Origin of the sequence: Streptomyces sp. P9-2B-2 (assembly GCF_030406865.1) — a bacterium.
GTDB lineage: Bacteria > Actinomycetota > Actinomycetes > Streptomycetales > Streptomycetaceae > Streptomyces > Streptomyces platensis.
In genome coordinates this window covers 4,825,290-4,880,570 of the sequence record NZ_CP129126.1, presented here as the reverse complement: position 1 = coordinate 4,880,570, position 55,281 = coordinate 4,825,290, and the positions used below count along the sequence as shown (strand labels likewise).

The 55,281-nt window shown below is 71.3% G+C and carries 59 protein-coding genes, 1 tRNA gene and 1 pseudogene (1 of these 61 cut by a window edge); 39 read left to right on the top strand and 22 right to left on the bottom strand.

Annotated features, from left to right (window positions below):
• Positions 1-25: 25 nt before the first annotated feature.
• The 4 genes from QT196_RS21395 to QT196_RS21380 all read right to left on the bottom strand — a co-directional run bounded on the left by QT196_RS21395 (position 26) and on the right by QT196_RS21380 (position 5,204).
• Positions 26-2,260 carry a family 2 encapsulin nanocompartment cargo protein terpene cyclase gene (locus QT196_RS21395; RefSeq protein ID WP_290355446.1) on the bottom strand — a complete coding sequence of 745 codons (2,235 nt, stop codon included), beginning with the start codon at positions 2,258-2,260 and terminating at the stop codon, positions 26-28.
• Positions 2,261-2,414: 154 nt separating this feature from the next.
• Positions 2,415-3,308 carry an alpha-L-glutamate ligase gene (locus QT196_RS21390; protein ID WP_290355445.1) on the bottom strand — a complete coding sequence of 298 codons (894 nt, stop codon included), beginning with the start codon at positions 3,306-3,308 and terminating at the stop codon, positions 2,415-2,417.
• Positions 3,305-4,252, bottom strand: a complete 948-nt coding sequence (locus QT196_RS21385) for a hypothetical protein (protein WP_290355444.1) — start codon at positions 4,250-4,252, stop codon at positions 3,305-3,307. The genes QT196_RS21390 and QT196_RS21385 overlap by 4 nt, the downstream gene beginning before the upstream one ends.
• A 121-nt stretch (positions 4,253-4,373) precedes the next feature.
• Positions 4,374-5,204 carry an alpha/beta hydrolase gene (locus QT196_RS21380; RefSeq protein WP_290355443.1) on the bottom strand — a complete coding sequence of 277 codons (831 nt, stop codon included), beginning with the start codon at positions 5,202-5,204 and terminating at the stop codon, positions 4,374-4,376.
• 57 nt (positions 5,205-5,261) lie between these two features.
• Here QT196_RS21380 and QT196_RS21375 point away from each other — a divergent pair, with 57 nt between their 5' ends.
• The 4 genes from QT196_RS21375 to rocD all read left to right on the top strand — a co-directional run bounded on the left by QT196_RS21375 (position 5,262) and on the right by rocD (position 8,606).
• A complete protein-coding gene (locus QT196_RS21375; RefSeq protein ID WP_290355442.1) occupies positions 5,262-5,735 on the top strand; it encodes a MarR family transcriptional regulator in 474 nt (157 codons plus the stop codon).
• A gap of 64 nt (positions 5,736-5,799) precedes the next feature.
• Positions 5,800-6,294 (top strand): Lrp/AsnC family transcriptional regulator, encoded by a 495-nt coding sequence (locus tag QT196_RS21370; RefSeq protein ID WP_168480591.1) that lies wholly within the window; start codon positions 5,800-5,802, stop codon positions 6,292-6,294.
• 255 nt (positions 6,295-6,549) lie between these two features.
• Positions 6,550-7,374 carry a dimethylargininase gene (gene ddaH / locus QT196_RS21365; protein ID WP_168480590.1) on the top strand — a complete coding sequence of 275 codons (825 nt, stop codon included), beginning with the start codon at positions 6,550-6,552 and terminating at the stop codon, positions 7,372-7,374.
• Positions 7,371-8,606: an ornithine--oxo-acid transaminase gene (gene rocD, locus QT196_RS21360; RefSeq protein WP_290355441.1), complete on the top strand. Its 1,236-nt coding sequence runs from the start codon at positions 7,371-7,373 to the stop codon at positions 8,604-8,606. The genes ddaH and rocD overlap by 4 nt, the downstream gene beginning before the upstream one ends.
• 71 nt (positions 8,607-8,677) lie before the next feature.
• Here the strand turns inward: rocD and QT196_RS21355 are convergent, their stop codons facing one another.
• Complete coding sequence (locus QT196_RS21355; protein ID WP_168480588.1) at positions 8,678-9,082, bottom strand: hypothetical protein; 405 nt, start codon at positions 9,080-9,082, stop codon at positions 8,678-8,680.
• Between the two features lie 124 nt (positions 9,083-9,206).
• Entirely contained in the window at positions 9,207-9,806 is a 600-nt protein-coding gene (locus QT196_RS21350) for a TetR/AcrR family transcriptional regulator (protein WP_290355440.1), read from the bottom strand.
• A 96-nt stretch (positions 9,807-9,902) separates the two neighbouring features.
• Here QT196_RS21350 and QT196_RS21345 point away from each other — a divergent pair, with 96 nt between their 5' ends.
• Entirely contained in the window at positions 9,903-10,361 is a 459-nt protein-coding gene (locus QT196_RS21345) for a nuclear transport factor 2 family protein (protein ID WP_168480586.1), read from the top strand.
• Between the two features lie 268 nt (positions 10,362-10,629).
• Positions 10,630-12,183, top strand: coding sequence for an IPT/TIG domain-containing protein (locus tag QT196_RS21340; RefSeq protein WP_290355439.1), 1,554 nt, complete (start codon positions 10,630-10,632; stop codon positions 12,181-12,183).
• Between the two features lie 184 nt (positions 12,184-12,367).
• On the opposite strand, the gene QT196_RS21335 is transcribed toward QT196_RS21340, so the two are convergent.
• Positions 12,368-13,798, bottom strand: coding sequence for a PLP-dependent aminotransferase family protein (locus tag QT196_RS21335; RefSeq protein WP_290356695.1), 1,431 nt, complete (start codon positions 13,796-13,798; stop codon positions 12,368-12,370).
• Positions 13,799-13,979: 181 nt separating this feature from the next.
• On the opposite strand from QT196_RS21335, the gene QT196_RS21330 reads away from it, so the two are divergent.
• The 5 genes from QT196_RS21330 to QT196_RS21310 all read left to right on the top strand — a co-directional run bounded on the left by QT196_RS21330 (position 13,980) and on the right by QT196_RS21310 (position 17,930).
• Positions 13,980-14,795, top strand: a complete 816-nt coding sequence (locus tag QT196_RS21330; protein ID WP_290355438.1) for a methyltransferase domain-containing protein — start codon at positions 13,980-13,982, stop codon at positions 14,793-14,795.
• Between the two features lie 261 nt (positions 14,796-15,056).
• Positions 15,057-15,674 (top strand): TetR/AcrR family transcriptional regulator, encoded by a 618-nt coding sequence (locus QT196_RS21325; protein ID WP_290355437.1) that lies wholly within the window; start codon positions 15,057-15,059, stop codon positions 15,672-15,674.
• Positions 15,671-16,333, top strand: a complete 663-nt coding sequence (locus QT196_RS21320) for a peroxiredoxin-like family protein (protein WP_266738062.1) — start codon at positions 15,671-15,673, stop codon at positions 16,331-16,333. The genes QT196_RS21325 and QT196_RS21320 overlap by 4 nt, the downstream gene beginning before the upstream one ends.
• Before the next feature lie 173 nt (positions 16,334-16,506).
• Positions 16,507-16,758, top strand: a complete 252-nt coding sequence (locus tag QT196_RS21315; RefSeq protein WP_042150670.1) for a hypothetical protein — start codon at positions 16,507-16,509, stop codon at positions 16,756-16,758.
• Between the two features lie 11 nt (positions 16,759-16,769).
• Positions 16,770-17,930, top strand: coding sequence for a flotillin family protein (locus QT196_RS21310; protein WP_168480581.1), 1,161 nt, complete (start codon positions 16,770-16,772; stop codon positions 17,928-17,930).
• Between the two features lie 118 nt (positions 17,931-18,048).
• Here QT196_RS21310 and QT196_RS21305 read toward each other — a convergent pair whose 3' ends face one another.
• Positions 18,049-18,546 carry a MarR family transcriptional regulator gene (locus QT196_RS21305; protein WP_168480580.1) on the bottom strand — a complete coding sequence of 166 codons (498 nt, stop codon included), beginning with the start codon at positions 18,544-18,546 and terminating at the stop codon, positions 18,049-18,051.
• Between the two features lie 323 nt (positions 18,547-18,869).
• Here QT196_RS21305 and QT196_RS21300 point away from each other — a divergent pair, with 323 nt between their 5' ends.
• A complete protein-coding gene (locus QT196_RS21300; RefSeq protein WP_211117393.1) occupies positions 18,870-20,108 on the top strand; it encodes a cytochrome P450 in 1,239 nt (412 codons plus the stop codon).
• A 102-nt stretch (positions 20,109-20,210) separates the two neighbouring features.
• Positions 20,211-20,417, top strand: coding sequence for a ferredoxin (locus QT196_RS21295; RefSeq protein ID WP_168480579.1), 207 nt, complete (start codon positions 20,211-20,213; stop codon positions 20,415-20,417).
• 99 nt (positions 20,418-20,516) lie between these two features.
• On the opposite strand, the gene QT196_RS21290 is transcribed toward QT196_RS21295, so the two are convergent.
• The gene (locus tag QT196_RS21290; RefSeq protein ID WP_290355436.1) at positions 20,517-20,948 is read right to left on the bottom strand and encodes a nuclear transport factor 2 family protein; all 432 of its coding nucleotides are present in this window, start codon (positions 20,946-20,948) and stop codon (positions 20,517-20,519) included.
• Positions 20,949-21,082: 134 nt separating this feature from the next.
• Between QT196_RS21290 and QT196_RS21285 the strand changes: the two genes are divergently transcribed.
• From QT196_RS21285 to rpmF, 4 genes are all read left to right on the top strand, one after another.
• Positions 21,083-21,652 carry a PadR family transcriptional regulator gene (locus tag QT196_RS21285; protein ID WP_168480577.1) on the top strand — a complete coding sequence of 190 codons (570 nt, stop codon included), beginning with the start codon at positions 21,083-21,085 and terminating at the stop codon, positions 21,650-21,652.
• Positions 21,653-21,823: 171 nt separating this feature from the next.
• A complete protein-coding gene (locus QT196_RS21280) occupies positions 21,824-22,171 on the top strand; it encodes a hypothetical protein (protein WP_168480576.1) in 348 nt (115 codons plus the stop codon).
• 142 nt (positions 22,172-22,313) lie between these two features.
• Positions 22,314-23,369, top strand: coding sequence for an NAD(P)-dependent alcohol dehydrogenase (locus tag QT196_RS21275; RefSeq protein WP_290355435.1), 1,056 nt, complete (start codon positions 22,314-22,316; stop codon positions 23,367-23,369).
• Between the two features lie 223 nt (positions 23,370-23,592).
• Positions 23,593-23,763: a 50S ribosomal protein L32 gene (gene rpmF / locus QT196_RS21270; protein ID WP_085928160.1), complete on the top strand. Its 171-nt coding sequence runs from the start codon at positions 23,593-23,595 to the stop codon at positions 23,761-23,763.
• 43 nt (positions 23,764-23,806) lie between these two features.
• Here rpmF and QT196_RS21265 read toward each other — a convergent pair whose 3' ends face one another.
• Positions 23,807-25,987 carry an MMPL family transporter gene (locus tag QT196_RS21265; protein WP_168480575.1) on the bottom strand — a complete coding sequence of 727 codons (2,181 nt, stop codon included), beginning with the start codon at positions 25,985-25,987 and terminating at the stop codon, positions 23,807-23,809.
• Between the two features lie 252 nt (positions 25,988-26,239).
• Between QT196_RS21265 and QT196_RS21260 the strand changes: the two genes are divergently transcribed.
• Positions 26,240-26,626 (top strand): winged helix-turn-helix domain-containing protein, encoded by a 387-nt coding sequence (locus QT196_RS21260; RefSeq protein ID WP_168480574.1) that lies wholly within the window; start codon positions 26,240-26,242, stop codon positions 26,624-26,626.
• Between the two features lie 65 nt (positions 26,627-26,691).
• Here the strand turns inward: QT196_RS21260 and QT196_RS21255 are convergent.
• A pseudogene (locus tag QT196_RS21255) lies at positions 26,692-27,921 on the bottom strand (transposase); the annotation flags it as partial.
• Positions 27,922-28,103: 182 nt separating this feature from the next.
• Here QT196_RS21255 and QT196_RS21250 point away from each other — a divergent pair.
• From QT196_RS21250 to QT196_RS21235, 4 genes are all read left to right on the top strand, one after another.
• Complete coding sequence (locus QT196_RS21250; protein WP_266738079.1) at positions 28,104-28,340, top strand: hypothetical protein; 237 nt, start codon at positions 28,104-28,106, stop codon at positions 28,338-28,340.
• A 179-nt stretch (positions 28,341-28,519) separates the two neighbouring features.
• Positions 28,520-29,038 carry an LPXTG cell wall anchor domain-containing protein gene (locus tag QT196_RS21245; protein WP_266738081.1) on the top strand — a complete coding sequence of 173 codons (519 nt, stop codon included), beginning with the start codon at positions 28,520-28,522 and terminating at the stop codon, positions 29,036-29,038.
• Between the two features lie 31 nt (positions 29,039-29,069).
• Positions 29,070-29,771, top strand: a complete 702-nt coding sequence (locus tag QT196_RS21240) for a SigE family RNA polymerase sigma factor (protein ID WP_266738083.1) — start codon at positions 29,070-29,072, stop codon at positions 29,769-29,771.
• On the top strand, positions 29,768-30,424 hold the full coding sequence (locus QT196_RS21235) for a hypothetical protein (protein ID WP_266738085.1): 657 nt from the start codon (positions 29,768-29,770) through the stop codon (positions 30,422-30,424). Before QT196_RS21240 ends, QT196_RS21235 begins: the two co-directional genes overlap by 4 nt.
• Positions 30,425-30,429: 5 nt before the next feature.
• Here QT196_RS21235 and QT196_RS21230 read toward each other — a convergent pair whose 3' ends face one another.
• Entirely contained in the window at positions 30,430-31,926 is a 1,497-nt protein-coding gene (locus QT196_RS21230; RefSeq protein WP_248001242.1) for a nitrilase-related carbon-nitrogen hydrolase, read from the bottom strand.
• A 347-nt stretch (positions 31,927-32,273) separates the two neighbouring features.
• On the opposite strand from QT196_RS21230, the gene QT196_RS21225 reads away from it, so the two are divergent.
• The 3 genes from QT196_RS21225 to QT196_RS21215 all read left to right on the top strand — a co-directional run bounded on the left by QT196_RS21225 (position 32,274) and on the right by QT196_RS21215 (position 34,173).
• The gene (locus tag QT196_RS21225) at positions 32,274-32,897 is read left to right on the top strand and encodes a DUF4232 domain-containing protein (RefSeq protein WP_266738089.1); all 624 of its coding nucleotides are present in this window, start codon (positions 32,274-32,276) and stop codon (positions 32,895-32,897) included.
• Positions 32,898-33,068: 171 nt separating this feature from the next.
• Entirely contained in the window at positions 33,069-33,365 is a 297-nt protein-coding gene (locus QT196_RS21220; RefSeq protein WP_030084955.1) for a type II toxin-antitoxin system VapB family antitoxin, read from the top strand.
• A 157-nt stretch (positions 33,366-33,522) separates the two neighbouring features.
• Positions 33,523-34,173 (top strand): LytR C-terminal domain-containing protein, encoded by a 651-nt coding sequence (locus QT196_RS21215; RefSeq protein WP_085928169.1) that lies wholly within the window; start codon positions 33,523-33,525, stop codon positions 34,171-34,173.
• A 73-nt stretch (positions 34,174-34,246) separates the two neighbouring features.
• Here the strand turns inward: QT196_RS21215 and upp are convergent, their stop codons facing one another.
• On the bottom strand, positions 34,247-34,882 hold the full coding sequence (upp, locus tag QT196_RS21210; protein ID WP_168480568.1) for a uracil phosphoribosyltransferase: 636 nt from the start codon (positions 34,880-34,882) through the stop codon (positions 34,247-34,249).
• Positions 34,883-35,057: 175 nt separating this feature from the next.
• Here upp and QT196_RS21205 point away from each other — a divergent pair, with 175 nt between their 5' ends.
• The 4 genes from QT196_RS21205 to QT196_RS21190 all read left to right on the top strand — a co-directional run bounded on the left by QT196_RS21205 (position 35,058) and on the right by QT196_RS21190 (position 36,766).
• The gene (locus tag QT196_RS21205) at positions 35,058-35,276 is read left to right on the top strand and encodes a hypothetical protein (protein WP_168480567.1); all 219 of its coding nucleotides are present in this window, start codon (positions 35,058-35,060) and stop codon (positions 35,274-35,276) included.
• Positions 35,277-35,487: 211 nt separating this feature from the next.
• A complete protein-coding gene (locus QT196_RS21200) occupies positions 35,488-36,030 on the top strand; it encodes a hypothetical protein (protein ID WP_168483877.1) in 543 nt (180 codons plus the stop codon).
• Between the two features lie 69 nt (positions 36,031-36,099).
• Positions 36,100-36,600: a tRNA adenosine(34) deaminase TadA gene (gene tadA / locus QT196_RS21195; RefSeq protein WP_290355434.1), complete on the top strand. Its 501-nt coding sequence runs from the start codon at positions 36,100-36,102 to the stop codon at positions 36,598-36,600.
• Positions 36,601-36,679: 79 nt separating this feature from the next.
• Positions 36,680-36,766: transfer RNA gene (locus tag QT196_RS21190), tRNA-Ser, on the top strand.
• Positions 36,767-36,972: 206 nt separating this feature from the next.
• On the opposite strand, the gene QT196_RS21185 is transcribed toward QT196_RS21190, so the two are convergent.
• Positions 36,973-37,455 carry a hypothetical protein gene (locus QT196_RS21185; RefSeq protein WP_290355433.1) on the bottom strand — a complete coding sequence of 161 codons (483 nt, stop codon included), beginning with the start codon at positions 37,453-37,455 and terminating at the stop codon, positions 36,973-36,975.
• 486 nt (positions 37,456-37,941) lie between these two features.
• Here QT196_RS21185 and QT196_RS21180 point away from each other — a divergent pair, with 486 nt between their 5' ends.
• From QT196_RS21180 to QT196_RS21155, 6 genes are all read left to right on the top strand, one after another.
• Positions 37,942-38,136 carry a hypothetical protein gene (locus tag QT196_RS21180; protein WP_290356818.1) on the top strand — a complete coding sequence of 65 codons (195 nt, stop codon included), beginning with the start codon at positions 37,942-37,944 and terminating at the stop codon, positions 38,134-38,136.
• Positions 38,137-38,273: 137 nt separating this feature from the next.
• A complete protein-coding gene (locus QT196_RS21175) occupies positions 38,274-38,567 on the top strand; it encodes a Dabb family protein (RefSeq protein WP_042150707.1) in 294 nt (97 codons plus the stop codon).
• A 223-nt stretch (positions 38,568-38,790) separates the two neighbouring features.
• Positions 38,791-39,600 carry an RNA polymerase sigma factor SigF gene (locus QT196_RS21170; RefSeq protein ID WP_168480565.1) on the top strand — a complete coding sequence of 270 codons (810 nt, stop codon included), beginning with the start codon at positions 38,791-38,793 and terminating at the stop codon, positions 39,598-39,600.
• A 190-nt stretch (positions 39,601-39,790) separates the two neighbouring features.
• Entirely contained in the window at positions 39,791-40,627 is an 837-nt protein-coding gene (locus QT196_RS21165) for an RNA polymerase sigma factor SigF (protein WP_085928175.1), read from the top strand.
• A 300-nt stretch (positions 40,628-40,927) separates the two neighbouring features.
• Positions 40,928-41,749, top strand: coding sequence for a hypothetical protein (locus QT196_RS21160; RefSeq protein ID WP_290355432.1), 822 nt, complete (start codon positions 40,928-40,930; stop codon positions 41,747-41,749).
• Positions 41,750-41,912: 163 nt separating this feature from the next.
• A complete protein-coding gene (locus tag QT196_RS21155; protein ID WP_235470981.1) occupies positions 41,913-42,386 on the top strand; it encodes a VOC family protein in 474 nt (157 codons plus the stop codon).
• Between the two features lie 105 nt (positions 42,387-42,491).
• On the opposite strand, the gene QT196_RS21150 is transcribed toward QT196_RS21155, so the two are convergent.
• Positions 42,492-43,043: a MarR family transcriptional regulator gene (locus tag QT196_RS21150; protein ID WP_290355431.1), complete on the bottom strand. Its 552-nt coding sequence runs from the start codon at positions 43,041-43,043 to the stop codon at positions 42,492-42,494.
• Positions 43,044-43,116: 73 nt separating this feature from the next.
• Between QT196_RS21150 and QT196_RS21145 the strand changes: the two genes are divergently transcribed.
• Positions 43,117-44,445: an amidohydrolase family protein gene (locus QT196_RS21145; protein WP_168480562.1), complete on the top strand. Its 1,329-nt coding sequence runs from the start codon at positions 43,117-43,119 to the stop codon at positions 44,443-44,445.
• 13 nt (positions 44,446-44,458) lie between these two features.
• On the opposite strand, the gene QT196_RS21140 is transcribed toward QT196_RS21145, so the two are convergent.
• The 3 genes from QT196_RS21140 to QT196_RS21125 form a co-directional block, all read right to left on the bottom strand.
• Positions 44,459-44,695 (bottom strand): GntR family transcriptional regulator, encoded by a 237-nt coding sequence (locus QT196_RS21140; RefSeq protein ID WP_168480561.1) that lies wholly within the window; start codon positions 44,693-44,695, stop codon positions 44,459-44,461.
• Positions 44,696-44,699: 4 nt separating this feature from the next.
• On the bottom strand, positions 44,700-44,975 hold the full coding sequence (locus tag QT196_RS21135) for a winged helix-turn-helix domain-containing protein (RefSeq protein ID WP_248001239.1): 276 nt from the start codon (positions 44,973-44,975) through the stop codon (positions 44,700-44,702).
• Between the two features lie 572 nt (positions 44,976-45,547).
• A complete protein-coding gene (locus QT196_RS21125) occupies positions 45,548-45,766 on the bottom strand; it encodes a hypothetical protein (protein WP_290355430.1) in 219 nt (72 codons plus the stop codon).
• Between the two features lie 356 nt (positions 45,767-46,122).
• Here QT196_RS21125 and QT196_RS21120 point away from each other — a divergent pair, with 356 nt between their 5' ends.
• From QT196_RS21120 to QT196_RS21110, 3 genes are all read left to right on the top strand, one after another.
• Entirely contained in the window at positions 46,123-46,596 is a 474-nt protein-coding gene (locus tag QT196_RS21120; protein ID WP_085928182.1) for a MarR family transcriptional regulator, read from the top strand.
• A gap of 11 nt (positions 46,597-46,607) precedes the next feature.
• A complete protein-coding gene (locus tag QT196_RS21115; RefSeq protein ID WP_168480558.1) occupies positions 46,608-49,208 on the top strand; it encodes an MFS transporter in 2,601 nt (866 codons plus the stop codon).
• Between the two features lie 228 nt (positions 49,209-49,436).
• A complete protein-coding gene (locus QT196_RS21110) occupies positions 49,437-50,279 on the top strand; it encodes a YceI family protein (protein ID WP_168480557.1) in 843 nt (280 codons plus the stop codon).
• Between the two features lie 34 nt (positions 50,280-50,313).
• Here the strand turns inward: QT196_RS21110 and QT196_RS21105 are convergent, their stop codons facing one another.
• The 4 genes from QT196_RS21105 to QT196_RS21090 form a co-directional block, all read right to left on the bottom strand.
• Positions 50,314-51,084, bottom strand: coding sequence for a TetR/AcrR family transcriptional regulator (locus QT196_RS21105; protein WP_168480556.1), 771 nt, complete (start codon positions 51,082-51,084; stop codon positions 50,314-50,316).
• A gap of 144 nt (positions 51,085-51,228) precedes the next feature.
• Positions 51,229-52,827, bottom strand: a complete 1,599-nt coding sequence (locus QT196_RS21100) for an MFS transporter (RefSeq protein WP_168480555.1) — start codon at positions 52,825-52,827, stop codon at positions 51,229-51,231.
• 100 nt (positions 52,828-52,927) lie between these two features.
• Complete coding sequence (locus tag QT196_RS21095; RefSeq protein ID WP_266738111.1) at positions 52,928-53,980, bottom strand: RICIN domain-containing protein; 1,053 nt, start codon at positions 53,978-53,980, stop codon at positions 52,928-52,930.
• Between the two features lie 431 nt (positions 53,981-54,411).
• On the bottom strand, positions 54,412-55,281 hold the 3' end of the coding sequence (locus tag QT196_RS21090; protein ID WP_290355429.1) for a LuxR C-terminal-related transcriptional regulator. The gene runs 1,518 nt beyond the window's last position; the window shows 870 of its 2,388 coding nt (coding positions 1,519-2,388); its start codon lies beyond the right edge, outside the window; it ends in the stop codon at positions 54,412-54,414.

The window sequence follows — 55,281 nt, the reverse complement described above, 5'->3', positions numbered from 1 at the left end:
CGGACCGGGCCGGGCCGCCGCCCGTCTACCCGACCCGCGCGACCGACCGGAAGAGACCGGCCGCGGAGGTGCCCAGGCCGGTCGGCGCGCCCAGCCGGCCCGGCGAACCCGCCGGGTGGCACAGCTCGGAGGCCCGGTAGCGCCGGCAGCCGCGGTGCCAGATGAGGATGCCGGCCATCCAGTGCTCCAGCTCGCGGACATAGCCGTCCAGCACCTCGCGCGCCTCCGGCGAGAGCTGGAAATCGTCGTAGACGACGGGGAGTTCATGGGCCGCGACATGCTGGAACTCCCGCATGCGCGAGGTCATGAGGTCGTCGACGATATGCAGCGCGGTCGGGTAGTCGCAGCCGAAGAAGGTCTGGACGACCAGGATGCCGTTGTGGACCTCGCCCTCGTACTCGATCTCCTTCTGGTAGGAGAAGACGTCGTTCATCAGGCCCGCGTAGTCGGCGGCGGCGTTCTCCAGTGAGCGCAGCGGGCCGGTGCGGTAGATCTCCGGCGGGACCCGCCGGCCGTGGGCGAGCCGGCTCAGGCTCATGGTGAGGTCGGCGCCGAAGGTCGCCCGGCGCATCTCGATGTAGTCGACCGGGTCGGGGATGCGGTTCTGGATCTGGTTGCCGATCTCCCAGAGCCAGCTGGCGGTCATGGTGTCGATGGTTTCGCGGAACGCGCGGCGCGCCTCGGGAGCCATACCGGCCGTCGTACGGGGCCACAGGTCCGCCAGCCCGCGTTCGAGGGCGTTGACCGGCTCCGGTACGGGCGTCGCGGAGTCGAGCGGCATGAAGGCCGACAGCCGCTCGGTGCACACCTTGGCCGCTGCGATGTCGCGGGTGCGGCCGAAGACCGCCGGGTAGTAGTCGTCGGCGTAGGTGCCCCAGGCCAGCCAGGCGGCGTCCAGGTCCAGTTGCTCCGGGGTGGCGTCCGGGTGGATGCCGGCCGCGCACAGCGCCAGGTCGTACCGGATCATCGCGGGCTCGTCCCAGACGTCGGAGAGCGGCACACCGGGCTGCGGCCGGAGGAGGCCCATCCGGTGCGCCCAGTCGATGACGCGGCCGCGGGCGCCCTCCAGGTGAGGGCTGAGCGTGGTGGTGAACGGCATGTAGAAGGCGGGTAGTTGGGACGGGCCGACCTTCTGGTGCGGCAGGTGGGTGCCGCTGCGGAGGCGGAGGGCACCGGCCGTGGCCAGGGCGGTCTTCAGGTCCGCCGCCGAGGTGCCGAGACCGCCGAAGGAGAAGGGCGACCAGGGCTGCGAGCTGCCGGCCGCCGCCCCGCCGCCGTTCATGTAGCGGCTGGAGCGCATATGCCATTCGTGACCGCCGGACTGCCAGTCCTGGAGCCCCTTGGCGTACGCCAGCACCTTCACGCAGGAGGCCGGATCGAGCCCCTTCTCCAGGAAGAGCGCGGGGAGTTCGGCGAGGACGGTGTCCTCGAACTGCTGGAGCCGGGAGGTGATCAGATCGTTGACGGCGTCCGCCGCCTCCTGGGTGGTGCAGTCCAGGAAATTCTCCAGCACCAGGACGCCATTGCTCAGCTCGCCCTCGTCCTCCGTCTCGCGCTGATAGGAGAAGAGGTCGTTGCGCAGATGGACGGCGTCGGAAAAGGTGTCCCGCAGTACCCGCAGCGGCCGGGACGCGGCGACGGACGCGGGCACCTCGGCGCCGGTCGCGTACTCCACCAGGCCCGCCGACCAGGGCGCGCCACCGACCTTGCGGCGCATCTCGATGTATTCAACGGGGTTGGGCACCCGGTGGATATTGATATTGGACAGTTCCCACAGCGACTCATTGAGCAGATGCTCGGTGCTTTCGGCGAACCTCCGCCGCCAGTCCATGGACATCTGCGGCACCGTGCGCAGCCACAGGTCGGCGAGCCCGGCCTCGACCGGGTTGGCCGGCTCCGGAAGGGGCGCGGTCAGGTCCATCGGCATAAACGCGGGCAGCCGGTCCAAATACTCCTTGCCGCCCTTCCGGTCCAGCGTCCGCTTGAATTTCTCCAGGAAGTGGTCGTCGAAGAAGAAGACCCAGACATACCAGTCGGTCACCAGCGACAGCGCGTCGGCGTCGCAGTCCGGGTGGGTATAGGAACACAGCAGGGCGTAATCGTGGGCGTCGAGATCCTGCTCCTCCCAGATGCCCGAGCCCTCCAGCATTCCCATCTCGCGGGCCCACTTCCTGGAATGCGTACGCGCCGTCTCCAGATGCGGGTTCAGGCGCGCCGGATGAGGCGTATAGAAGTGGGGCAATTCGAATGGCTGTGTCACCGTTACCGGCCTCTCCCCATACGTACGGAAGGAAGGCGCGGTGGATCACGCCCCCTGACGGGGCTGCGCTACCCCGGGGCCCGGCCCCTTAGGCCTTACGGAGGAGGCGCTTCCGCCTCCACTTCCCTTCGGTTCGGAGCGGCACCAACCGGGTTCATTTCTCGCTGACTTGTGGCACTTTTCTTTCGCCCGCGCTTCCTTCGTCCAGCCTTCTTTCGTCCGGCCTTCTTTCGTCCGTGCCGCCGGCCCGCCCGCGCTCCGCCGTCCGCAGGGCGAGCGCCGCCAGCGCCTCCGGGGCACCGGCCTGGCCACGGATCCCGGGAAAGGCGTTGATGTCCACGATGAGCGGCGCACCGCCCCCGGCGTCGAGCAGATCCACCCCGTAGACGTCCAGGCCGAAGACCTCGCCCACCCGGAGCGCGGCGGCGGTCCAGCTCGCGGGCAGTTCGCCGACCGGAAGCGGCAGGTTCGGACCGCGGCCGTCCGGGGCCAGCTCCGAGCGGCGCAGCGCGGCGAAGAGCTGCCCGTCGACCACCCACAGCTTGTGGTCCCAGCCGCTGTTGGGGGTGAAGTCCTGGACCACCACCAGCTCCTCGGCCCAGTCGGCGGCCAGTTCCCGCAGCCGTACGGCGCTGTCGGCGCGGGTCACCAGGTCCCGGCGGCGGCTGAACCGGCTCTTGATCACCAGCGGGCCGTCCGGGGCACCGGCCGCGGCCAGCTCCCCCAGGGTGGCCACGGAGCGGGTAGCGGCGAACGGCAGCCCCGCCGCGCGGGCCACCGCGGCCATCGCCACCCGGTCCTGGCACCGGGCGGTCGCCGCCGCCGAGTTGAGCACCGGGGCGCCGTGCTCCTCCAGGAGCGCGGCGAGCGCCAGCGCCCGGGGCGTCCGCGCCTTGAGGAGATAGACATCGGCGAGCGAAGAGAGGTCCGGCCCCGGCCCCCCGGCACCCGGGTCCAGGCATTCAACCCGGTGATCCGGCGCCAGCAGCCCGGTGACCGCGGCCAGCAGCGGATGCCCCGGATCCGCGGTGAGCAGACAAACCCTCACCGGCCGCCGCCGATCGACGCCGCGGGCCGGGTGGGACGGGGAACGGACGACGCGGTGAACGGGGACGGCGGGGCGGCCGCCGCGCCAGTCTGCCTGGTGGCGAACGCGTCCCGCCCCTGCGCCCCGTTCCGGGCCAGCTCCAGGACCGCGGCGGACACCCGGGCGACCGCGTCCGGCACCTGACGGAAGCTGGGGAAGTCATTGATGTCGACGACCACCGGGCCGTCCGGCCCGAGCAGGATGTCGACCCCGTAGAGGTCGAGGCCGAAGACGGCGCCTATCTCGGCGGTGATCCGGGCGACTTCGGGCGTCAGCGGCACCTGCCGTTCCCGTACGGCGTGTGCCGGGTGCAGCGGGGAGCACCGCTCGGTCGCGTAGAGCTCCCCGGCGACGCTGTAGACCTTCAGATCCGTACCGGAGTTGGGGACATAGGGCTGGGCGATCAGCAGCCCGCCGGCCGACCCATCAGGGCCCGCCGGGCCGCCCGGCTCCAGCAGCCGGTCCGGCGTCGCCACCAGCCGCACGGCGCGCCCGGAACTGCCGTCGGCGGGCTTCACCACGAGCGGGAACTCCGCCTCGGCTATCTCCGCGAACTCCTCGGGACGGGCCGCCGCATACGTCACCGGGACCGGCAGCCCCTTGCCGCGGGCGATCACCGCGGCCAGCGCCTTGTCCCGTACGCCACGGATGGCCCGGACGTCGTTCACCGTCATCAGCCCGACGGAAGCGGCCGCTTCCAGGAGCGTCAGGCCCGGACCGCCGGAGACGGTCTTGAGGACCCAGGCGTCGTGGCTGCCCGCCTGGATCGCCTCGGATATCCGGATCAGCGAGCGGCCGGGCCACAGCACGTCCACCCGGTGGCCCCAGGCGCGGAGTTGGTGGATCACCTCCAGCGGCATGCCGTCATGGCGGTACTGCTCCTCCACCAGGAAGCAGAGTCTCATCGGGCACCCTCGTCATCGCCGCACGTCCACCGACCGTCCGGCAGATCCTCGACACACCAGGATCCCATGCGGAGCCCGCCGGGGACGGTGCACCCACGCACCGGGCTCCGGCCCGGGTGCGTCAGTTCTGGTGCGCGAAGAGGGCGGGCAGCGCCAGCCCGACCGTCCGGTTGAAGAGGTCCGGCCGCTCCATGTTGGGGTAGTGCCCGGTGCCGTCGATGGTGGCGGCACGGCCGTGCGCGACGGACCGCACGAGGCGTTCGGCCATACCGATGCAGTCGTCCGAGTCGAGGCCGCCGTGGACGGCCAGCACCGGGACCGTGATCTTCGCGGCCCGCGCCCAGGTATCGGCCACCGGCACCCGCCAGTCCGGTTCGGCGCCGGTGTGCTTGGCCAACGTCCGCTCCGCCATGTCCCGTACGCGTCCTATGACCTGCGGATCGACCGCGTCGACCGTGCGGTGCGGGCCGGCCGCGAGCATCAGGAAGGCGTCGATCCAACCCTCGATGTCGCCGGCGGCCATCGCGCGGGCCTGGGCGGTCATCACGCCCCGGGCCCAGGGGTGGTGGTACTCCGGCTCACTGGTCCCGGCGCCGCTGACCACCAGCGCGCGCACCAGACCGGGATGTTCCAGCGCGGTGTCCACCGCCGTGGCCGCGCCCATCGACAGTCCCACCAGGACGGCGGGGCCGGTGTCGAGGTGGCGCAGCAGCGCGGCGACATCGTCGGCGGGGCGGAAGGCCCGGGTCGCGTTGGCGGACGCGCCGTGCCCCCGGGCGTCCGGCACGATCACCCGGTGGTCCCGTGCGAAGTACGGAAGTTGGTCGTCCCACATCCCGCCGTCCACGAACCCGCCGTGCAGCAGCACCACGGGCGGGCCGCTGCCGAGTTCGCGATAGGCGAGAAGTCCGTCCGGCGTCTCTAACGTGCGCACATCAAGAGCATCAGTCATGACAACCAAGGTGCCATTCTCCGAGAGACTTGGCAACCAAGGTGTCATGATGGTCCCGTGACCGACACCGACCCACCCCTGCCGCCCGATGACCTCGCCCACCGGCTCACGGAGGTGTTCGACCTCGTGGGCCCGCTGTACCGGCGGGTCCAGCGCAAGGTCGAACAGACCGCTCCGATCGAGGGCCTGTCCGTCGGCGTCCGCGCCGTCCTGGACCTGCTCCGCGAGAACGGCCCGATGACCGTCCCGCAGATGGGCCGCGCACAGGCGCTCAGCCGGCAGTTCGTGCAGCGCATGGTGCACGACGCCGCGGCCCGGCACCTGGTCGAGATCACCCCCAACCCCGTCCATCAGCGCTCCTCGCTGATCCGGCTGACCGACGACGGCAGGGCCGCCATCACCGCGGTGCTCCTGCGCGAGCATGCGCTGCTACGCCAGGTCGACGGCGATCTGACCGACGCCGAGGTCACGGCGTGCGTGCGGGTGCTCACCAGGATGCTGGCGCTCTTCGACCACGTCGACGTGGGCTGACCACTCTCCCGCTACCGTGAGGCACCCGCGACGACGCGGGACCGGGACGGGATCGGGAGGCCCAGTGACCCATAAGGCCGTGCCCTTCGACGACCTCGACCGCAAGATCGTGGCGGCGCTGATCGACAACGGCCGGGCGAGCTTCGCGGAGATCGGGGCGGCGATCGGGCTGTCGTCCACCGCGGTGAAGCGGCGGGTGGACCGGATGCGGGAGAACAACGTGATCACGGGGTTCACCGCCACCGTTCGCCCGGCCGCGCTGGGGTGGCTGACCGAGGCGTATGTCGAGGTGTACTGCGACAGCGCGGCGCCGCCCCGGCGGCTCGCGGAGGTGGTGCGCAACCACCCGGAGATCGCGGCGGCGATGACGGTCACCGGTGGCGCGGATGCGCTGCTGCACGTACGGGCGACCGATGTGGAGCACTTCGAGGAGGTGCTCGAACGCATCCGGGCCGAGCCGTTCATCCGCAAGACGATCAGTTACATGGTGCTGTCCCATCTGCTGCCGGACAGCCCGGAGGCGGGCGCCCGGCAGCCCTCCGGCGGGACCGTCGGCTGAGGCGCCGGATGCGCGTGGCCCGTCTTAGCCGCCGGAAGCTGCGCGCTCCCTCCGGGGAAGCGGAATCCGGGACGGAAGCGCGCAGCAAAGCTGCGTAAGAGGTCACAGACACGCAGCATTGCTGCGCCGATCAGCAGCATTTGTTGCTTGTGGCCCGAATCCCTCGCTCCTTACCTTGGAAGCCATCGGGGTGACGCTCTGTGACCCCCGGTCACCCCGCATTGCCCGAGGAAGCGAAGGGATCGTCCCGTGCCGATGAGTCGTGAATCCCGCCCCCGGCGCTATCTGGTCTGCGAGCCCAGACACTTCGCCGTGCATTACGCCATCAATCCCTGGATGCGGGCGGACGTGCCCGTGGACACCGCGCTCGCGGGGCGCCAGTGGGAGGCGCTGATGGGCACCTACCGCGCCCATGGGCACACCGTGGAGTCGGTGCCCCCGGTGCCCGGTCTGCCGGACATGGTGTTCGCGGCCAACTCCGCGCTGGTCGTGGGCGGCCGGGTCTTCGGCTCGCACTTCCACGCGCCGCAGCGGCGGCCGGAGTCCACGGAGTACGAGACCTGGTTCAAGGCGGCCGGCTACGACGTCTACCGGCCGGAGTCGGCGTGCGAGGGCGAGGGCGATCTCGTCCCGGCCGGCCGCTTCATCCTGGCGGGCACCGGCTTTCGCACCACCCCGGCGGCGCACCGCGAGGTGCAGGAGTTCTTCGGGGTGCCGACGATCGGCCTCCAGCTGGTGGACCCGTACTTCTACCACCTGGACACCGCGCTCTTCGTCCTCGGCGAATCGCCGGAGACGGGCGAGGCGCATATCGCCTATTACCCCGAGGCGTTCTCGTCCGGCAGCCGTGAGGTGCTGCGGCGGCTGTTCCCCGACGCGGTGCTCGCCACCCGGGAGGACGCGATGGCCTTCGGCCTCAACTCCGTCTCCGACGGCCGCCATGTCTTCGTCGCCCCGCAGGCATCCGGCCTGATCGCTCAGCTCCTCGCGCACGGCTATGTCCCCGTCCCCGTCGACCTGTCGGAGTTCCACAAGGCCGGCGGCGGCATCAAGTGCTGCACCCAGGAGATCCGCTCATGACCGCTCCCACCCGTACCGCCCAGGTTGGCGCTCCCCGTTCGTCCGCGGAGCTCATCCAGGCCGAGAGCCCGGTTCTGGCGCACAACTACCACCCGCTGCCCGTGGTGGTCGCGCGCGCCGAAGGGGTCTGGGTCGAGGACGTCGAGGGGCGCCGCTACCTCGACATGCTGGCCGGTTACTCGGCCCTCAACTTCGGCCATCGCCACCCGGCCCTGGCCGAGGCCGCGCACCGCCAGCTCGACCAGCTCACCCTCACTTCACGGGCGTTCCACAACGACCGGCTCGCCGGTTTCGCCGAGGGCCTCGCCGAGCTGACCGGCCTGGACATGGTGCTTCCGATGAACACCGGCGCCGAGGCGGTGGAGAGCGGCATCAAGGTCGCCCGCAAGTGGGCGTACGACGTCAAGGGCGTCCCGGCGGACCGTGCGACGATCGTGGTGGCGGGCGGCAACTTCCACGGCCGGACGACCACCATCGTCGGCTTCTCCGACGACGACACCGCCCGGGTCGGCTTCGGCCCCTTCGCCCCCGGCTTCCGCACCGTCCCGTACAACGACCTCGCCGCGCTGGAGGCGGCCCTGGACGAGACGACGGCCGCCGTGCTGATCGAGCCCATCCAGGGCGAGGCGGGCGTCCTGATCCCCGACGACGGCTACCTCACCGGCGTACGCGAACTGACCCGGCGCAACGGCTGTCTGTTCATCGCCGACGAGATCCAGTCCGGGCTGGGCCGCACCGGCACCACCCTCGCGGTCGAGCACGAGTCCGTGGTGCCGGACATGCTGCTGCTCGGCAAGGCGCTCGGCGGCGGCATCGTCCCGGTCTCCGCGGTCGTCGCCCGCCGCGACGTGCTCGGCGTGATCGGCCCCGGCCAGCACGGCTCGACCTTCGGCGGCAACCCGCTGGCGGCGGCGGTCGGTTCGGCCGTCATCGAGCTGCTCGCCACCGGGGAGTTCCAGCGCCGCGCCACCGAACTCGGCGCCGTACTGCGCGACGGCCTGGCCGCACTGACCGGGAAGGGTGTGACCGGTTTCCGCGCCCGCGGCCTGTGGGCCGGTGTCGACATCGACCCCGCCCTGGGCACCGGCCGGGAGATCAGCGAACGTCTGCTGAAGGAAGGCGTCCTGGTCAAGGACACCCATGGCTCGACGATCCGGCTGGCCCCGCCGCTGACCATCACCGCCGAGGAACTGACCTCGGCGCTCGGCAGCCTGGAGCGGGCGCTGGGCTGACCCGGCACCCCGCCGAACGGCCGACGCGGCCGCAGCTCGGGTGAGCTGCGGCCGCGTCGTGTCCGCGTGCGCTAGAACGAGCCGTTGCGGTTGATCATCTCCAGGCAGGCCTTGTGCGAGCTGCCCTTGAAACGGACACAGAGCGTGCTGCCGCTCGGCTGGATCCCCGGGGCGGTGTGGCCGACGATCTGGTCACCGGACCGCTTCGCCTTGAAGGAGTAGTTGCTCCCGCCGTCCGTAGTGGTGAGGTAGACGGTCGCGGACTGCCGACTCTTGGACGGGTTGGTCCAGGTCGCGGTGACGGTGCCGGGCTGGGGCGTGCCGTCCTGGCCATCGGTCTCGATGCAGATCTGCGGCCCCGACCAGTCGTGGGTGCAGGAGGAGGCGGCGGCGTGCGCGGCCGGGGTGGTGGCGACGGCGCTCAGCGCGATCGTTCCGGCGACGGTCAGCGCGCGGAGCAGCTTCGAACGGGTCATGTGTGGGGGGAGTCCTCTCCTCGAAATACCGGCGGAAGACGCGAAAAATCCCGCCACGAAATGGGGCGTGGCGGGCACCGCGTGCACGAAGTTGATCTTAGTTGGTTTTCGAACTCATGTGCCATCAGGTTCCGTTGCGCGCCGCCCCTGACCCCGCCACACTCCCCGCCGCCTCCAGGAGCGCGGCGGCGGCGGTACGGGCCTGCCGGGCGGCGGACGGCTCACCCAGGAGGGCGGCACCCGCGATCGCCCCGTCGATCAGCAGCGCCAACTGCCCGGCCAGCACCTCCGGTTCGGCCACCGGCAGCGCGCGCACCAGACCGGCCACATACCCCCGCAGCGCCTCCTTGTGCTCCCGCGCGACCCGGCCGACCCGGTCGGAGGTCGCCCCCAGCTCCCCGTACGCGTGGACGAAGGCGCAGCCGCGGAAGCCGTCCTCCGCGAACCACTCACCCAGCCAGTCGAAGACCGCGAGCGGCCGGTCCGCGGGGCCGTCGGCGTGCGCGTCGACGTACTCGGCGAGTGCGGTGCGCCAGCGGGTGTCACGGCGGCGCAGATACGCCTCGACGAGGTCGTGCTTGGCGGGGAAGCACTGATAGAGCCGCTTGAGCGACACCCCGGCGGCGGTGCGGAGTTCATCCATCCCGACGGCCTGGATGCCGCGGTCGTAGAACAGCTCCTCCGCGGCGTCGAGTATCCGCGTACGGGCTTCATCGAGGTCCATGGCACTTCCGGGGCTTTCCAGGAGAACGGTCGTTCTCTACACTAGCCGACCAAGCGAGAACGACCGTTCTCCGATCTTGGTGAAAGGGAGCACGCCATGGCGCCACGACCGCCCTTCCCGCCGTTCGACGAGCAGAGCGCACAACAGAAGGTGCAGGCGGCCGAGGACGCCTGGAACACCCGCGACCCGGAGCGGGTCGCCCTCGCCTACACCGAGGACTCGGTCTGGCGGAACCGCGACACCTTCGTCACCGGCCGCGCCGAGATCGTCGACTTCCTGCGCCGGAAGTGGACCCGCGAACTGGACTACGCGCTGCGCAAGGAGCTCTGGTCGTACAGCGGCAACCGCATCGCGGTGCGCTTCCAGTACGAGTCCCATGACGCGGCCGGCCAGTGGTGGCGCAGCTACGGCAACGAGCTCTGGGAGTTCGACGAGAACGGCCTGATGCGCCGCCGGGAGGCCGGCATCCACGATGTCGCGATCACCGGCGACGAACGCCGCATCTTCGGCCCCCGCCCGGAGGAGGAGCGGGGCCACCCGCTCCCGTTCCGCTGATCAGCCGGAGCCGGGGAACTCCCCCCTCCTTGCGGGCGGCTCGCCCGCACCGGACGACCTGGATGCCGACGGGTGAAAGCGCCGGTCACGGGCAAGCATGTGCGAATGTTTCGCTTCCCCGCAGCATGGGGAAAAAGGGCGATAACCGAACTACTGGGCTGCCCATCCCTCCTCGGGGATGGGCAGCCCGCGTCGCTTTTGTGACGCGCGGTCTGTGGTTGTGGTGCCCCGGAGCGGGATATGGACGGCCCCCACAGAAGGGGTCCACATGAGTACGCAAGTTCAGTCGCCGATGCTGGAACTGCTGCTGCAGACAGCCGCGCTCCCCAGCCAGGCGGCGCAGGTGAGCCCGGTGGCAGCCTCGGCGCAAGTCTTCCTGGCCGTCACGTCGATCCCCGTCGGCAACAACCCGGTCGGGCTGGCGATCGCCCCCAGCAGCGACCTCTACGTCGCCAACTCCGGGTCGGCCAACGTGTCGGCGATCAACACCACCACGGACACCGTCATCGGTGGCCCGATCGGCGTCGGCGGTACGCCGGTCTGGCTGACGGTCGCCCCCAACGGCAACGCCTACGTCCCCAACAGCGGGTCGAACACCGTGTCGGTGATCAACACCGCCACCAACACCGTCGTCGGCGCCCCGATCGCCGTCGGCAACCAGCCGGCCGTGGTGGCGGCCGTCCCCGGCGGACGTGTCTACGTCACCAACTTCGCCGCGAACACCGTGACGGTGATCGACACCACCACGAACACCGTGATCGGCGCCCCGATCGCCGTCGGCGCCCAGCCGGTCGGGGTCGCGGTCGCCTCCAACGGCAACGCCTACGTCACCAACCGGGGATCGAACACCGTGACGGTGATCAACACCGCCACCAACACCGTCATCGGCGCCCCGATCCCCGTCGGCGCCCAGCCGAACTTCGTGGCGATCGCACCCAACGGCAACGCCTACGTCGCCAACATCGGGTCGAACACCGTGACGGTGATCAACACCATCAGCAACACCGTCGTCGGCGCCCCGATCGCCGTCGGCAACCAGCCGTGGGGCATCGCGGTCGGCGCCGACGGGATGGCCTACACGTCCAACCGGGCGGCCAACAACGTGACGGTGTTCGACACCGCCACCAACACCGTCGTCGGCGCCCCGATCCCCGTCGGCGCCGGACCGATCGCCGTGACGGTCGCCCCCAACAACAAGGTCTACGTCAGCAACATCAACGGGAACAACGTCAGCGTCATCCAATTCGACCCGACGCTGACCAGCATCACCCCCAACAGCGGGCCCATCGCGGGCGGCACGCCGGTGACGATCACCGGCACCAACCTGACCGGGGCGAGCGTCACCATCGGCGGCAACCCCGCCACCGGCGTGATGGTCAACGCCACCGGAACGCAGCTCACCGCGATCACTCCGCCCGGTGCGGCCGGCCCGGCGGACGTCACCGTCACCACCCCTGGCGGCAGCGCCACGCTGGTGGGCGGCTTCACCTACCTGCTGCCCGTCCACGCCACCTCGCTGGTCGCGACCCCGGCGCTGTCGAAGCTGTTCCCGCCGCACGTGTACTTCCCGTTCCTGACCGCCACGCTGACCGACCAGGTCACCGGGCTGCCCGTGCCCGGCCAGACCATCCTCTTCAAGATCGGCAGCAACCTCGTGGGCATCGCCACCACCGACGCCCAAGGCGTCGCCCGGTTCAACGAGACGCTCATCCTGACGCTCATCCTCGCCAACGGCGGCTATGACGCCGAGTTCGTCGGCGGCTCCACCGGGTCGGCGATCCTGTCGCCGTCCAGCGACCACGCGGGAGTCATCGAACCCTGACCCCCGCCCGGTCACCGGCCGACCCGGCGGCACCGGCGGGCACCCGCCCAACTACCCCGCCACGCCGAGCCCTGGCAGCCGCCGGATCTCCAGGGCAGCACCCCACCATTCCGTGCGCTCCGAGAGGAGGAGCGCACGGAATGGTCTGCTGCTCGGGGTGGCGCGCAGTGCGCCCGCAGCCCCGTCACCCGCCGGTCAGCGCCTCACCGATGACGGCCACGCCCTGCGTGATCTCGTCCGGGGTGCGGGCGGCGTAGCCGAGGACCAGGCCCGGCGGGGCCGGGAGTTGGCTGTGCCAGGACAGCGGGTGGACCTTGACGCCGTGAGCGAGGGCGGCCGCGGCCAGGTCCGTGTCGGAGCCCCGGTAGCCGTCCGGTCCGAAGGTGAGCGTCAGATGCAGGCCCGCCGCGGCACCGTGCACGGTCGCGCCCGGCAGATGCGCGCGGATCGCCGCGATCATGGCGTCCCGGCGACGGCGATGGCGGCGGCGCAGCAGCCGCAACCGACGCTCCAGCTCACCGGACTCCATCAGCCGGGCCAGGACGAGTTGGGGCAGTGCGGCGTTGCCGAGGTCGGCGAACCGCTTGGCGTCGACCAGCGCCTTCCGGTACTTCCGCGGCGGCAGCAGCCAGCCCACCCGCAGGGCGGGGGCCAGCAGCTTGGAGACGCTGCCCGCGTAGCAGACCTGCTCGGGGAGGAGCGAGCGCAGGGCGGGGACCGGTGCGCGGTCGTAGCGGTGCTCGGCGTCGTAGTCGTCCTCGATGATCAGGCCACCGTCGGCCGCCCAGCGCATCAGCTCACGGCGCCGTCCGCCACCGAGCACCACCCCGGTGGGGAACTGGTGCGCCGGGGTGAGCAGAACGGCCCGCGCACCGCTCGCCCGCAGCGCGTCGACCCGTATCCCGTCGTCGTCCACCGGAACCGGCGGCGTCGACATCCGCCAGTGCTGGAGATGCTGTCGCGCGCCCAGCGATCCGGGGTCCTCGACCGCGATCTCCGGAATCCCGTCGCGGTGCAGCACCTGGGCGATCAGTCCGAGCGCCTGCACGGTGCCGACGACGATCACCACCTCGTCCGGGTCCGTCCTGATCCCGCGGTTGCGGGCCAGCCAGTTGGCGACGGCCCGGCGCAGTGCGACGGTGCCGCGTGGGTCCCCGTATCCGAAGTCGGCCGACGGGAGGTCCGCCAGCACCGCGCGTTCGGCGCGCAGCCAGGCCGCACGGGGGAAGGCGGCCAGGTCCGGCACGCCGGGCGAGAGGTCGATCCGTGCGGGTGCGGTGCGCAGCTCGTCGAAGATCTCCGGGCCGGGCGGTGCGGCGAACGGAGCGGGCGGCCGGTGGGCGCCGAGCGCCCCTCCCGTGGTCCTCGCGACGGCCGTCACGGGCGCGGCGACAACGACCGTGCCGCCCCTCCCCCGCCCGGCAAGCTGCCCGTCCTCGGTCAGCCGCTGATAGGCCTCGGTGACCACCCCCCGCGACACCCGCAGATCAGCGGCGAGCGTCCGAGTCGCGGGCAGCCTGCTCCCGACCGGCAGCCGGCCATCCGCGACGGCCCGCCGCAACTCCTGAGCCAGCCAGTCCGACCGGCCGCCCACGGGCGCGTCGCCGAGGTTCAGCTGAAGGAAGTCGGAGGAACCGGGGGAGGTGTGACGGGGCGGGGAGGCCGGGGGCGAGGGGGGTGGCGGAGCCGTAGGAGAGGGGGGCGGAGGGCTCGGGGGCGGCGAGGAGGTTATGGACCGGTTGGCAGGGTGCTCTTTGGACCTGTGCACCGGACCATTGTCGCGGCACGGTGAAGGCATGAAGACGAACACGGCCTATGTGCACGGCTATTCACCGCAGGAGGCACGTCGCCTCGGCGACCAGGCGGACACCCTGGCCGCGTTGCTGCACGCGGGTACGGCGTACGCCGCCGGCAGCCGGGTGCTGGAGGTCGGCTGCGGGGTGGGCGCACAGACCGTGCATCTGGCCAGGAACAGCCCGGGGGCGCGCATCGTCGCCATCGACCGGTCCGCGGAGTCGCTGGCGCAGGCCCGCGCCTATGTGACGGCGCAAGAACCCGGGGCCGACGTGGAGTGGCGCACCGCCGACCTCCACCACCTCCCCTTCGGCACGGCCGAGTTCGACCATGTCTTCGCCTGCTTCGTGCTGGAGCACCTGCCGGATCCGGACCAGGCACTGGCCGCGCTACGACACGTCCTGCGCCCCGGCGGCACCCTGACCGTGATCGAAGGTGACCACGGCTCGGTGGTCCTCCACCCGGACAGCATCCACGCCCATGAGGTGATCGGCCACCAGGTACGACTACAGGCCGCGGCCGGCGGAAACGCGCTGCTCGGACGGGCGTTGCAGCCACTGCTCACTGGCGCCGGATTCGACCAGGTGGTGGTCCGGCCGAGGACGGCCTACGCCGACGCCACCCGCCCCGCGCTGGTGGACGGCCTCACCCGGAAGACCTTCATCGCCATGGTCGAAGCGGTCCGGGACAAGGCGCTGAGCACCGGCCTGACCACCGCCGCGGACTGGGACCGCGGCATCGCCGACCTACGACTGGCCGCGGACGAGGGCGGGACCTTCCACTACACCTTCTTCAAGGCGGTGGGGGTCAACCCGTAGGGGTGGGCGGGGGCGCGCCGGGGGGGGCGTCCCGTGGCCGGTGCCCGGGGGCGTCGGGGCCGAGCCCCGCCCTCCGCACCTGCCCTTGGCCTCCCCCGGACCGGACGGCCAGGTTCCAGAAGTTTCCCCAGCCGATTCCCCCAACTCCTTGGCAGGGAAGGGCAGTCGGCGTATCTTGGAATAACCGTTCCAAGATACGTGAGCGGGACCGAGCGACCCTGCATTCCTTCCTCCGGCGACGGCGAAACGAGCGGCACAGCCATGCCCGACATCAAGCACTTCAACCCCGAGCTCGTGCTCGACGAAGCGATCCAGGTCTTCTGGCGGCACGGCCTCCCGACGACCGGCATCCAGGCGCTGGTGAGCGCAACCGGAGTGAGCCGCTCCAGCCTCTATGCGACCTTCGGCAACAAGGACGGCCTCTACGCCGCGGCGCTGGACCGCTATATAGCGCAGCACTCGACACCGGCCTTCGCCCACCTGGCGCAGGCTTCCGCGGGGCTGACCTCGATAGAGGAGTTCTTCGCCGGGCTGATCGAGGTGCGCTGTTCGGGCCCGGTCGCGGGCTGGGGCTGCATGGTCACCAATGCCTACGCCGGCCCGGAGTGCGCCGACACCGGCATCCGCACGCTGCTCGAAGACCACCACCACATGCTCCAGTCAGCCATGCGCACGGCCCTGACCAACGCCGCTGACCTGGGTCAACTCCAGCCGTCCTGCGATCTCGACGCCTCCGCCGCCGTGCTGGCGACCCTCGCGTACGGCGTCAATCTGCGCTCCCGTGCCGGTACCGACGCCCAGGCGCTGACCGACACGGTGGCCGCTGCCCTCGCGCCACTGCGCGCCCCTCTCACACCTCAGGAGCAACCCCCGCGATGAACTACGCCGAGGGACTCACCGCCTTCCTGCGCGAGCACTACCCCCACCTCCAGATCCCCGACGCCGAGCGCGCGGTGATGGAACGGGCCGGCCGTGAGCTCGCCGCCTCCGGACTGGCCGAGCGCGCCCTGCGGACCGGAGACACCGCCCCGGGCTTCAGCCTCCCCACCTCGACCGGTCGCACCGTCACGCTGGACGGACTGCTGTCGGCGGGCCCGGTCGTGCTCACCTTCTACCGCGGCGCCTGGTGCCCCTTCTGCAACTTCGCCCTGCGCGTCCTCCAGCAGCGACACGCCGACATCACCGCCCGCGGCGCCCAGTTGGTGGCCATATCGCCGCAGATCCCCGACGAATCCCTCACCCTCACCGAAAAGCACTCGCTCGCCTTCGACGTCCTCAGCGACCTCGGCTCGGACACCGCCAAGCAGTTCGGCCTCAGCTTCGACCTGCCCGACGACCTGGCCGCGGTGTACGAGTCCTTCGGCTTCGACCTCCAGCGGGTCAACGGCGGCCATGCACGCACCCTCCCGGTACCCGCCACCTACGTCATCGACCGGAACGCCACCATCCGCTGGTCCTTCATCGACACCGATTACACCGCCCGCGCCGAACCGTCCGACATAATCGCCGCCCTCGGCGCCCTCCCTGCGGCGCACTGAAGCACCGGCCGCCGGAAATTCCGCACCGCATTCGGCATTCGGTTCCCTTCTTTGCGAGAAATTGACGGGGCCGCGCCGATAGCCCAACTCGCCGCCCACCCCCCATAGGCCGCCGCGCATCGGAGCGCTAAGGTCGAATTTCCAGGAACGTAAACGGGGGAGGGCAGCCGCCAATGGCACAGGACGATGCCGTGATCGGCTGTACGGGAGTGCTTCTGATCGGCACTCGTGGGGCTGCCGGTCCCGGTGAGGTTCTGGTGCGGATCAGGGGCGGCTCCGAGGCCTTTCTCGCCTGGTCCGCCGAGCCCCTTCCGGTAGGGGCGACCGTGCTCGTCATCGAGTCCCGTGGCAGTCGCCAGGTCGACGTCATGGAGTGGGCCGATCCGTTGGACGCGTTGACCGGCGGGGCCGGCGACGCAGGCTGAGGAGATAAAGGATGTTCGGTTACCGCGTTCCTGCCCCCGATCAAGCCATGCTGATTTCGGGCGGCAGGCGTGGACAAGGGGGCGCACCATTCCGAGTGGTGACCGGGCACGGCAAGTTCGTGCTGCCGGTCTTTCGCAAGGTCCGCTTTCTGACCCTGGCGATGTGTGAGGCGGAGGTCGCCGAGACCTGTGTGACCCGGCAGGGCATCGCGCTGACGGTCCGCGCCGTGATCGCGTTCAAGGTCGGCAACGACACCGAGAGCGTGGTCAATGCCGGTCAGCGGTTCCTGTCCGACCAGGACCAGATGTCGGTACTGACCGGCCGGATCTTCGCCGGTCATCTGCGCTCCATCATCGGTTCGATGACGGTCGAGGAGATCGTCACCGAGCGGCAGAAGCTGGCCACCGAGGTCCTGGAAACGTCCAAGACCGAGATGGCGAAGATCGGTCTGATCGTCGACTCGTTGCAGATCCAGTCGATCGACGACGGCGAGACCGGCTATATCGAGGCGATGTCCGCGCCGCACAAGGCCGCCATCCAGCGGCAGGCGCAGATCGCCCAGGCCAAGGCCACCCAGGCCTCGGTCGAGGCACAGCAGGAGGCCGCGCGTAATCAGGCCGAGTACTCCCGGCAGACCGCCGTGGTCCAGGCCGAGTACAACGCCGAGGTGGACCGCGCCCAGGCCCACGCCGCCCAGGCCGGCCCGCTCGCCCAGGCCCACGCCCAGCAGGAAGTCCTCGCCGCGCAGACCGAACTCGCCGAGCGCGCCGCCCGGTTGCGTCAGCAGGAGCTGGTGGCCGAGGTGGTCAAGCCCGCCGAGGCGGAGGCCGAGCGGATCCGTCTGCTGGCGCTGGCCGAGGCCGAGCGGATGAAGATCCAGGCCGAGGCCGCCGCCTCGCACGACCGGGTGGCCCTGGACCGGATGCTCATCGACCAGCTCCCGCAGATCGTCAAGGAGGCCTCCGCGGGTCTGGCCAACGCCAACGTCAATGTCCTCAACGGCACCGACGGTCTCGGCGAGATCGCCGCCGGCCTGGTCGGCCAGGGCCTGACCATCCTCGACTCGGTCCGCCGCAACCTCGGCACCCCCGACGGTCAGGACAACAACGCCGACAAGAACGGCGGCTCCGGAACGGCCAACGGCCACAGCGGCCGCGTCGAGATCGAGTAGCAGTAGCAGTAGCAGTAGCAGCAACGGGGCGGGGACGGAAACCGGGGCCGGTCAGAGGCGGAGTCGGAGGCGGGCAGAGGGCTCCCCTACTCCCCCGCCCCACTCCACCCCCGCCCCTTCACATCCCCCGCCCCCGCTGCCGTTCCTCGTCCGTGTGCTTGTGGCGGGCGTAGGCCACCAGGTGGTTGAGGACGGCGACGGTGGTGGCGATGTCGGTGTCGTCGAATCCGGCGAGGGCCTCGTGGAGACCGGCATGGCTGGTTTGCTGCAGACGGCTGAGGACGGCCCTGCCGTGCGGGGTGATCGCCACTTTGCGGGCGCGGCGGTCGAGCGAGTCCGGGGTCCGTTCGACCAGGTCCTGGGACTCCAACTGGCCGATCTGGCGGGTGACATGCGGCGGCTCGACCATCAGCAGCGCGGCCAGATCACCGACCCTGCTGATGCCTCCGCTGTCCTCCAGGGCCATCAGCAGCCACAGATCGGAGCGGGCCGCCGTGACGCCCGCCTCGGCCGCCTGGCGTTCGTGCGCCCGGGAGCGGGTGAGCAGGTAGGACAGCGTGGCCAGCACTCTTTGCAGTGCGACGGTGGGGTCCTGGTCTCTTCCGGGGTCCGGCATGCAGGCACTTTAGCGGCCCGCGCGACGCGGCGATCCGCCCCGTGACCTGCCCGTTCCGTACGGGCGTCGGATCGGTTTGAGCCAACCTCGTGTGCACCACGCTCTCCCCTTCCCGCCCCCTCCGAAGGTGAGTTAGCGTAGACACAACTTAGTTGCTTAAGTTAGGTAACTAGCTGTCGCCGACAGTGATCTCCGCTGGTCACCGCGGCCGCCGAGTCGACCACCGAATCGGCCGCCGAGTTCGTCTGTCCCGTCAAGGAGTGGCGCCACCCGCACCGTTCGCCACGGCACCGCCGTGTCCCGATCGTGGAAGGACCAGCCGCATGACGACCACAGAACGCATCGCGAGGGAGCAGGACACCGGACCGGACACCGGCCGCTCCCCCGTCGCCGTCCCCGCCGCACGGGCCACCGGCTGCCCCTTCGACCCGGCACCCGAGATCACCCGGGCCCACCGCGAGGAGCCGATCACCCGGGCCACACTGTGGGACGGCTCCTCCTGTTGGCTGGTGACCCGGCATCAGGACGTACGGGAGGTGCTCGGCGATCCGCGGTTCAGTGCCGATGCGACCCGTCCGGGATTCCCGTTCCTGACCGCCGGCGGACGTCAATTCGCCACCGGCAACCCCTCGTTCATCCGCCAGGACGACCCCGAGCACGCCCGGCTGCGCCGGATGCTCACCGCCGATTTCATGGTGAAGAAGATGGCGGCGATGCGCCCCGAGGTGCAGCGCATCGCCGACGAGCTGCTCGACCGGATGACCGAGGGGCGGCACGCGGCCGACCTGGTCGCGGAGTTCGCGCTGCCGCTGCCGTCCCTGGTGATCTGTCTGCTGCTCGGCGTCCCCTATGACGACCACGCGTTCTTCCAGAAGTGCAGCAGCGTGCTGCTCAGCCTCCGGTCGACCGTCGAGCAGGTACGCGTCGCGCAGGAGGAGCTTCAGGACTTCCTGAGCCGGCTCGCCGAGTCCAAACGGCGTACGCCCGATGACGGCATCGTCAGCCGGCTGGTCGCCCGCGGCGAACTCGGCGACGCGGACATCGCCTCCATGGGACGGCTGTTACTGGTCGCGGGCCATGAGACCACCGCCAACATGACCGCGCTGTCCACCCTCACGCTGCTGCGCAACCCCGACCAGCTGGCGCGGCTGCGCGCGGAGCCGTCGCTCATCACGGGCGCCGTCGAGGAGCTGCTGCGCTATCTGACGATCGTCCACAACGGTCTCCCGCGGATCGCCGACGAGGACGTCACCATCGGCGGCCGCACCATCCGCGCCGGTGAGGGCGTGCTGTGCGTGCTCAACACGGCCAACCGCGACGAGGAGATCTTCCCCGGGGGCGCCGCACTCGACGTCGGCCGCGATGCCCGCCGTCATGTCGCCTTCGGCTTCGGCGTCCACCAGTGCCTGGGCCAGCCGCTCGCCCGGGTGGAACTCCAGATCGCCCTCGAAACGCTGCTGCGCCGGCTGCCCGGCCTGCGGCTCGACATTCCCTTCGAGGACATCCCGTTCCGTCATGACATGGGGATTTACGGGGTGCACGCGCTGCCCGTCGCGTGGTGAGCATCCGCGCCCGGCAGCGCCACCCCGGCCGTTCCCGTCCTCCCGTTCCAGCCCGTCCGTCCATGGCCGTCAGGGGCCGGGCGGCCCATCTTGGAGAGAACCATGCGCGTAACCATTGACCAGGACAAGTGCTGCGGCGCCGGAAGCTGTGTGCTGTCCGCGCCGGAGGTGTTCGACCAGCGTGAGGAGGACGGCATCGTGCTGCTGCTCGACGCCGAACCACCGGCCGCACTGCACGGCGCGGTGCACGAGGCGGCGGCCATCTGCCCGGCCGCGGCGATCACGGTCGATCAAGCGGAGCGGGTCTAGGGCCTCTCCGGGCCCGCCCCGCCACGGCATCCGTGCACGAGGCGGGCCGCCGTCCGGCCGCGGCCACCCCTCCACCAGTGGCCGCCCGGCCGGGCCGCCCTACGCCTGGGGCACCAGTCCGTCCTCGACCAGCCCGGCCAGCACCGCCTCGCCCAGCGCATGCACCGCGGACTGCGGGCGCACCATCACCGTGAACTCCTTGATCCGGCCCGCCTCGTCGAACTGGAGCAGGTCGATGCCATGGATCTCCTTGCCGTTCACGGTGGCCCGGAAGATCAGGACCGTGGAGTCGGCGGAGCCGCCGTCCGGGCCCGCCGCCGTCTGTGCGCTGCCCGTCAGCTCGCCGACGTAGCGGAAGTCCTCGAAGGTGCGCAGCAGCACCCCGAACAGCCCGAGCACCATCGGCCGCCCCTCGAAGGGCGTGAACTTCACCGGGCTGTAGAGGCGGATGTCCTCGGTGAACAGCTCCTCCACCGCATCGAGTTGCTTCGCCTCCACCGCCGCCTTGAAGCGGTCCGCGGTCGTCCCCATGACTTTCCTCCTCGCCTCGGCCGGGCAGCGGTCCGGGCGACCCCGGCCATACCCCGGCCGCGGCGATGGACCTCGCCCTCATAGTCGCGACTATGATTAGTCATATTCTTGAGTATGGGAAGGGGTGGCCGGACATGGCCCTCAGGCATGCGGTGCTGGCGGCGCTGCTGGACGGCGAGTACAGCGGCTATCAGCTGGCCAAGGCGTTCGATGCCGGAGTCGCCAATTTCTGGCACGCCCTGCCGCAGCAGCTCTACGCGGAGCTGACCAAACTGGAGGCGGACGGGCTGGTCGCCGGCCGCCAGGTGATCCAGGAGACCCGGCCCAACAAGCGGCTGTTCCAGGTCACCGAGGAGGGCCTGGCCGAGCTGGAGCGGTTCGCGGCGACCACGGCCAAACCGTCGTTCATCCGCGACGACCTGCTGGTCAAGGTGCAGGCCGTGGACCGGATCGAGGCCGCGCCGGTGATCGACCAACTGGCCGCGCGGGCCCGGACCGCCGCCGCCAAGGCCGGGATCCTCGAACAGCTGGCGGCGCGGCTGCGCGGCGGGAGGGACGAGGCGGATTTCCTGGCCCACGGCACACGGCTCGGCCCGTATCTGACCTGTCTGCGCGGTCTGGCCTTCGAACGGGAGACCCGCGACTGGTGCGAGCGGAGCGCCGATATCTTGCGGGCACGGTACGACGGGGGCCAGCGGGACTGACGCCCCTGCGCAGCGCGGCGGACGCGGCCCGACCCGGACCACCGGGCCGCACCCCGAACAACCGCCGAGGGATCGTTTCGCCGCAACTCCTTCGTGTGACGACGCACATCACCGGGCGGCAGGCCGGGAAGCACACATTCCGCACAGAACCGGAACGGAAGGAATGTCTGTATGCGTCTTCGCCACACCGCCGCCGTCGCCGTCAGCGCGCTCGCGCTCACCCTGTCCCTGCCCGCCTCCCCGGCGGGCGCGGCCACCGGCCCCTTCACCTACGTCTACACCGACCAGACCGGCACTCCGCACGTGGGACTGCTGCCCGACCCGGTGAGCCGGGTGTGCATCACCCTGCCCGAGGTGGCCGACCCGGCCGTACCGCCCGCGCACACCCCGAAGAACTACACCGCGTCCGTCGCCACGCTGTTCACGGGCGTCGACTGCACCGGCGACTACTTCACCCTCCGGCCGAACGGCGGTCATGGCTCGGAGCGGCTGAAGGTGCGTTCGGTGGTCTTCGCCTGATCCGACGCCGGCCGCCGGAGCGCACGGCCGGCGGCCGCCTACCGGCCGGCCCCGGAGGGGGGTTCGGTCAGTACTAGGCACACCATGCATATGTTGAAGGGGGCACTGGCTGGGGCATGCGGAGCACCGCATGCTCGGTGGCATGACCCACACCTCTGTCTTCGCGTACGCCGCACCCGCCCCGAAAGCACCGCTGGAGCGGACCACGATTCCGCGCCGCGAGCTGGGTGCCCACGACATCCTGATCGACATCAAGTACGCCGGTATCTGCCACTCCGACATCCACACCGTGCGCGCCGAGTGGGGCGACGGCGGGGCCTTCCCGATCGTCCCCGGCCATGAGATCGCCGGTGTGGTCGCCGAGGTCGGCGCCGAGGCCACCCGCTACCGGGCGGGCGACCGGGTCGGCGTCGGCTGCTTCGTCGACTCCTGCCGGGAGTGCGCGAACTGCCGTGCCGGGCTTGAGCAGTACTGCACCGGCGAGCTCGGCAACGTCGGCACGTACAACGCCACCGGCCGGGACGGCGAGACCACCTACGGCGGCTACTCCACCCATATCGTCGTCGACGAGAACTACGCCCTGCGCATCCCCGAGAGCATCCCGCTGGACGCCGCGGCCCCGCTGCTGTGCGCCGGGATCACCCTCTACTCGCCGCTCGCCCACTGGCAGGCCGGTCCCGGCAAGAAGGTCGCCATCGTCGGCCTGGGCGGCCTCGGCCACATGGGCGTGAAGATCGCGCACGCGATGGGCGCGGAGGTCACCGTGCTGAGCCAGTCGCTGCGCAAGAAGGACGACGGGCTGCGGCTGGGCGCGGACCACTACTACGCGACGTCCGACCCGGCGACCTTCGAGGAGCTGGCGGGCACCTTCGACCTGATCGTCAACACCGTCTCGGCCAACCTGGACCTGAACGCCTACCTCGGGCTGCTGCGCACCGACGGCACGCTGGTGCAGGTCGGCGCACCGGAAAGCCCGCTGCCGGTCGCGCCGTTCGCGCTGATACCGCAGCGCAAGTCGATCGCCGGCTCGATGATCGGCGGCATCCCGGAGACCCAGGAGATGCTCGACTTCTGCGGGGAGCACGGGCTGGCCGCGGACATCGAGGTGATCGGCGCGGACCAGATCAACGAGGCGTACGAGCGGGTCATGGCGAGCGATGTGCGCTACCGCTTCGTGATCGACACCGCGACGATCTGACGCCGCCGGGGAGCTTTCCGCCCGGTCGCAACCGCCGCCCGGGGTGGCCTGCTGCGGGCCGCCCCGGGCGGGCGCGTGCGCGGCCGTCGGCGGACGGAACGGCCCGCGTCCCCGCCCTCGCCCTGGACTTAATTGAAAACGGTACCCATTTTCATATAGCCTCCCGACGACGTCCGCCGGTGCACCGTGCCGGCACCCGCCCGTCCCGTAGGAGGCCCGCCCCATGGCCGTACCCAAGCGCAAGCTCTCCCGCAGCAACACCCGCCACCGCCGCGCCCAGTGGAAGGCGACCACGCCCCAGCTGGTGCCGGTCACCGTCGACGGCTCCGTCTACCAGGTGCCGCGCCGTCTGGCGAAGGCCTACCGGCTCGGCCTGATCGACCCGAAGGGCTGACCGGCCATGGCGCACCCCCGGCCCGGGCCACGGCACCCCCCGGCTACGACACCCCCCGCACAGCCACCGCCTCCTGTGCCCGCCGCATCGTCCGGGACGGCCACCAGCTGGCCCGCCCCAGGAGGGTCAGCGCCGACGGCAGGATCACGACTCGGATGACGAAGGCGTCCAGCAGGACGGCCACCGCGAGGCTGAAGCCGATCTGCTTCATCTCCGCGAGGTGCAGGAACATGAAGGCCGCGAAGACCGTCACCATGACCGCCGCCGCGCTGGTGACGACCTTGGCGGAGGCCCCGACGCCGTGCAGCACCGCCTCCCGGGTCGGCACCCCGCCCAGCGCCGCCTCCCGTATCCGGCTGACGACGAAGATCTGGTAGTCCATCGACAGGCCGAAGAGGATCACGAACAGGAAGAGCGGTACGCGGGAGCCGATGGCACTGGTCGCCGCGGTGTCGAACCCGAACAACGTGCTGGCCAGGCCGTGTTGGAAGAAGACCACGACCAGCCCGAACGCCGCGGCCGCGGAGAGCAGATTGAGCGCGACCCCGAGCAGGCCGATGACGACGGAGCGGAAGACCAGCGTCGTCATGAGGAAGGTCAGGAGCAGCAGGGCGCCGATGACCAGCGGCAGCTTGCCGTCCTGGTGGGCGAGGTAGTCGGTGTCGTGGGCGACATCGCCGCTGACCGCGAACTCCGCCCCGGGCACCGCGCCCACGGTGTCCGGCAGATAGTCCCGGCGGAGGCGGTCGAGGGAGGCGATCGCCTCGGGGGAGCTGACCTTGTGCGGCGTCGACAGCTCCATGGTGGTGGTGCGGTGGTCCCGCGAGGTCTTCACGAGCGGGGTGACGCCCTTGGCGTAGAGCGGATCGGACTGCGCCCGCGCGCTCAACTGCCGTAGTGCTGCCGTCACTTCGGAGGATTCCGCGGCGGGCGCCCGGACCACGATCTGATGCTGGACGCGCAGCTCGGGGAAGGCCGTGGTGAGCCGGTCGTAGGTCTGGAGGGCGGGGATCTCGCGGGAGTGGCTGTCCTTGTTGAGGACGCGTAGTTGCATGCCCAGCGCGGGTGCCGCGAGCGCCAGCATCAGCAGGACGGACACGCACAGGGTGCGGGCCGGGTGCTCGGTCGCCGGACGCAGCAGGGCGCGCCAGAGGCGGCCGGTGCCCTCCGCGCGCTCCCGCGGTGCCGGGCGTCGGCCGGTCCGCTGCGCACGGCGGTCCGCGCGGCGTTCGGCGCGTTGGGCGATCTTGACCAGCAGTGCGGGCAGCGCCGTCAGCGAGCTGAGGACCGCGGCCAGAACGACGATGACGGTGCTGGTCGCGAGCGAGGAGAAGACCACATCGGTGGCCAGGTACAGGGTGGCGGTGGAGACGATCACCGCGAGGCCGGAGACCACGATCGCCCGGCCGGAGGTGGCGGCGGCCAGTTCCACCAGCGCCTCGGCGCCGAGCCGGCCGCCCGCGCGGGCCCGTTCCTCCCGTTCGCGCTTGAGGTAGAAGAGCGTGTAGTCGACGCCGACGGCCATGCCGATCAGCAGGATGATGTTGGCGCCCACCCCGGCGTCCGGCTGGAGGTGCGAGACCACCATCGACAGGCCCATGGCGGCCGCGATCGAGGTCAGCGCGAGCAGCAGCGGCACCGCCGCCATCAGCGCGGACCCGAAGACGACCAGCAGCGTCAGCAGTGTGACGGGCAGCGCGATGGCCTCGGAGAGCGCCAGGTCCTGGCCGCGCTGGGTGTTGACGCCGACGCTGACCGACGGGCTGCCGGTCTCCGCCACCCGTAGTTCCGGGTGGCTGCGCTGGACCGCCGCGGTGCGGGCGGCGAGCGGTGCCACATGGTCCTTGGCGTCCGCCTCCACGCCCTTCATGACCACCGCGACCCGCAGCGACGCCCCGTCGGCCGAACGGACCGGGGGCTCGACCCGCGCCACCTCGGGCAGCGTCCGCATCCGGGCGGTGAGGTCGCGGACGGCCGCGTCGGCGGCGGTCTGCTCCAGCGGGCCGGACCGGGCGGAGATCAGCACCTGTTCGACCGGTTCCCGGTCCAGTCGGGCCTCGGCGGCCAGGGTCTCGGCGCGGCCCGCCTCACCGACGCGGTAGTCCTCGCCGGTGGCGTTGTGGGTGCCCATCGCCAGGCCCACGCCCAGGCACAGCACCACGAACGCCAGCCAGCCGGCCAGCGCGCGCCAGGGATGCCGTGCGCTCCAGACCGCCAATCGCACGGTGACCGGCCTTTTTTCTCTCGACTGCGGCTCCCACGGCCGCGTTCGTACCGCCACGTTCACTTGCCCCGCCCCTTCGGCATCGTGTCGCGTCCCCCCACTGGTACGCATGTAAGTCGAGAATTACAGGTGTCGCATCAGACCGTCAACCGTAAGATTGTGGTGGCCGGAGGGCGCCGGGCTGTTTGACAGTCCGTCGCGGCATACGAAAACCTCCGCTGACACACGTCCGGAACAGCAAGAAGGTGGGCCATGAACAGCGAGCAGCTGCTGGCCCTGCTGTCCGCCGTGGGCCATGCGCAGCGGCTGCGAGTGATCGGCGAACTGGCCGACGGGCGGCTGTACGTCAGCGAGCTGGCCCGCCGGCTGGAGATGTCCCGGCCGCTGCTCTATATGCACCTGGACCGGCTGGAAAAGGCCGGCCTGGTGGTCGGCCGGCTGGAGCTGTCCGAGGACGGCAAGGCGCTGAAGTACTTCGAACTGGCGCCGTTCGAGCTGAAGCTGAACGTGGCCACCGTGCTCGCCGCCCTCCAGGAGGACCGGTCCGCGGCGCCGCCCGAAGAGGCCGGGGACGCGGGCGGCGCGGTGCAGCCGTCGGCCGCGAAGGGACCGAACGACCCTAGGGGGACGCGTACTTGAATCCTCCCCCAGCTAAAGCAGGGGATTCCTAGCTCACGTCGCCTGCGGCCCGGCGGGCCGGCAGGTCTTACACGATCAGCACCAGCCGGGTTGAAGACCAGCCCGGACGAGCATCACACGGGCGGAGTTCTTGTCTCTGGGCGAGACCACTCCGCACGCGGTGCACGTATACGTTCTTTCTGAGAGAGGCAGCGCGTGCTTGGTTCTCGCTCCGCACTGCGCACAGTCCATCGTGGTGTGCGCGGGGTGGACCAGGTGCACGGCCCTGCCGTGCTTGCGGCCCATCTCGACCAGCGCCGCCTTGGTCGCGCCGACCGCGGCGTCAGCGGCCTTCCGGGCCATCGTGGACTTCGCGAGGAACTTCGGGCGGAAGTCCTCCACCGCCAAAGCGTCATGGTCACGGACAATGCGCTTAGCCCACTTGCGAGCAGTGTCCTGACGCTGCCGGGACACCTTCTTGTGCAGCTTGGCCGCTTGATGCTTCGCGGCCTGGTAGCCCTTCGAGGCGGGCTGCCCACGCTTGGGCTGCTTCCTGCGCGCCATCATCCGCTGGTAGTGCGCCAGGCGCTGCGCAGCCTTCTTCCCGTGCTGCGGGTGGGGAAGGTCGTGGGCGTCGGATGTAGTGGTCGCGGTCTGCGTCACGCCCCAGTCGATGCCGATCACCGCACCGGTCTCCGGCAGAGCCTGGGTCACGGTGGGGACGACAAAGGACGCGTACCAGTGTCCGATGCTGTCGCGGCAGAGGCGCACGCTGGACGGCAGCTCGGGCAACTCCCGCGACCACACAACCGTCACGACGATGCCCCCAGCGAGGTGCAAACGGCCGTCTTCCAAACGGAAGCCGCGCCGGGTGTATTCGAGGGTGGGGAGCGCTTCGTGCTTCTTCTTGTACTTCGGCATCCCGGCGCGCTGCCGCATAGGAAGCCGTGCCCTGATGTCCTTGAGGGCTTTGGCGCGGGACCTGCCGAAGTCGCGTATCAGCTGTCCCCCAGCTACCGCTGGGAGGTGCCCCCAGCTGCGGAACGCATGCGCCTTCACGCAGCCACTCGGTACGGGCGCGGGCCTCGGTCAGCATCGCGGCGAGCTGCACCGGCCCGCACGTACGCTTCTCCGCGCCTTCGGGACGGGTCTTGTTCCACGCCGACTTGCCTGGACTTGGCCACACACTCGTTCCACAGCCACCGGCACCGGTCCCACTCGGCTTCGAGTACGGCGCGGGCAGTAGACGACACGCGAAGACGATAGGTGAACCTGGCATGCCCACTCTCCCCGCTCGTCTTCGCTTCCGCCGTCATACACAGCAACCCATCCGGGAGGTACGACAGTTGAGAGCTCTCACCCGGCGTGGGTCGCCTCACCACCATTGCTGGTGGGCCCCGATCCGCCCTGGCAGCGAATCGGCTTTCCCTGCCCCGCTCACGCGGGAGCTTCCCTTCCTCACCCGGCTGAAGCCGGGCGTATCCACGAAGGAGACTCGATGACCGGCAGCATCATCATCCCGATCGCCGTCCTGGTGATCATCTTTGCCTCGGTCACCACGATCGTGGCGTCGTACTTCAAGCTCCAGCGGCATCGCGCGGACGCCGCGGCGCTCGCCGAGTACCGCGGCCTCGCGGAGCGGGTCACCGCCCAGCAGGAGACCATGAGCGCGCAGTTGGCCGAGCTGGGCGACCGGGTCAAGGCCGTGGAGAAGCTGCTCCAGAGCGTGGGCTGAGGCCCGGCGGCGGGCGGGGAGCGGCCCGTCGGCGGACGGGTGCGGGCCCGGCGGCGGACGGGTGCGGGCCCGGCGGAAGTTTTTTCGCACCGACCGGCAACCCCCGCCCCCGCCGCACGTCGTCAGGGGTGAGGGCGCCATCCGGCGCCGCCCCGTCGAAGAACGTGGAGCAGCCGACCGTGAAGTCCACCCGTACCGTCCGCACCCCCGCCGCCGCCCGGCCGTCCGCCGCCCGCCCCCGTCTGCGCGGTGCGGCCGGCGCCGGAGTGGTCGCGGCGCTCGCGCTGGCCGCGCTGTCGGCCGGCACCGCGCACGCCGAGAACCACGCGCCCCCGTCCCCGCGCCCGGCCCAGGAGTCCCCGTCCGCGCCGCCGTCCGACGGCACCGCGCGGCCCACCCCCGGCACCAGCGTCACCCCGGAGCCCAGCGCCCCGCCCACCGCTCCGCCCACCCCCGGCGCCCCGCGGCCCTCCGAGAGCCCCACCGAGCCGCCGCGGCCGAGCCAGACCCCGCCGCACCCGAGCGCCGAGCCGTCCTCCCCCGGCAAGCCCACCCCTGCCAACGGACAGGGAGGCGGGAAGGAACTCGCGCGCACCGGCGCCTCCGACACGACCACCATGGCGCTCGGCGGCGCCGCCGCGGCCCTGATCGCCGCGGGCGGCGGCACCGTCTACGTGGTCCGCCGCCGGCGCGGCTGAACCACCGCACCAGGCCCCGCCGAAGGAAGCGATGGAGTACTCCGCCGCCCCGCCCGCCCCGGTACGGTTCGCCCTGCCGGGGCGCCGGCCTGCCCTGTGGCGGTGGCTGCTGCGCACCGCCCGCGCGACGGCCGCCCGCCGCGAGACACCGCGCCCGGGCCATGCGCCGCCGCCTGTCGCGTACGGCCGACCCGCGGGCTCCCGGCCCCGGTTGCCGGACGGCGTGGGCGCCGCACCGCCCGAACCCGCGCCCACGATCAGCGAGCTGTACCACGCCCACCGGCTGACCATGGTCCGGCTGGCCGTGCTGCTCGTCGACGACCGCGCCACCGCGGAGGACGTCGTCCAGGACGCGTTCGCCGCGCTCTACAAGCGGCACGGCGAACAGCTCGACGAGGTCGACAACGCGCTCGCCTATCTGCGCACCGCGGTGGTCAACGCGGCCCGTTCGGTACTGCGGCGCCGCCGGACCGCGCGCAACTACACCCCGCCGTACGAGGCGGACGCGCCGTCCGCCGAGGAGCGGATCGTGCTGGACGAGGAGCACCGGGAGGTGTTCGCCGCGCTCAGCGGGCTGACCGCCCGCCGCCGGGAGGTGCTCGTGCTGCGCTACTGGGGCGATCTGACGGAGGCGCAGATCGCGACGACACTGGGCATCAGCCGCGGCGCGGTGAAGTCCCTCGCCAGCCGCGCCCTGGACTCGCTGGAGAAGATCTTGGAGGCGCGGTCATGAACGGCCCCGGCACGGGATACGGCCGCACCGGAGACGCCCCGGAGGACCGCCCGGGTGACGGTGGGGGCGGCGCGGGCGGTGTCGGCCCCGGACCCGGCCTCGACGGCACGGTGTCCGGGCGCCCCGTGGAGGACCGGCTGCGCCGGGCCTTCGCGGCCCGCGCCGAGAGCATCGCCATCCGGGATCTGCGGCCCGCCGCGCCCCCGCGCCCCACACCGCGCCGCGGCCTGCTCGGTCCGCCGCGGCCCTGGCTGCGCCGTTTCGGGCTGCCGCTGGCAGCGGCCGCCGCAGCCGCCGCCGTCGCACTCGGCTATCTGGCGACCGCCCCCGACGGCCCGCCGGACCGGCCGCTGCCCGCCCGGCCACCGCACTCCGTCGACCCGTCACCGGACCCGACGCCTACGGAGCCGAACACCACGCCGTCGCCGAGCGCGTCGCGGCCGGGCAGCCACCGGCCCCCCGGCCCCTCCGGCTCGCCGCCCCCCTCCCGGCCGCCGCGGGACACCCCCACGCCCCCCGCCACGCCCCAGCCGTCCGACCGCCCGGACGGCCGGCCCTCCGGGACCAACCAGCCGCCCTCCACACCCCCGTCACCCACCCCCACCCCGGAAGGCGGCGACCGGAGCACCGCCCCTACGGCGTCCGCGAGTTGAGGGGGTTACGGACGCTCGCCACCGGCCCCGGGAGCACCGGCCCGGGCCCGCCACCCCCGCACCCCGAGCGCCGCGACCAGCAGCGTCCCGCCGGTGCACAGCAGCGCGAACAGATCACCGGTCCGGCTGTAGAGGGTGTCCGTCCGCGGCTGCACCGGCACCTCGGCGATCAGCGTCTGCCGGTCCGCGGTGAAGTAGTCCGCGCGGCCGCGGATACGGCCCTGGTGGTCCACCGCGGTGGCGACACCGTGCACGGACTGCCGGACCATGGCGTAGCCGTACTCGACGGACCGGAAGACGGCCCGCTGCGCGTGCAGCGACTCGAAGCCCGCCCAGTCGTTGGCGGGCACCATGATCAGTGCGGTGCCCTGGTCCGCCGCCCGCCGCATCAGCCCGGGGAAGTCGGCGTCGTAGCAGATCACCGTCGCCAGCCGCCCGTACGGCGAGCCGGTGACGGGTACCGCCCCCTTGCCGGGCGTCATCGGCTCCATCGGGGTGGGGTGCGTCTTGTCGTAGGTCCAGGCGACCTTCCCCTCCGGTGTCACCAGGGCGGCGACATTGCGCACATAGGGCGGCCGCGGAGTGGAGAGGGCGAAGGCGGTGTTGACGTAGACCTGGCGCTTGCGGGCGATCCCGGCGACCCGGCCGAGCAGCCGCTGCCGGTCGTCCGACAGCACCCGCGCCTGGGTCTCCGGCCACACCACGATCCGCGCCCCGGCCCGCGCCTCCCGGTCGGTGGCCGCCACCAGCTCGTCGGTCACCGGCGCCAGCGCGGCCCGCACCCGCCGCGGATCGGCCCGCACCAGATTCCGCGGCCGCCACAGCTCCTCCCCGGCCTGGTGCAGCGCCCGTTCAGTGGCCCGTTCCGCGGCACGGCCGGCGCTGATACCCGCGACCCGTACGGTCTCCGTCGTCGGCGCACAGCACACCAGCCGTACGCCACCGGCGCCCAGCACCAGCGCCAGCACCGCGGCCCACACCAGCGCGCCGCGCCGGATCTCCCGCCACCGGAATCCGCGCCGCCATGCCCAGTGCGCGACCGAGGCCGTCCACGCCACCACGAAGCTGACGCCGTACACACCGGTGACGGAGGCGAGTTGGACCAGCGGCAGAAAGCCGTGCTGGGTGAAGCCGAGCGCCCCGTAATCGCCGAAGTCGGCCAGCCGCGTGAAGAGATACTCCCCGCAGACCAGCACCACCGGAAAGACCAGCGTCGAGCACACCGAGCCGGTGCGCGCCGCGACCAGCCGGTCGGCGGCGAACGGCAGCGTCTGCACCAGGGCGAGCACCGCGAACACCGCCACTACGGACGGCACGAACACCATCCCGGTCGAGATCAGCCACGCCAACTGGGCCAGCCCCAGCGCGTATCCGACCCGCGGCAGCCCGTGCCGGGCCGGCCGCAGCCGGGCGTAGCGCAGCAGAAAGACCGGAAACAGCCAGGCGGCCGCCGCGAGATGCCAGTTGCTGTGCACGGCGAGCAGCAGCAGCGCGGTACCCACTCCCCACAGCCACCGCCCGGCCGGCCGCGCCCTCCGCGCCCCTTCTTCCGGCCCCCTCCCCGGGGCTTCCCCTCCCCCTGCACCCGCTCCCGCTCCCCCGCGCTCCCGTATGCCGAGCACACCGCTCTCCTCTCCCCGTACGCCTCGCTTACCGCGTACCGGGACGCTAGGAGCGGCGACCCCCTCGGCGCCGCTGCCGTTCGGCAGGGACGACCCCCGACTTTCGTCAGGTCCCGGGGGCGGCGGACACCCCGCCGGGGGCAGCCCCGCAGGCGTTAGCCGTGCGTTAGTGGATCGCCAGCACCCCCGCCGAAGGTCGTATACACGCCACCGTCCGGGGAGCACCCATGCCCATCACCGCCCTCGCCACCATCCGCCGGGCCGCCGCCGCAGCTCTCCTCGTCACCGCCACCCTGGCCCTGACCGCCGGCTGCCACGACGGCACCGGCCACAAAGCCGGGGGCTCCGTCACGGCCGTGTCGCCGGCTCCCGTCCCGCCCTCGCACGACGGCGGCGCCCCGCCCACCGGCCCGGACGGCCGGGCCGCCTGCACCCCCGAGATGCTCAAGTTCCAGGCCGGCGCGATGCCCCGGCGGGCACACCGCATGCTGCTGACGGTCACCAACTTCTCCGACCGGCCCTGCACTTTCGCCGCCCAGCCCTACCCCCTGCTGCACTTCGGCGACGACCGGCGGGCCCCGCTCCCGGCGATCGGCGCCAGCGCACCGCCGGGCGTGGTCTCGCTGGCGCCCAACCGGACCGCGTACGCCCTGATCACCACCTCCGCCGCCCACGGGCCGGACGGCTCGCACCACCGGGGCGGAAAGATCTCCCAGTTCGGCGTCGCCCTGTCGGCCCGGGCCACCCCCACCCAGGTCGGTCTGGACGGCCGCGCCCCGGTCCATGTCGACCCGCACACCGCCCAGGTCACCTACTGGCAGTCGAGCCTGGCGGCCATCAGGAAGTGGTGACGCCCGGACCCGTCCCGTGCTCCGGCGCCCGCCGCGGTAGGCCGTTCGGGTCGCATCCGGCCATATCTGCGAGGCCTCCGCTCCCCAAAGATCCAACTTTGCCGCCAATGATCCTTTTGCACTGCTGCGGCATGGCTGCGCCCGATGCCGCTCGCCCGGTAGGCTTTCCGTGTGATCTTCAAGCGCATCGGAAACGGCCGGCCGTACCCGGACCACGGCCGGGAGAGCACCCGCCAGTGGGCGGACGTCGCTCCGCGCCCGGTACGCCTCGACCAGTTGGTGACGACCAAGCAGCAGCTCGATCTCGAAACGCTGCTCGCCGAGGACTCCACGTTCTACGGCGACCTCTTCGCGCATGTCGTGAAGTGGGAGGGCGACCTCTATCTGGAGGACGGGCTGCACCGCGCGGTGCGCGCGGCCCTTCAGCAGCGCCAGGTGCTGCACGCGCGCGTGCTCGAACTGGGCTGACGCCCGGCCCGCTCGCCGCCCAACAGGCCGGAAATCGCCCTTACCCGCCTGACACCACCCAACCCACCCCGCCCGAATTGACCCTTTTGGGTTGGGTCTCGCACGACGCGTTGATCATCTAGTAGGCACGGACCGCCGCCCGCACTACGCTGCGCCCATGAGCATGCTGACGCCCCCAGGCATGGGCGGTAGGAAGTACCGCATCACGGGCGACAGGTATCCGCGGATGCGCCGTCCCCGCCACCGTCGCCGGATCGTTCTCACCCTCGTCGCCGCCGCCTGCGCCCTCGGCCTGGCCGGCTGGGGCACCTTGCAGCTCATCGACGTCTTCGGCGGCCGGGCGGGTACCGCCCACGCCGCCCAGGACAAACAGCACTGCCAGGACGGCGCCAAGACGGAAGCCGCCCAGGCGAAGACCGCCGCCCGGAAGCTGCCCGCGCCCGGCACCCTGACCGTCAATGTCTTCAACGCCACCCCGCGCTCCGGCCTCGCCAAGCGCACCGCCGACGAACTCCAGAAGCGCGGCTTCAAGATCGGCAAGGTGGGCAACGCCCCCGCCGCCTACGACAAGAAGATCAAGGGCGCCGGAATACTGCTCGGCCCCAGGGCGGCCGACGGCCCGCTGAAGGTGCTCGCCACCCAGCTCGCCGGCGCCCAGCAGAAGACCGACGACCGCAAGGGCGCCGAGCTCGACCTGATCATCGGCGACACCTTCAAGGCGCTGGCCACCCAGCAGGCCGCGACCAAGTCCCTCTCCGTGCTGACCCATCCGTCCCCGGCCCCCGCCGCCGGCGACGCCAAGTGCTGACCGCATAGCAAGGGCCCTGCACCAACCGTGGTGCAGGGCCCGAACAATGATCAGGTGGGAAAGGCGGGTCCGGTCAGCCGGCCGTGCCGTACATCCGGTCGCCCGCGTCGCCGAGGCCCGGCACGATGTAACGCGCCTCGTTCAGCCGCTCGTCGACCGCCGCGGTGACCACCGTCACCGGCGCCCCGGCCAGCTCCTTCTCCATGACCTCGACGCCTTCCGGCGCGGCCAGCAGGCAGATCGCGGTGACATCGTCCGCACCGCGCTGGATCAGCTCACGGATCGCCGCGACCAGCGTGCCGCCGGTGGCGAGCATCGGGTCGACGACGTACACCTGACGGCCCGAGAGGTCGTCGGGCATCCGCGTGGCGTAGGTGTGCGCCTCGTAGGTCTCCTCGTTGCGGACCATGCCCATGAAGCCGACCTCGGCGGTGGGCAGCAGCCGGACCATGCCGTCCAGCATGCCCAGACCGGCCCGCAGGATCGGCACGACCAGGGGGCGCGGGTGCGAGAGCCGCACACCGGTGGTCGCCGTCACCGGCGTCTCGATGTCGACCCGCTCGGTGCGCACATCGCGGGTGGCCTCGTACGCGAGCAGGGTGACCAGCTCGTCGGCGAGCCGCCGGAACGTGGGGGAGTCGGTGCGCTTGTCGCGCAGAGTGGTGAGTTTGTGCGCCACCAGCGGGTGGTCGACGACGTGGATCCGCATGACATCGACACTAACCGAGCCGGAAGGCCCCGGCGCCCGCCGTGCAGTGCCCGGCGGCAGCAGGCGGCCGTGCGAGGTGGCCGGCATCAAACCACTGAAAGGAGGGAAAGGGGGCACGTACGCCCGATTGGCCGTTCCGTCCTCGGGCGAGGAGCTCGCCCGAGGTGGTGTGCGTGTGCCCGACCGTAAGCGGACCGATGACACGAACGACGCCGTCTCCGGTAGCCAGGGCCCGTCCCCGGACGCCGGGAACGAAGCGGCGCGCCGACGGCGCCGTGCACAATTTCTGCGGGAACTGCACGAGGCCAAGGAGTTGCGGGACCGCGTCCAGCCACGCCGCGCGCGGGCCGAGCGGATGCGCCAGGCCGTGCGGATGCGCACATTCCGCTGGTAGCGGAGCCCTGTGCGCCGGTAGCGGAACGCCTTCACGCCCCCGCTCGCGCTGCGGCACGTGAGCGACATCTCTCACAACCTCCGCACGACGCAGCGCCGAAGACCCCGCGCGAACGCGTTGTTTCTGCCACGATTCCGAAGGGGCGGGACCAACGGCGTGCAGCGCCGCCCCGCCCGGCCCGGCACGCCTCATGACCAGTGGGAGAGTCACGGTGTACTTCGCCGCACTGCTCGCGCGCACCGAAGACGGGTGGGAAGCGAGCGATACGGAGCTCGACGATGTGGAGACGCTGACCGATCTGGCCGATCTGGCCCGAGAGGCGGCGGTCGACGACGACACGGTGGTGGCCTTCATCGAGCAGGAGGACGCCTGGTTCGGCGTCATCCGGGTGGACGGCGAGGAAGACCCGCGGGTCTTCCTCTCCAACGCCGCCATCGCCGCCAGAAGCTCGTACGGCGCCATGCTGACCGACGAGCTGCTCGGCCGCGACGAGGACGACGCGACCGACGACCTCGACAGCCTCGACCTGGACGGCACGGAGGACGGCGAACCCGAATCGGACAACAACGTGGACGACGACCCCCTGGAGGCGGTGAACGGCTCGGACGGCCCGCCGCACGGCCCGCTCGGCGATTCCGCCCTGCTGGCCGACCTGGGGGTCAGCGACAAGGAACTGCTGGCCCTCAACGGTGATGCGCTGAGCACCATCGCGGACTCGCTGGGCTGCACGGAAGTCCTCGAAGCCGTGCGCTGAGCCGGCCCGGCCGGACTCCTGCCCCGGGGCCTGCGGCCCCGCCCCGGTCACGTCCCCGACACTGGGGACATGACCGTCCCCCCATCCGCCTCTCTTCCCTCCCCCCCGCCCGACCCGCTGCGCGATCCCTGGACCGCGGCGATGCGGCAGGCGCTGGGCGAGGCCGCCCGCGCCCCCGGGACCGGTGACGTCCCGGTGGGCGCCATCGTGCTGTCCGCGGACGGCACGGTCCTGGGCGCCGGCCACAACGAACGCGAGGCCACCGGCGACCCGACCGCCCACGCCGAGGTCCTCGCGCTGCGCGCCGCGGCCCGGGCCCTCGGAAAGTGGCGGCTGACCGACTGCACGCTGGTCGTCACCCTCGAACCGTGCACGATGTGCGCCGGGGCGATCGTGCTCTCCCGGATCGACCGCGTCGTCTACGGCGCCCGCGACGCGAAGGCCGGGGCGGCCGGCTCCCTCTGGGACGTCATCCGTGACCGGCGTCTCAACCACCGCCCCGAAGTCATCACCGGCGTCCTCGAAGCCGAGTGTGCGGCCCTGCTCACCGACTTCTTCCGCGAGCGCTGACCGGCGTCCGGAGCCCGTGGCGGCCGCCGCCCGGAATCCGATTTCGGCGCACGGCCACCCTTGGGCTAAGCTCTCTCTCGGTAGCGTGTCCGAGCGGCCGAAGGAGCGCGCCTCGAAAGCGCGTGAGGGGGCAACTCCTCCGTGGGTTCAAATCCCACCGCTACCGCTCTGAGGGCGAAGGCCCCGATCCCCACCAGGATCGGGGCCTTTGTCATGTCCGGCGGCCGCGAGGACCGACGGCGCGGCGCGGGTTCCGCGCCCGGCCGAAGCGCAGGTTCCGCGCCACGCACCCGCCACAGAGATCTCGCCACAGAAAAGCGGCGCGCCCGCCGGGACGGGCGCGCCGCTGAGCCGGGGTGGCCGGGCGGGCGTCTACTGGGCGCTGCGCCTGGTGCGCGAGCGGACGAAGCGCACGAGCAGCCAGATCGCCACGATCACCAGCACCAGGAAGACGACGAACAGCACGATCAGCACGATGCCGAGCTTCTTGAAGAAGCTGCCCTTCTTCTTCGCCTTCTTCTTCCACTTCGACACCTTGGACTTGGACACCGTCGTGAAGTGCGGCGCGTGGTGTGCCCGGTGGTGGCGGAACGAGACGGGCTGCGCGGGAGCGGCGGCGAGCCGTACGGAGGCGTCTGCGCCCCGGCTCGGAGCGCTCGCGGCGGCGACCGGGCGGGTGGTGTCCCCCGTGCCGGCCGCGGCTGCCGGTGCGATGGCCGCGGCCAGCAGACCGGCCAGCAGGGCCAGCACGATGGCCGACCGCCGCCGCGTCAGGGGCGGGCGGGCACCGCTCCGGGCGGTCCGGGCGGCTCGGTACGACGAATCGGGCGCGGGTGAGGCGGAGTTCATGGGCATCTTCGGTTCCCCCTTGGGACGAGCGTCCCGCCATTATGTGCCGCGGCCCGGCGCCTGTCGCCGTACACGACGGGAGCCCCGCCGCCGGGCTTTTCCTGGTTTCCCCCGTGGTCACCAGGGGCGGCTCGGCGACAGGGCTCCCGTCCAGGGGAAGCGGCGTTCGCGGACGGCCGCGTCCTCCCGAGAAGGACCACACCTCGAGTCCACGCCACTGTCCGGGGGGCGGTCGTGACGTGAACCCCGCAGCGAGGCTCCGGTCCAGGGGCCGGGATTCCTGCCAGGATCACCGGCCCACGTCTCTCAGGGTGCCTCCCGGGAGCCGTCCCAACAGGCAGGCGAAGGGCCCGCTTTGGTGGGCCTTTGGTCCATAAAGTCCGGATCAGTGCCGGGCTGGAGCGGACGCACTCGGCCCGCAACCTCGGCTCCCGAGATCGAACACCTGTGGTTACACTCGCCCGACTGCAACCGGGAAGTGCAGGCACCGCCGTGGGGGCCTGCGTAGGGGAGACGGGACTGATGGCGCAGGCGAAGAAGATCGCGTTGTACATGATCATTGTCTTCGTGCTGTACACGATCATCACCTCCCCGCAGCGGGCCGCCGAGATGGTGCAGATAGGCTTCGAGGGCATCTCGTCCGCCGCTCAGGGCGTCGGCGAGTTCATGACCCAGCTGATCAAGTAGGGACCGCCCGCCCCGGCCGGCGAACCCTGGGGGCCGCCCGCGACCGGGCCGGCCCACGGTCGGCCGGTGCCCCAGCCCCGGCCCAGCCCGCCCGACGACCGGACCGGCTGCGCCCCGTCCGCCGCACGGAGGCTCCCGTGATCCGCCACCTGGTCCTGTTCAAGCTCAATGAAGGTGTCTCCCGCGACGAGGAGCGGGTGCAGGCCGGCGTCCGCGCGTTCGCGGCGCTGGAGGGCGAGATTCCGGAGCTGGCGTTCTGGGAGTGCGCCTGGAACATCACCGACCGGCCGATCGCCTACGACTACGCGATCAACTCGGCGGTGGCCGACAAGGACGCCCTCAAGCGCTATATCGAGCACCCGGCCCACCAGGCGGCCGCTGCCCAGTGGCGTGAATTCGCCACCTGGGTGATCGCCGACTACGAATTCTGAGCCGCGGCACTCCCCCGGCCCGCTCCGCCGAGCCCCTCACCCCTCGTGGGTGGGGGGCTTTGCCGTACCCCGGCCCCGACCGCCTACCACCCACCCGCCTCACGCCACCCCGCAGCCACTCAACTCTCTGTTCAACACGGCGTTATGAGGTGCTTGCACACAGTGCACATGTCTTGTGATGCTATGACCGCTTTTGCCGGATACATGCACTGTGAAGGGTGGCGTGACCGTGACGGCCCGTACTGCGCCCAAGGCTCCATCCCGCGAGAGCCGAAGCGCGGACACGCGGGCGCTCACGCAGGTGCTGTTCGCGGAGCTGACGGACCTCGACCCCGGCACCCCGGAGCACACCCGGGTCCGCGCCGCCCTGATCGAGGCCAATCTGCCGCTGGTCCGCTATGCCGCGGCGCGCTTCCGCAGCCGCAATGAGCCGATGGAGGACGTCATCCAGGTCGGCACCATCGGCCTGATCAACGCGATCGACCGGTTCGATCCGGACCGCGGCGTCCAGTTCCCCACCTTCGCGATGCCTACCGTCGTCGGCGAGATCAAACGCTACTTTCGAGACAATGTCCGCACGGTCCATGTGCCACGCCGTCTCCACGAGCTCTGGGTCCAGGTCAACGGCGCGACCGAGGACCTGACGGTGCTGCACGGCCGCTCCCCCACCACCGCCGAGATCGCCGAGCGACTGAAGATCGGCGAGGACGAGGTACTGGCCTGCCTGGAGGCGGGCCGTTCGTATCACGCCACCTCACTGGAGGCCGCACAGGAGGGCGACGGCCTGCCCGGTCTGCTCGACCGCCTCGGATACGAGGACCCGGAGCTGGCCGGCGTCGAGCACCGGGACCTCGTACGGCATCTCCTGGTCCAGCTGCCGGAGCGCGAGCAGCGGATCCTTCTGCTGCGTTACTACAGCAATCTGACGCAGTCACAGATCAGTGCGGAACTAGGGGTGTCGCAGATGCATGTCTCGCGGCTACTGTCGCGGAGCTTCGCTCGGCTGCGATCCGCAAACAGGATCGACGCGTAGCCGGGACGAGCGACCCGATCCGGCACAGATATGTCGACATGGCGCTACAGCGTGTTGCCGACATGTGACATTCTGCTGGAACCGCGTTTGCCGCGGCGCTGCCTCCGGTATTCAGGTGGAGGCATCACTCCTCGGTCCACCCCGGTCCGAGGACGCCGCAGCGACCCGACCGCGACCTCAAGGGGGTGGCATGTCCGTAGAACTGGGCAGCTCGAAGGTGCTTCCCGCGATTCCCGCGCCCGCACCGCACGTGCATGACGACGACGCCATCAACACCCGCACGCTCTCCCGCTCCCTGTTCCTGCGGCTGGCCTCGCTCGACAAGGACTGCGCGGAGCGTACGTACGTACGCGACACGCTCATCGAGCTGAACCTCCCGCTGGTCCGCTATGCGGCGGCCCGGTTCCGCAGCCGCAACGAGCCGATGGAGGACATCGTCCAGGTCGGCACGATCGGTCTGATCAAGGCGATCGACCGTTTCGATTGCGAACGCGGCGTGGAATTCCCGACGTTCGCGATGCCTACCGTGGTCGGCGAGATCAAGCGGTTCTTCCGCGACACCTCGTGGTCGGTGCGGGTCCCGCGCCGCCTCCAGGAGCTCCGGCTCGCCCTCACCAAGGCCAGTGACGAGCTCTCCCAGAAGCTGGACCGCTCCCCGACCGTTCCCGAACTGGCCCTGTGCCTGGGGGTGTCGGAGGAGGACGTGGTCGACGGTCTCGCCGTCGGCAACGCCTACACCGCCTCCTCGCTCGACTCCCCCTCCCCCGAGGACGACGGCGGTGAGGGCTCCCTCGCGGACCGCCTCGGCTACGAGGACACCGCCCTGGAGGGCGTGGAGTACCGCGAGTCCCTCAAGCCGCTGCTGGCCAAACTCCCGGCCCGCGAGCGCCAGATCATCATGCTGCGCTTCTTCGCCAACATGACGCAGTCCCAGATCGGCGAGGAGGTCGGCATCTCCCAGATGCATGTCTCCCGGCTGCTCACCCGCACCCTGGCACAGCTGCGCGAGGGCCTCATCTCCGACTGAGGAACGGTCCGCCGGGGGGCTGTACGGCGCTTCGTGCCGCTCGGCGGACAGTCACAAGAGGAGCCAGGAGGACGGCTCCCCCGTCATACCCTCAGGGACTTTGCACGTGCCCCGTCGAAACGGGACTTGATACGGGCCGCAGCCGCCCGTCCGCCGTACGTGCTGTCCGCCGGCCGACGACGTCGACGCCGTACCCCCAAGTGGCAGCTGACGCCCCGGCAATGGCGGCTATCGACCCACCTTCCGCACCCCGGCGTCCGGCACCTGTACATCTGACGCACTGTCAGCAACACTGCCCCGATGCGACGGACGACGACTGTGGCCTCCGCTTCTGCGGCCGTGCTGTGTCTGGGTGTCCTGCTGACCGGCTGCGGGAGCGCGGCCGGTGCGGGCCATGCCGCGGTGGGTGCGGCCGGTCCCGGCGACGGCCGGGTGCCGACACACGCCGTACCGCCCCGGGACGGCGTCCAGCTGACGCCTCTGGACGGCGACGGGAGCCAGACGCGGAACGGCGGCAAAGACGGCAGCGGTGGCGGCATGGAGTCCGGGCGGGCCGGTACGGGGGCGTCCGAGGGCTCCGGCAAGGAGGACACGGCCGACGGCGCACGGCTCTCCGGCAGCCCCGGTGCGTCCGGTGCCCGGCACGGCTCATCGGCGCCCACCACAGGAGCCCACCCCGGCCACGGGGGCGCCACCACGCCCCCGACGTCACCGGGCTCCCCCAACTCCCCCTCGCGCCCCGGCCATCCCACCCCGCCGCACGGCACCCCCGCCCCCGAACCGCCCTCCCCCACCCTCCCGGGCGGCCCGGACACCCCCGACGGCCTGCTGATCGGTGTGCCCGGCCGGTCCGGTACCGACGTCCGCTGGTGCGAGCGGGTCACCCTGGAGTTCCTCAACACCGGTGACCGGCCCGTCACGTCCGGCACGGTCACCTTCGGGACACACATCATCGGCGGCCTCGGCATCGACTGGGCCACCCTCCACTCCACCCACAAGCTGCCGCTGCCGCTGGCGCCGGGGAAGAAGAAGACCGGCAGCTGGCGGGTGTGTGTGGACGGCTGGCGGGTGCCGGCGGGCATGCACATCGAGACGAAGGATGTGGCCTTCACCTGGAAGTGAGGGAGCTGGGCAGGGGTGCCGGGTCCCGCGGCCGGGCGGGCCGCGCCGTTCCCCCATCAGCGCGGGGAAACCTCTCCCTGGATAGCGATGAGTTCCCAGCGGTGCGACGGTCTATAGAGGCACAGACGCAGCCACCGGCCGCGAACCGTCCCAGGGAGAGACCATGCCCAAGATCACCCCCAACCTCTGGTTCGACACCCAAGGCAAGGAAGCCGCCGAGTTCTACTGCTCGGTGTTCCCGAACTCGAAGATCACCGACGTCACGTATTACAACGCGGCGGGCCCGCGGGAGGCCGGCACCGTACTGACGGTGGAGTTCCAGCTCGACGGCCAGGAGTACCTCGCGATCAACGGTGGCCCGGAGTTCACCTTCACCGAGGCCATCTCCCTGATGATCACCTGCGCCGACCAGGACGAGATCGACTACTACTGGGCCAAGCTCTCCGAGGGCGGCGAAGAGGGTCCCTGCGGCTGGCTGAAGGACAAGTACGGGCTGTCCTGGCAGGTGGCGCCCGGCGGTATGACGGAGCTGCTCAACGATCCGGACCAGGAGCGGGCGGCCCGTGCCATGAAGGCCATGTTCGGCATGAAGAAGATCGATATCGCGGCGCTCCAGGCGGCGGCCGACCAGGCCTGAGGCGCCTTCCCGGCCAGTTTCCGCGGGTGTATCGGAGCCCCGGGCCCGCCGCGGTCCGGGGCCCGCCGCGGTCCGGGGCCCGTCGCCGCGCCGTGGGCCGCGGCCTCAGGAGCGGCTGGGATTCCGTCCGGTCCGTATCGGGCGCGGGGCGGGACTGTGGCGTATGTCCACGTCGCGCAGGGCCCGGGTGGCCGCGTCCACGACCGTGGGGGACGCCTCGGCGAAGACGGCCTCATGCGCGTCGGCGTTGGTGCGGACGGCGCGCTCGGCCGTCCGCACCCCGTCCGGCGTCAGGCTGATCATGGTGCTTCGGCCGTCGTCCGGCGAGGGCTCGCGGCGGACGAAGCCACGCTCGGCGAGGTGGTTGACGACGTTGCTGATGCCGCCGGAGGACAGCAGCAGGGCGCGGGCCAGTTCGTTCGGCTTCATACGGTACGGCTCGCCCGCCCGGCGCAGGGCGACCAGGATGTCGAACTCGGCGACGGTCAGGCCGAGTTCGGGCAGCACGCCACGGGTGGCCTGATCCAGGGCGCGGGCGAGCTGGGCTATGCGCTTCGAGAGTTCCGTCGTCGGGCGGAGCACGTCCGGCAGCTCGGTGTGCCAGGCGTCCATCAGCGCGTCGACGGGATCAGGGCGCGGTCCGGGTGGTGCGGTCACGTCGGCAGGATAGATCAGCATCATGATAGCTTTCTATAAAGCTTTCTTCCGAACGTGTAGAGGGTGACTTGCCATGGGAATCGAGCGCCATCACTCACCGCGCCTGCTTCTGCGCGGCGGCCTGGTCATCGACACCGCCCCCCACCCCGTCGTCCACCCGCACACCGATGTCCTCGTCGAGGAGGGCCGAATCGCCGCCGTGGGCCGCGGGCTGCCCTTCGACGAGACCGATACCGGCCTGGAAGTGATCGACGCCCGCGCGCTGATCGTGCTGCCGGGATTCGTCGACACCCACCGGCACGTGTGGCAGGCCGTGCTGCGGTCCGCCGCGGTCGACGAGAGCCTCGACAGCTATCTCGGCCGGATCCTCGGCGACCTCTCCGGCCGCTTCACACCCGCCGATGTGTACACCGGCAACCTCCTCGGCGCGCTGGAGTGCCTGGACACCGGCGTCACCACCGTGCAGGACTTCTCGCACGTCCAGTACACGCCGGAGCACAGCGCGGCGGCCGTCGAGGCGCTGGAGGAGGCCGGTATCCGCGCCGTCTTCGGCTACGGCTACCCCGTCTTCGACGACACCGCCCGACGGGCCGACTGGGTGCGGGACGTCCGCACGAAGTACTTCCCGTCGCGCGAGGCCCTGCTCACGATGGCGCTGGCCCCCGTCGGCCCCTCCTTCGCCCCGCCGGAGACCGTGCGGGAGGACTGGCTGCTCGCCCGTGAGCTGGGGCTGCCGATCGCCGTGCATGTGACCGCCGGGCCGGTGGCGATGCGGCCGATCGCCGCCCTCCAGGAGCAGGGGCTGCTCACCGCCGGCACCCTCTACGTACACGGCAATTCACTGCCCGACTCCGAGCTGCGGCTGATCGCCGAGTCCGGCGGCGCGGTGGCGATCACGCCGGCGATCGAGGCCTCGATGCGGTTCGGCGCACCGATGGCGGGCCGGCTGCGTCGGGCCGGCATCCCGACGGGGCTGGGCGCGGACGCGGTCACCTCGGCGCCGGGCGACATGTTCTCCCAGATGCGCGCCGCCCTGATGAGCAGTCACTTCGACGGCAACGGCGACGGCGAGGCCGACGCGCCCACGGTCAAGGCGGCCGATGTCCTGCGGATGGCCACCGCGGAGGGCGCCGCGGCCCTCGGCCTGGCCGACGAGGTGGGCTCACTCGGCATCGGCAAACGCGCCGACCTCGTCCTGCTGCGCGCCGACGCCCTCAACCTCGCCCCGGTCGCCCACGACCCGATCGGCGCCGTGGTGACCGCCGCCCACCCCGGGAACATCGACACGGTCCTGGTGGACGGGCGGCCGGTCAAGCGCCACGGGCAACTGCTGTACGGGGAGCTGGGCAGCGTACTGGACACGGCGCACCGGGCGGCGGAGCGGTTGGTGGCCACGGGCTGAGGGCTGAGCAGCGTCAGACTTCCGGCCGCCGCTGCGTGACGAAAGACCCCATGCCAGGCGTGGTGACGATGAGCCCTTCTTCCCGGAGGGCAGCGGTGACCTTGCGGACGGTCATTCGCGCGACGCCAAACTCCTGCTCCATCCGCACCTCAGAAATGAGCTGGCGGGATGGGTACGTACCGTCCGCGATCCGCGCACGGATCACGTCGGCAATCTGCGTCCACTTGGGCGCTGTCGGGTCGAACTCCACGGCGTCAGGAGTCGTCGGCAGGCCGGGCCGCCGCTTTGAGGATGTCAGCGGCGTTCTTCGCGACGAACGACCCCATGCCGGGTTCGGTGTAGATCAGCCCCTCGGCACGCAGCCCGCGGTGCACCTTCTGCCCCGTGGTCGTGGCGATGCCGAATTCCTCCAGCATCTCGACCACTGACGGGACGCGGGTGCCGGGCTGGTACGTGCCGTCGGCGATGCGCTGGCGGATCACGTCGGCGACCTGGCGCCATCGAGGCCGGTCCGGTGCAAATTCGATCACCTGAACAAGGTAGGCACGCCACACCATGGCAAGCGAGAGGCACTAAGGTGTGCCATGGGGTACCAGACTGCACTAGGCTCGCCATCGAAAGAGCCCCGGCGGGTGCGCCAACACCCCCGGGGCACGGCCAACGCTGACCAAGGAGCGTCGACATGCAGAACCCTATGCGCAGCCTTCTTCCCCGGCTGAGGAAGCGCCGGACCCACCGCGCGACGGCGGTCGCCTCATGAGCGACGGGATGCGGCTGCTGCCGTGGAACGGGCCGGACGGGAAGCCTTGCCACCTCTCCACTGACGAGAGCGGCGGGTATCTGTCAGAACTCGCCGACGACATGGAAGCCGCGCAGCTCGACACCGCCGAGGAGGTGCTCCGGCACACGACCGAGTTGCTGAACGGGTCGGCGGAGGCGACCGCCAGGGAACTCCGCTTTCTGTGTCCACAGGCCGTGCGAAGCACTGCGGGACGTGCTGCGGATCGCGGAAAGCAGGGGCGGGCGGGTGACATAACCCGCGCACCGGAACGATCAGGGGCCCGGCATCGTGGATGCCGGGCCCCGTACGACGAGGAAGCGCTTAGGCCAGCGCCAGCCACGCCGCGCCCGCGACGACCAGGAGGGCGACGATGACGCCGACGATGAGGCCCACGCGGGGGCCGGTGGACTGCTGGGGGGCCGGGGCGCGGCGGCCGCCGGTCTGGGGGGTACCGCCCTCGTCCACGAAGGCGCGGAACATCTGCGTGCTGCCGGCCGGGTCTTGGTTGCCGCCGGCCTGGTTCTGCGGGTTGGTCGCCATGGGCAAGGACCCTAGCGAACCGGAGGCGGAGCGGCACCGTTGGGGCGCGTGTGGAGCGACCGTGAAGGCGCCTACGGAGCGAGGTCGGGGCGGGTACGGCGCGTGGGCGGGAGCGTGGGCGGGCCGTCCGGGGGTGTCCCGTTACCGGCCGGTATTGGGTGGCGCCGGCGATACCGGCTCCGACCTGCGGGTTTGCGGGTCGCCGTCGGGTCATTGACTCATTCGTTGACCAATGCCCGGTGGAGACTTTTGGCTGCCTTTACTTCAAGCCTGGACGAATCATTTGCCTTCAGCAACCAACTTGCTTATGGTTGCCCCAAGCAACAAAAGATGTGTGTGGATACGTGGAGGAGCCGGTGGCAGCTCACAGTCAGTACGAGGAGCTGGCCAGGCAGCTCAGTGCCATCGGCGCCGTCAAGCGGGAGATGGGGCGGATGCTGCCGCAGGAGTGCCCGCCCGCCTCGGCGGGGGTGCTCACCCTTCTCGACCGGCACGGTGAGATGCGGATGAGTCAGCTCGCGGAGCTGCTGGCGATCGATATGTCGGTGACCAGCCGGCACGTGGCCCATGCCGCCGAGCGCGGCTGGATCGAGCGGAAGCCCGATCCGGCGGACAAGCGGTCGCGGCTGCTGCGCCTGACCCCGAGCGGGACGGAGCTCCTGGAGGAGCTCGCCGAGCGCTACACGGCCGCGCTCGCCCGGTACTTGGACGACTGGTCCGACGCCGACGTCGGGCAGCTCACCGAACTCCTCGCCAGGCTCCGCACGAGCTTCGGCGACTGCCGTACCCGGGCACATCACGACTTCACCACCCGTACACCCGCAGGATGAAAAGGAACTACATGGCTACGACCACACCAGCCGGTGTGCGGGGCGGCCACGCCAGGCACGGAGGCGGACAGCACGCCTCCGACGGAGCCCCTATGACGCACCGTCAGATCATGGAGGCGCTGTCCGGGCTGCTGCTCGGCATGTTCGTCGCCATCCTGTCGTCGACGATCGTCTCCAACGCGCTGCCCGAGATCATTCATGACCTCGACGGCGGACAGAGCGCCTACACCTGGGTCGTCACCGCTTCGCTGCTCGCGATGACCGCGACCACCCCGCTGTGGGGCAAGCTCTCCGACCTGTTCAGCAAGAAGCTGCTGGTGCAGATCTCGCTGATCATTTACGTGGCGGGCTCGGTCGTCGCCGGGCTGTCGCAGAACACCGGCATGCTGATCGCCTGCCGGGTCGTGCAGGGCATAGGCGTGGGCGGGCTGTCCGCCCTGGCCCAGATCGTGATGGCCGCCATGATCTCCCCGCGGGAGCGCGGGCGTTACAGCGGCTACCTCGGCGCCACCTTCGCCGTCGCCACCGTCGGCGGCCCGCTGCTCGGCGGCGTCATCACCGACACCGACTGGCTCGGCTGGCGCTGGTGCTTCTACGTCGGCGTCCCGTTCGCCGTCATCGCGCTGATCGTGCTCCAGAAGACCCTGAAGCTGCCCGTCGTCAAGCGCGAGGGCGTCAAGGTCGACTGGGCGGGCGCGTTCTTCATCAGCGCGGCGGTCTCGCTGCTGCTGGTGTGGGTGACGCTGGCCGGTGACAAGTACGACTGGATGTCGTGGCAGACCGCCGCGATGGTCGGCGGTGCGGTCGTGCTCGGCGCGATCTTCGCCTTCGTGGAGACCAAGGCCAAGGAGCCGATCATCCCGTTGCGGCTGTTCCGCAACAAGACGATCACCCTGGCGTCGGTGGCCTCGCTGTTCGTCGGCATCGCGATGTTCACCGGAACTGTCTTCTTCAGCCAGTACTTCCAGCTGGCGCGCGGCGAGTCGCCGACGATGTCCGGGGTCATGACGATCCCGATGATCGGCGGACTGTTCATCTCGTCCACCGTCTCCGGCCAGGTCATCACCAAGACCGGCCGCTGGAAGGCCTGGCTGGTCACCGGTGGTGCGCTGGTGACCGCGGGTCTCGGCCTGCTGGGCACCATCCGCTACGACACCGAGTACTGGCACATCGCGATCTTCATGGCGCTGATGGGCCTGGGCATCGGCATGATGATGCAGAACCTGGTGCTCGCCACGCAGAACCAGGTGGCCCCGGAGGACCTCGGCTCCGCCTCGTCCGTCGTGACCTTCTTCCGCTCCCTCGGTGGTGCGGTCGGCGTCTCGGCGCTCGGTGCGGTGCTCGCCAACCGCGTCACCCACTACGTCAAGGACGGCCTGGCCGAGCTCGGCCCCAAGGGCGCGAAGGCCGCCGCGCACGCCGCCGGTAACAGCGGCGGCGGCATCCCCGACCTGGACTCCCTCCCGGCGCCGCTGCGCACCGTCATGGAGAGCGCCTACGGCCACGGTGTCGCCGACGTCTTCCTCTACGCGGCGCCCTGCGCGCTGCTCGCTTTCCTCTTGACCCTGTTCATCAAGGAGGTCGCGTTGAAGACGCGTGGCGGACTGGCCCAGAGCTCCGAGGACGCACCGGCCGCGGCCACCCCGTCGGCCGTTCCGTCGGCCGCCTCCGCGGAGGCCGTCATCCCGGCGCAGGCCGAGGAGCGGGAGCCCGCCCTGGTGGGCGCCGCGCCGGTGGCCCCGGACGACGAGGCGCACACGCCCACCTGGGCACGCCCGGCCGTGGCGACGGCCACCCAGCCGCTGGCCGCGTACGCCTCGGCCGGCGGCGGGGACGCCACCCCGTCCGGCCCGTCGGTGCACGGCTTCGTCCGCAACGCCGAGGGCAGCCCCGTACCGCGCTCCGCGGTCACGCTGATCTCGCTCAGCGGGCGGCAGCTGGGCCGCGCGGTCGCCCAGGCCAACGGCTCGTACGCGCTCAGCGCCCCCGGCGCCGGCTCGTATGTGCTGATCGCCGCGGCCGACGGCCACCAGCCGCAGGCCTCCACGGTCGTCATCGGCGAGGCGCCGCACGCCTACGACATCCTGCTCAGCGGCACCAGCGGCCTCGGCGGCCAGGTCCGCAGCGCGGCCACCGGCGCACCGGTCGACGGGGCGATGGTCGTCGTCACCGACGTCCGCGGCGAGGTGCTGGCCACCGGAAAGACCGGCGCCGAGGGCCACTTCGCCTTCGACGAGCTGGCGCCCGGCACCTTCACCGTCGCCGTGAACGCCCCGAACCACCGCCCGGCCGCACTGCCGGTCGAGATCGGCGGCCAGGGCACCACGCGGATCGAGATCGAGCTGCTGTCCGGCGCGCGGGTGCAGGGCGTCGTGCGGGCCGGTGCGCAGCGCCGGCCGCTGCCCGACGCACGGGTCACGCTGGTGGACGCGGCGGGCAATGTCGTGGCCACCTCGACGACCGGGGAGGACGGCGCCTACGCCTTCACCGACCTGGACGCCGGTGACTACACGGTCATCGCGAGCGGCTACCCGCCCGTCGCCACCGGCCTCGCGGTCGATGCCCGCGGGGTCGACGGTTACGACGTCGAGCTGGCCCACCCCGGGGACTGAAATCAACCGGGCCCGGGGATCTCACCCGGGAGCAATACTCCGGTCCGGGGCGCGCGTTGAGCGGAGGCGCGGCCCGGACCGGACCGAAGGGCTCCGGCGGCGGCGCTGCGCACAGGCAGGGGACGGCCTGCACGCCGCCGCCGGACCCGACACTTCCCCACGCTCGCGGCCCGGCTCGTACGGGCCCCATGAGCAGGGGGCACCATCAGGCAACAAACGGGAGAGGCAATGACTTCGACGGGCGCGGGAGCTGCGGGACTGAGGGCGCAGGTCCGCACACGGGACGGCTGGGCGGTCCAGCACGCCGTACTGACCGTCACCGATATGACCGGCGCGCAGGTGCTGCGGGCCGCGGCGGACGACGAGGGCGCCATCCGCAGCGCGGAGCCGCTGCCGGCCGGCCCGTACACGGTCATCGTGACGGCCGTCGGCTACGCACCGGTCGCCTCCAGCGCGATCGTGACGGCCAGCGGCCGGATGGACGTGGGCGGCGTCGTCCTGGCCCGGCAGGGCGGGGCCGAGCTGCCGCCGCCCGGTGTCTGGACCATCGACCCGATGCACTCGACGGTGGCGGCGGTCGCCCAGCACCTGGGGATCTCCAGCGTGCACGGCCGGTTCACCGAGTTCGGCGGCCGGATCGAGATCGCCGAGGACCTGCACGCCTCGCGGGTCGAGGCGGACATCAAGGCCGCCTCCATCGACACCGGCAACGGGATGCGCGACGGCCATCTGCGCTCCGAGGACTTCCTGAACGTCGAGGAGTACCCGGAGCTCACCTACCGCAGCGCCGGCCTGTCCCCGGCCGGCCCGGACCGCTGGACCGTGCACGGTGAGCTGTCGCTGCACGGTGTCGTTCGGCCGGTGGACCTCGAACTGAGCTACCTCGGCACCGGCCCCGACCCGTGGGGCGGGGTGCGCGCCGCGTTCCGCGCCACCGCGGAACTGCGCCGCGAGGACTTCAAGATGAACTACAACCAGGTCGTCGCGGCCGGTGTCGCGGCCATCGGGACCACGCTCAGGGTCGAGCTGGACATCCAGGCCGTGCAGGGGGAGAGCCTGCCGATGGGGTGAGGACCCGGCCCCGCGGGCACGGCCGGGCGGGGCGTCAGTCCGCCGCCCGGTCCCGCATCGCCTCGATCCCCGCGATCTGCAGATCGAGGGCGAAGGTGAAGTCCCGGTCCAGCATCTCCACGACGCTCTGGCCCTGGCGCGTGTACCCGGTGCGGGTGGACAGCTCCAGCGTCTCGGCGAACTCCGGCCGCTCCGCGAGCGCGGCGAGAACCTGCTCGAAGTAGTCGTCGAGGGTCATGCCCGCGGCCCGGCACCGCTCCTCGTGCGTGGCCCGGATCGTGGCGAAGCCGTAGACGAAGTGGAAGAGCGACGCCAGCGCGCCGGAGGTGCGGTCCGGCGTCAGGCCGCTGCGCCGCATCACCCGCTGGGTGGCGTTGGAGAAGGCCGTCGAATGCGGGCCGATGTTCATCAGCTGGCCCAGCAGCCGGGCCGCCCAGGGGTGGCGCAGCAGCATGTCGCGGTAGCCGACGGCGAGGGCGCGCAGCTGGTCGCGCCAGTCGGCGCCGGTGTCCGACTCGTCCGGCAGCGCCATCTCGCCGGCCACCGCGTCCACGGCCAGTTCCAGCAGGTCGTCCTTGGTGTCGACGTACCAGTAGACGGACATCGCGGTGACGCCGAGCTCGGCCGCGAGCCTGCGCATCGAGAATTTCGACAGGCCCTCGGCGTCCAGCAGCCGGACCGTCGCCGCGACGATCTTGTCGAGGTCGAGTCCGGCCGGCTGGTCCGCCTTGCGCTTGAGCGGGGGGCGTTCGGTCAGCCAGACGCTGTTCGGCCGCTTCCCGGTGCGGCCGTCCGTCGCTGCCATGGCGCCCCTCCCTTGCCCTGAGCGTCTGCCGCGTCAGGGCGTCGTCCTCGGTGTGGTCGTCGGTGTCGTTTTCGGTGCACGGCACGTACGGCTGGTCATACGTGCCGTCGGTACGTGCCGTTCACGATCACGTACCCGCCGATGCTATTCCGCCCCGGCGGCCGCCGGCTCCGCACCGGCGGGCGTGGCCGGCGCCTCCGGGTCCCGGCCGGTGCGCTCAGCCCGGCTCAGCAGCACGGCGGCGACCAGCCCGCCGAGGAACACCGCGGCCGCGCCGACCAGCTGACTGGTGCCGATACCGGCGGCGAAGGCGTCCTGCACGGCGCTGCGTTCGGCGTCCGTACGGGTCCTGGCGAGCGCCGCGGGCAGCGAACCGGCGCCCGCGGCGGCCAGCGGAAGCAGCGCGACGAAGCGGGAATTGAGGACCGCGCCGAGGACGGCGACACCGAGCCCCTGGCCGAACTCCATCAGCGTGCCGTTGACGCCCGCCCCCACTCCGGCCTTGGCGGGCGGGATCGCGGACATGATGGCGTTGGCCATCGTCGGCATGGCGAGCGCGACACCGACACCCATCACGAGCAGACCGGCCAGCATGCCGCCATAGCTGTCGCCACCGAACAGCGAGATGGCGGCGAGACCGGCCGCGAGCAGCGACATCCCCGAGACGATCGTTCCGGGGGTGCCGAGCCGGGGCAGCAGGCGCGCGCTGAGGCCGGTGAAGTTGATCAGTATGACGGTGACGGCGAGCGGCGCCATCCGCAGTCCGGCGTCCAACGGGCCGTAGCCGAGCACCAGTTGCAGATGCTGGGTGAGCAGGAACATCGAGCCGCCCATCCCGAAGGCGACGAGGATGCCGCCGGAGACAGCCCCGATGAAGCGGCGGTTGCGGAAGAAGTGCATGTCCAGCATCGGATACGGGACGCGCAGCTCCCACAGCGCGAAGACCGCGAGACCGGCCAGGCCGAGGGCGGCGGAGATCAGCACCCGCCCGGACAGCCAGCCGGTGACCGGCCCGGAGATGATCGCGAAGACCACGCCGACCATGCCGATCATGGACAGCAGGGCGCCCATCAGGTCCATGGGGGTCCCCCCTGCTCGATCGCCGTTGAGAGCTTGGGGGAGTTCGCCACCACGACTCCGGGACTCGGGCACAAGGGCGACGACGGCCAGCAGCGCCACGACGGCGACCGGCAGATTGACCAGGAACAGCGAGCCCCACCAGAAGTGGTCGAGCAGCGAACCGCCGATCAGCGGCCCGGCCGCGAACCCGAGCGAGTTGACCGAGCTCCAGATGCCGATGGCCTTGGGGCGCTCCTCGTCGTCGAAGATCTGCATGACGACGGCGAGGGTGGTGGTCATCAGCAGCGCGCCGCCGACCCCCATCCCGGCCCGGGCGGCGATCAGCTGGCCGGGCGACTGGGCGAGCGCCGCGCCGAGCGAGGCGACGCCGAAGAGCACCAGGCCGGTGGCGAGCATCCTCTTGCGGCCGTAGCGGTCGGCGGAATTGCCGGCGGTGAGCAGCAGACCGGACTGGACCAGCGAATAAGCGTTGATCATCCACTGGACGTCGGCGGTGGTCGCCCCCAGGTCCTCGGTGAGGGAGGGGATGGCGACATTGAGGACGGTGTTGTCGAGGATGACCGTCAGCTGGGCGAGGCAGATGACGGCCAGGATCAGCCAGCGGGTGGCGGTCCGGCCCGGCGGCTGGAGTGTGGTGGTGGCGTCGGAGGCCACGGGGGACATACGGGCTCCCTGTACGGGGTGGGCGTCGTTGACTTACACCGTACAGGGAGCGTTATACGCCGTACGTTTTATTTTTCGGTCGGGTCGGGGGTGCCGGCGGTCAGCAGTAGTCCGGCAGGCTGGTGCCGGTCTTGCTGACCCACAGCCCGTTCCCCTTGTCGCCACCGCCGAGGGCGATCTTGGCCACGGCCGGGTTGCTGCTGTCGTCCCCGTAGGTCCACTGGCCCCAGCCGTTCAGGTCGAAGGTGAAGTGCCCGGTCACGTCCTGGACCCGGGGCTGCTCCTCCACCCAGCCGTACTGGCCGGTGGGAACGGTGACGGCCACCTTCTCCGACCAGGTCTTCTGGGTACCGGTGGTGCGGGCGTAGTTGCTCTGCCAGGAGTGGCTGAACTTCGAGCCCACCTGCGCCGAGAAGACGTCCTTCACGCCCAGGGTCAGGGTGACGCCCACTTCGGCGGTGTCCTGGATCGCCGAGCCCGTCGTGGTGGACTCGATACTGGTCTCGGTCTGGGTCAGCTCCTTCGTCAGATCTCCGCCCGTCTCGTTCTTGTCGGTGTGACCGCGGCAGATCGGGGTGCCGTACGTGGGCTCGGAACGGTCGGTGATCTCCCACTGGCAATACGACTGGTCCTTGTCGCACTTGGTCATCGCATAGGTCGCCGCGAGGCTGTACATCGCCGGGGTCTCCCGCGCGTCCCCGGCGGCCGGGTCGTGGATGCTGAAGAAGGACGCCTGGTCGCCGGAGGAGCAGCCGTAGGTCGCCACCTGGTTCGAGTGGAAGACGAAGTTCTGCCCGCTGTACCCGCCCCGGGCATTCATGCAGGTGTCGTCCACGACCGAGCGGATCATGAAGCCGTCGGAGGGCGTCGGCTGGAGGTACCACTTCTGGGCGTCGACGTTCGCGCAGTCGGTCTCGGCCAGCCAGGAGGCGTTCTGGCCGTCGCGGGTGATGCACTTGCCGCCGTCGTTGACCACCATCTGGAAACTGCCGTCGCCGGTGTCCCGCAGCTGGAACTTCTCGTTGCCGCCGGGCGGGTCGCCCTTCGGCCAGACGTTGAGGTGACCCCAGTTCGCGGCGCCGTCGCCGCCCCAGCCCCGTCCGACGTCCAGCACCCGCCAGTTGGGCGCCTCCAGCTTGCTGTAGATCGTCACGCACTGGAGTGGCTGGCTACAGTCCGGCCCGCCCTCGGCCCGCGCCTGCCCCGTCCCGAACGGCGTGACGATGAGCCCGAGGCACATCATGAAGGCGATCGCCACCGCCGTGCCCAAGCGCCCACACAGACGGCCGGGTCTTCCGGCCCATCCTGCAGTCATGTCCGCTGCCCCACTTCTTCTTGCTCGTCGTGGTGAGGGGGGGCACCCGACCGGCACCACTCCCCCTGCTCACCCGCGCGCAGCGGAACGCGCCACCGTACGCGGGACGGTGCCGGCGAGCCGGGCGACCCGTCCGGCGGACCGGGCGGGTCGCCGCCCGACGCGGCGACCGGCACCACGATCGCCGTCGCGGCCCGCACCGGGATAGCGGAGAACTACCTGTATACGGGTACGTGTTTCCTGGCCGACCGCGCCGCCCGGCGGGACGGTCAGGGTGCCGCAGCACCCTGTGCGACGGCCCAGACGGCCACCTGGGTGCGGGAACTGAAGCCGAGTTTGGCCAGGATGCGCTGCACATGCCCTTCCGCCGTGCGGGCGGAGATGACGAGCTCGGCGGCGATCTCCCTGTCGGTCAGTCCTGCCACGAGCAGCGCGACGACCTGGTGCTCCCGCCGGGTCAGTGACGTCGGCGCGCCCGCGCCGGCCGGCGGCTCCGCGGCCGGGCCCCCGAGCGCGCAGGCGATCGCCTCGTCAAGGGGGAGGCCGGCGCCGTCCCGTACCGCGGTGTCGAACGGCGCGTCGCCGAGCGCGCTCCGCAGCCGCAGCTCGCACTCGGTGTGATGGTGCAGCAGGCGGCCCAGGCCGGGCAGCGCGGCCCCCAGCGACACCCAGAGCGTCTGCGCCGCCCCGAGCAGTCGGGCCGATTGCAGCGGGCTGCCGTCCCGCGCGGTGGCCCAGGCGAGCACCTCCAGGCACTGGGCCGTGGCCAGGAGGTTGTGGGTGGGACTCTCCACCCGCAGCCCGTCCTGGAGCAGGGCGATCGCCTCCTCGGTGCTCCCGGACAGCCAGCGCTGGAGCCCGAGCGCCCACAGCGCGTACGAACGGGACCAGCGCGCGTCATGGGTGTCGCACAGGGCCAGGCACTCCTCGCCGAGCGGGGTGGCCCGGGGATCGTCGGCCAGACAGCAGGAGAGGGTGAGCAGGAACAGCGTCGCCCACTGGGCCCCCAGATCCCCGTTGGCGCGATGCCGGCCGAGGGCGTCCTCCAGCAGGGGTATGGCCCGGCGGAACTCGTCCTGGAAGAGCGCGGCGAGGCCGGCGAACTGCACCGCGTCGGCGAGCGGCCCGGGCTCGCCCAG

Excerpts from the sequence above, each read along its gene's own strand:
- QT196_RS21330 (WP_290355438.1), top strand. The coding sequence starts at position 13,980 with ATGAAGACGAACACGGCCTATGTGCACGGCTATTCACCGCAGGAGGCA.
- QT196_RS21300 (WP_211117393.1), top strand. The coding sequence starts at position 18,870 with ATGACGACCACAGAACGCATCGCGAGGGAGCAGGACACCGGACCGGAC.
- QT196_RS21125 (WP_290355430.1), bottom strand. The coding sequence starts at position 45,766 with ATGGCGACCAACCCGCAGAACCAGGCCGGCGGCAACCAAGACCCGGCC.
- QT196_RS21325 (WP_290355437.1), top strand. The coding sequence starts at position 15,057 with ATGCCCGACATCAAGCACTTCAACCCCGAGCTCGTGCTCGACGAAGCG.
- QT196_RS21320 (WP_266738062.1), top strand. The coding sequence starts at position 15,671 with ATGAACTACGCCGAGGGACTCACCGCCTTCCTGCGCGAGCACTACCCC.
- QT196_RS21380 (WP_290355443.1), bottom strand. The coding sequence starts at position 5,204 with ATGACTGATGCTCTTGATGTGCGCACGTTAGAGACGCCGGACGGACTT.
- QT196_RS21290 (WP_290355436.1), bottom strand. The coding sequence starts at position 20,948 with ATGGGGACGACCGCGGACCGCTTCAAGGCGGCGGTGGAGGCGAAGCAA.
- QT196_RS21165 (WP_085928175.1), top strand. The coding sequence starts at position 39,791 with ATGTCCGTAGAACTGGGCAGCTCGAAGGTGCTTCCCGCGATTCCCGCG.
- QT196_RS21100 (WP_168480555.1), bottom strand. The coding sequence starts at position 52,827 with ATGTCCCCCGTGGCCTCCGACGCCACCACCACACTCCAGCCGCCGGGC.
- QT196_RS21285 (WP_168480577.1), top strand. The coding sequence starts at position 21,083 with ATGGCCCTCAGGCATGCGGTGCTGGCGGCGCTGCTGGACGGCGAGTAC.
- QT196_RS21155 (WP_235470981.1), top strand. The coding sequence starts at position 41,913 with ATGCCCAAGATCACCCCCAACCTCTGGTTCGACACCCAAGGCAAGGAA.
- tadA (WP_290355434.1), top strand. The coding sequence starts at position 36,100 with ATGACCGTCCCCCCATCCGCCTCTCTTCCCTCCCCCCCGCCCGACCCG.
- QT196_RS21315 (WP_042150670.1), top strand. The coding sequence starts at position 16,507 with ATGGCACAGGACGATGCCGTGATCGGCTGTACGGGAGTGCTTCTGATC.
- QT196_RS21160 (WP_290355432.1), top strand. The coding sequence starts at position 40,928 with ATGCGACGGACGACGACTGTGGCCTCCGCTTCTGCGGCCGTGCTGTGT.
- QT196_RS21240 (WP_266738083.1), top strand. The coding sequence starts at position 29,070 with ATGGAGTACTCCGCCGCCCCGCCCGCCCCGGTACGGTTCGCCCTGCCG.
- QT196_RS21280 (WP_168480576.1), top strand. The coding sequence starts at position 21,824 with ATGCGTCTTCGCCACACCGCCGCCGTCGCCGTCAGCGCGCTCGCGCTC.
- QT196_RS21235 (WP_266738085.1), top strand. The coding sequence starts at position 29,768 with ATGAACGGCCCCGGCACGGGATACGGCCGCACCGGAGACGCCCCGGAG.
- ddaH (WP_168480590.1), top strand. The coding sequence starts at position 6,550 with ATGAGTCGTGAATCCCGCCCCCGGCGCTATCTGGTCTGCGAGCCCAGA.
- QT196_RS21310 (WP_168480581.1), top strand. The coding sequence starts at position 16,770 with ATGTTCGGTTACCGCGTTCCTGCCCCCGATCAAGCCATGCTGATTTCG.
- QT196_RS21250 (WP_266738079.1), top strand. The coding sequence starts at position 28,104 with ATGACCGGCAGCATCATCATCCCGATCGCCGTCCTGGTGATCATCTTT.
- QT196_RS21110 (WP_168480557.1), top strand. The coding sequence starts at position 49,437 with ATGACTTCGACGGGCGCGGGAGCTGCGGGACTGAGGGCGCAGGTCCGC.
- QT196_RS21305 (WP_168480580.1), bottom strand. The coding sequence starts at position 18,546 with ATGCCGGACCCCGGAAGAGACCAGGACCCCACCGTCGCACTGCAAAGA.
- QT196_RS21115 (WP_168480558.1), top strand. The coding sequence starts at position 46,608 with ATGGCTACGACCACACCAGCCGGTGTGCGGGGCGGCCACGCCAGGCAC.
- QT196_RS21345 (WP_168480586.1), top strand. The coding sequence starts at position 9,903 with ATGGCGCCACGACCGCCCTTCCCGCCGTTCGACGAGCAGAGCGCACAA.
- QT196_RS21185 (WP_290355433.1), bottom strand. The coding sequence starts at position 37,455 with ATGCCCATGAACTCCGCCTCACCCGCGCCCGATTCGTCGTACCGAGCC.
- QT196_RS21215 (WP_085928169.1), top strand. The coding sequence starts at position 33,523 with ATGAGCATGCTGACGCCCCCAGGCATGGGCGGTAGGAAGTACCGCATC.
- QT196_RS21275 (WP_290355435.1), top strand. The coding sequence starts at position 22,314 with ATGACCCACACCTCTGTCTTCGCGTACGCCGCACCCGCCCCGAAAGCA.
- upp (WP_168480568.1), bottom strand. The coding sequence starts at position 34,882 with ATGCGGATCCACGTCGTCGACCACCCGCTGGTGGCGCACAAACTCACC.
- QT196_RS21355 (WP_168480588.1), bottom strand. The coding sequence starts at position 9,082 with ATGACCCGTTCGAAGCTGCTCCGCGCGCTGACCGTCGCCGGAACGATC.
- QT196_RS21225 (WP_266738089.1), top strand. The coding sequence starts at position 32,274 with ATGCCCATCACCGCCCTCGCCACCATCCGCCGGGCCGCCGCCGCAGCT.
- rpmF (WP_085928160.1), top strand. The coding sequence starts at position 23,593 with ATGGCCGTACCCAAGCGCAAGCTCTCCCGCAGCAACACCCGCCACCGC.
- QT196_RS21350 (WP_290355440.1), bottom strand. The coding sequence starts at position 9,806 with ATGGACCTCGATGAAGCCCGTACGCGGATACTCGACGCCGCGGAGGAG.
- QT196_RS21145 (WP_168480562.1), top strand. The coding sequence starts at position 43,117 with ATGGGAATCGAGCGCCATCACTCACCGCGCCTGCTTCTGCGCGGCGGC.
- rocD (WP_290355441.1), top strand. The coding sequence starts at position 7,371 with ATGACCGCTCCCACCCGTACCGCCCAGGTTGGCGCTCCCCGTTCGTCC.
- QT196_RS21260 (WP_168480574.1), top strand. The coding sequence starts at position 26,240 with ATGAACAGCGAGCAGCTGCTGGCCCTGCTGTCCGCCGTGGGCCATGCG.
- QT196_RS21385 (WP_290355444.1), bottom strand. The coding sequence starts at position 4,252 with ATGAGACTCTGCTTCCTGGTGGAGGAGCAGTACCGCCATGACGGCATG.
- QT196_RS21340 (WP_290355439.1), top strand. The coding sequence starts at position 10,630 with ATGAGTACGCAAGTTCAGTCGCCGATGCTGGAACTGCTGCTGCAGACA.
- QT196_RS21105 (WP_168480556.1), bottom strand. The coding sequence starts at position 51,084 with ATGGCAGCGACGGACGGCCGCACCGGGAAGCGGCCGAACAGCGTCTGG.
- QT196_RS21295 (WP_168480579.1), top strand. The coding sequence starts at position 20,211 with ATGCGCGTAACCATTGACCAGGACAAGTGCTGCGGCGCCGGAAGCTGT.